The organism is Fontibacter flavus (assembly GCF_042432905.1).
GTDB lineage: Bacteria > Bacteroidota > Bacteroidia > Cytophagales > Cyclobacteriaceae > Fontibacter > Fontibacter flavus.
Genome location: NZ_JBHLWI010000009.1, coordinates 57,672 through 115,342, shown reverse-complemented (window position 1 = coordinate 115,342; position 57,671 = coordinate 57,672). Strand labels below are relative to the sequence as shown.

52 protein-coding genes and 1 tRNA gene (2 of these 53 cut by a window edge) are annotated in these 57,671 nt (G+C 39.0%); 33 read left to right on the top strand and 20 right to left on the bottom strand.

Going from position 1 to position 57,671, the window contains the following annotated elements; all coding sequences use genetic code 11:
* Together ACFFIP_RS05085 and ACFFIP_RS05080 are read left to right on the top strand one after the other, a co-directional pair.
* Nucleotides 1-6,526 carry the 3' portion of a PKD domain-containing protein gene (locus ACFFIP_RS05085; protein WP_382386489.1) on the top strand. 3,176 nt of this gene lie to the left of the window's left edge, so 6,526 of the gene's 9,702 nt are visible here — the last part of the coding sequence; the start codon falls outside the window, past its left edge; it ends in the stop codon at nucleotides 6,524-6,526.
* Between the two features lie 41 nt (nucleotides 6,527-6,567).
* Nucleotides 6,568-7,593, top strand: a complete 1,026-nt coding sequence (locus ACFFIP_RS05080; protein WP_382386488.1) for a PorP/SprF family type IX secretion system membrane protein — start codon at nucleotides 6,568-6,570, stop codon at nucleotides 7,591-7,593.
* On the opposite strand, the gene ACFFIP_RS05075 is transcribed toward ACFFIP_RS05080, so the two are convergent.
* From ACFFIP_RS05075 to ACFFIP_RS05060, 4 genes are all read right to left on the bottom strand, one after another.
* A complete protein-coding gene (locus ACFFIP_RS05075; RefSeq protein ID WP_382386487.1) occupies nucleotides 7,590-8,354 on the bottom strand; it encodes a DUF2490 domain-containing protein in 765 nt (254 codons plus the stop codon). The genes ACFFIP_RS05080 and ACFFIP_RS05075 overlap by 4 nt on opposite strands.
* 104 nt (nucleotides 8,355-8,458) lie before the next feature.
* Nucleotides 8,459-9,070, bottom strand: a complete 612-nt coding sequence (pncA, locus tag ACFFIP_RS05070) for a bifunctional nicotinamidase/pyrazinamidase (RefSeq protein WP_382386486.1) — start codon at nucleotides 9,068-9,070, stop codon at nucleotides 8,459-8,461.
* Nucleotides 9,071-9,166: 96 nt separating this feature from the next.
* Nucleotides 9,167-10,087 carry a ribose-phosphate diphosphokinase gene (prs, locus tag ACFFIP_RS05065; RefSeq protein WP_382386485.1) on the bottom strand — a complete coding sequence of 307 codons (921 nt, stop codon included), beginning with the start codon at nucleotides 10,085-10,087 and terminating at the stop codon, nucleotides 9,167-9,169.
* Nucleotides 10,077-11,558 carry a nicotinate phosphoribosyltransferase gene (locus ACFFIP_RS05060; protein ID WP_382386484.1) on the bottom strand — a complete coding sequence of 494 codons (1,482 nt, stop codon included), beginning with the start codon at nucleotides 11,556-11,558 and terminating at the stop codon, nucleotides 10,077-10,079. The genes prs and ACFFIP_RS05060 overlap by 11 nt, the downstream gene beginning before the upstream one ends.
* A 170-nt stretch (nucleotides 11,559-11,728) precedes the next feature.
* On the opposite strand from ACFFIP_RS05060, the gene ACFFIP_RS05055 reads away from it, so the two are divergent.
* The 3 genes from ACFFIP_RS05055 to ACFFIP_RS05045 all read left to right on the top strand — a co-directional run bounded on the left by ACFFIP_RS05055 (nucleotide 11,729) and on the right by ACFFIP_RS05045 (nucleotide 13,899).
* Nucleotides 11,729-12,340: an RNA polymerase sigma factor gene (locus tag ACFFIP_RS05055; RefSeq protein WP_382386483.1), complete on the top strand. Its 612-nt coding sequence runs from the start codon at nucleotides 11,729-11,731 to the stop codon at nucleotides 12,338-12,340.
* The gene (locus ACFFIP_RS05050) at nucleotides 12,330-13,088 is read left to right on the top strand and encodes an anti-sigma factor (protein WP_382386482.1); all 759 of its coding nucleotides are present in this window, start codon (nucleotides 12,330-12,332) and stop codon (nucleotides 13,086-13,088) included. Before ACFFIP_RS05055 ends, ACFFIP_RS05050 begins: the two co-directional genes overlap by 11 nt.
* A gap of 76 nt (nucleotides 13,089-13,164) precedes the next feature.
* Nucleotides 13,165-13,899, top strand: coding sequence for a hypothetical protein (locus ACFFIP_RS05045; protein ID WP_382386481.1), 735 nt, complete (start codon nucleotides 13,165-13,167; stop codon nucleotides 13,897-13,899).
* Nucleotides 13,900-13,949: 50 nt separating this feature from the next.
* Here the strand turns inward: ACFFIP_RS05045 and ACFFIP_RS05040 are convergent, their stop codons facing one another.
* Both ACFFIP_RS05040 and ACFFIP_RS05035 read right to left on the bottom strand, forming a co-directional pair.
* Complete coding sequence (locus ACFFIP_RS05040) at nucleotides 13,950-16,733, bottom strand: CHAT domain-containing protein (RefSeq protein ID WP_382386480.1); 2,784 nt, start codon at nucleotides 16,731-16,733, stop codon at nucleotides 13,950-13,952.
* 41 nt (nucleotides 16,734-16,774) lie between these two features.
* On the bottom strand, nucleotides 16,775-17,656 hold the full coding sequence (locus ACFFIP_RS05035) for a hypothetical protein (protein WP_382386479.1): 882 nt from the start codon (nucleotides 17,654-17,656) through the stop codon (nucleotides 16,775-16,777).
* A 465-nt stretch (nucleotides 17,657-18,121) separates the two neighbouring features.
* Here ACFFIP_RS05035 and ACFFIP_RS05030 point away from each other — a divergent pair, with 465 nt between their 5' ends.
* Complete coding sequence (locus ACFFIP_RS05030; RefSeq protein ID WP_382386478.1) at nucleotides 18,122-18,880, top strand: hypothetical protein; 759 nt, start codon at nucleotides 18,122-18,124, stop codon at nucleotides 18,878-18,880.
* Nucleotides 18,881-19,038: 158 nt separating this feature from the next.
* On the opposite strand, the gene ACFFIP_RS05025 is transcribed toward ACFFIP_RS05030, so the two are convergent.
* Both ACFFIP_RS05025 and ACFFIP_RS05020 read right to left on the bottom strand, forming a co-directional pair.
* Nucleotides 19,039-19,845, bottom strand: a complete 807-nt coding sequence (locus ACFFIP_RS05025; protein WP_382386623.1) for a DMT family transporter — start codon at nucleotides 19,843-19,845, stop codon at nucleotides 19,039-19,041.
* A 141-nt stretch (nucleotides 19,846-19,986) separates the two neighbouring features.
* The gene (locus ACFFIP_RS05020) at nucleotides 19,987-20,643 is read right to left on the bottom strand and encodes an ABC transporter ATP-binding protein (RefSeq protein ID WP_382386477.1); all 657 of its coding nucleotides are present in this window, start codon (nucleotides 20,641-20,643) and stop codon (nucleotides 19,987-19,989) included.
* 139 nt (nucleotides 20,644-20,782) lie between these two features.
* On the opposite strand from ACFFIP_RS05020, the gene sucC reads away from it, so the two are divergent.
* From sucC to ACFFIP_RS05005, 3 genes are all read left to right on the top strand, one after another.
* Entirely contained in the window at nucleotides 20,783-21,994 is a 1,212-nt protein-coding gene (sucC, locus tag ACFFIP_RS05015; protein WP_382386476.1) for an ADP-forming succinate--CoA ligase subunit beta, read from the top strand.
* Nucleotides 21,995-22,015: 21 nt separating this feature from the next.
* A tRNA-Arg gene (locus tag ACFFIP_RS05010) sits at nucleotides 22,016-22,089 on the top strand.
* Nucleotides 22,090-22,438: 349 nt separating this feature from the next.
* Nucleotides 22,439-23,275 carry a universal stress protein gene (locus ACFFIP_RS05005; RefSeq protein ID WP_382386475.1) on the top strand — a complete coding sequence of 279 codons (837 nt, stop codon included), beginning with the start codon at nucleotides 22,439-22,441 and terminating at the stop codon, nucleotides 23,273-23,275.
* A 197-nt stretch (nucleotides 23,276-23,472) separates the two neighbouring features.
* Here ACFFIP_RS05005 and ACFFIP_RS05000 read toward each other — a convergent pair whose 3' ends face one another.
* On the bottom strand, nucleotides 23,473-24,372 hold the full coding sequence (locus ACFFIP_RS05000) for a DUF3078 domain-containing protein (protein WP_382386474.1): 900 nt from the start codon (nucleotides 24,370-24,372) through the stop codon (nucleotides 23,473-23,475).
* A 151-nt stretch (nucleotides 24,373-24,523) separates the two neighbouring features.
* On the opposite strand from ACFFIP_RS05000, the gene ACFFIP_RS04995 reads away from it, so the two are divergent.
* From ACFFIP_RS04995 to ACFFIP_RS04970, 6 genes are all read left to right on the top strand, one after another.
* The gene (locus ACFFIP_RS04995; RefSeq protein WP_382386473.1) at nucleotides 24,524-25,096 is read left to right on the top strand and encodes a DUF4136 domain-containing protein; all 573 of its coding nucleotides are present in this window, start codon (nucleotides 24,524-24,526) and stop codon (nucleotides 25,094-25,096) included.
* Nucleotides 25,097-25,108: 12 nt separating this feature from the next.
* Nucleotides 25,109-25,426 (top strand): Mpo1-like protein, encoded by a 318-nt coding sequence (locus tag ACFFIP_RS04990; RefSeq protein WP_382386472.1) that lies wholly within the window; start codon nucleotides 25,109-25,111, stop codon nucleotides 25,424-25,426.
* A gap of 103 nt (nucleotides 25,427-25,529) precedes the next feature.
* Nucleotides 25,530-25,886, top strand: a complete 357-nt coding sequence (locus tag ACFFIP_RS04985; protein ID WP_382386471.1) for a response regulator — start codon at nucleotides 25,530-25,532, stop codon at nucleotides 25,884-25,886.
* 89 nt (nucleotides 25,887-25,975) lie between these two features.
* The gene (locus tag ACFFIP_RS04980) at nucleotides 25,976-26,461 is read left to right on the top strand and encodes a hypothetical protein (protein ID WP_382386470.1); all 486 of its coding nucleotides are present in this window, start codon (nucleotides 25,976-25,978) and stop codon (nucleotides 26,459-26,461) included.
* A 71-nt stretch (nucleotides 26,462-26,532) separates the two neighbouring features.
* Nucleotides 26,533-26,736: a hypothetical protein gene (locus ACFFIP_RS04975; protein ID WP_382386469.1), complete on the top strand. Its 204-nt coding sequence runs from the start codon at nucleotides 26,533-26,535 to the stop codon at nucleotides 26,734-26,736.
* 121 nt (nucleotides 26,737-26,857) lie between these two features.
* Nucleotides 26,858-27,010: a hypothetical protein gene (locus ACFFIP_RS04970; protein WP_382386468.1), complete on the top strand. Its 153-nt coding sequence runs from the start codon at nucleotides 26,858-26,860 to the stop codon at nucleotides 27,008-27,010.
* 32 nt (nucleotides 27,011-27,042) lie between these two features.
* Here ACFFIP_RS04970 and ACFFIP_RS04965 read toward each other — a convergent pair whose 3' ends face one another.
* Entirely contained in the window at nucleotides 27,043-28,542 is a 1,500-nt protein-coding gene (locus tag ACFFIP_RS04965) for a peptide MFS transporter (protein WP_382386622.1), read from the bottom strand.
* Nucleotides 28,543-28,923: 381 nt separating this feature from the next.
* On the opposite strand from ACFFIP_RS04965, the gene pckA reads away from it, so the two are divergent.
* On the top strand, nucleotides 28,924-30,525 hold the full coding sequence (gene pckA / locus ACFFIP_RS04960) for a phosphoenolpyruvate carboxykinase (ATP) (RefSeq protein ID WP_382386467.1): 1,602 nt from the start codon (nucleotides 28,924-28,926) through the stop codon (nucleotides 30,523-30,525).
* A 138-nt stretch (nucleotides 30,526-30,663) separates the two neighbouring features.
* On the top strand, nucleotides 30,664-31,101 hold the full coding sequence (locus ACFFIP_RS04955; protein WP_382386466.1) for a peptidylprolyl isomerase: 438 nt from the start codon (nucleotides 30,664-30,666) through the stop codon (nucleotides 31,099-31,101).
* 97 nt (nucleotides 31,102-31,198) lie between these two features.
* Here ACFFIP_RS04955 and ACFFIP_RS04950 read toward each other — a convergent pair whose 3' ends face one another.
* The 4 genes from ACFFIP_RS04950 to ACFFIP_RS04935 all read right to left on the bottom strand — a co-directional run bounded on the left by ACFFIP_RS04950 (nucleotide 31,199) and on the right by ACFFIP_RS04935 (nucleotide 34,925).
* On the bottom strand, nucleotides 31,199-32,485 hold the full coding sequence (locus ACFFIP_RS04950; RefSeq protein WP_382386465.1) for a NupC/NupG family nucleoside CNT transporter: 1,287 nt from the start codon (nucleotides 32,483-32,485) through the stop codon (nucleotides 31,199-31,201).
* Nucleotides 32,486-32,572: 87 nt separating this feature from the next.
* Nucleotides 32,573-33,175, bottom strand: coding sequence for a bifunctional nuclease family protein (locus tag ACFFIP_RS04945; protein WP_382386464.1), 603 nt, complete (start codon nucleotides 33,173-33,175; stop codon nucleotides 32,573-32,575).
* A gap of 9 nt (nucleotides 33,176-33,184) precedes the next feature.
* Nucleotides 33,185-34,153: an electron transfer flavoprotein subunit alpha/FixB family protein gene (locus ACFFIP_RS04940; RefSeq protein WP_382386463.1), complete on the bottom strand. Its 969-nt coding sequence runs from the start codon at nucleotides 34,151-34,153 to the stop codon at nucleotides 33,185-33,187.
* Nucleotides 34,154-34,187: 34 nt separating this feature from the next.
* Entirely contained in the window at nucleotides 34,188-34,925 is a 738-nt protein-coding gene (locus ACFFIP_RS04935) for an electron transfer flavoprotein subunit beta/FixA family protein (protein ID WP_382386462.1), read from the bottom strand.
* Nucleotides 34,926-34,999: 74 nt separating this feature from the next.
* Here ACFFIP_RS04935 and ACFFIP_RS04930 point away from each other — a divergent pair, with 74 nt between their 5' ends.
* The gene (locus ACFFIP_RS04930) at nucleotides 35,000-35,332 is read left to right on the top strand and encodes a tetratricopeptide repeat protein (RefSeq protein WP_382386461.1); all 333 of its coding nucleotides are present in this window, start codon (nucleotides 35,000-35,002) and stop codon (nucleotides 35,330-35,332) included.
* Between the two features lie 83 nt (nucleotides 35,333-35,415).
* On the opposite strand, the gene ACFFIP_RS04925 is transcribed toward ACFFIP_RS04930, so the two are convergent.
* Nucleotides 35,416-36,414 (bottom strand): zinc-binding dehydrogenase, encoded by a 999-nt coding sequence (locus ACFFIP_RS04925; RefSeq protein WP_382386460.1) that lies wholly within the window; start codon nucleotides 36,412-36,414, stop codon nucleotides 35,416-35,418.
* A 78-nt stretch (nucleotides 36,415-36,492) separates the two neighbouring features.
* Nucleotides 36,493-38,079 carry a replicative DNA helicase gene (dnaB, locus tag ACFFIP_RS04920; RefSeq protein ID WP_382386459.1) on the bottom strand — a complete coding sequence of 529 codons (1,587 nt, stop codon included), beginning with the start codon at nucleotides 38,077-38,079 and terminating at the stop codon, nucleotides 36,493-36,495.
* 253 nt (nucleotides 38,080-38,332) lie between these two features.
* On the opposite strand from dnaB, the gene ACFFIP_RS04915 reads away from it, so the two are divergent.
* A complete protein-coding gene (locus ACFFIP_RS04915; RefSeq protein ID WP_382386458.1) occupies nucleotides 38,333-39,703 on the top strand; it encodes a UDP-N-acetylmuramate--L-alanine ligase in 1,371 nt (456 codons plus the stop codon).
* A 2-nt stretch (nucleotides 39,704-39,705) separates the two neighbouring features.
* Nucleotides 39,706-40,512 carry an exonuclease domain-containing protein gene (locus ACFFIP_RS04910; protein ID WP_382386457.1) on the top strand — a complete coding sequence of 269 codons (807 nt, stop codon included), beginning with the start codon at nucleotides 39,706-39,708 and terminating at the stop codon, nucleotides 40,510-40,512.
* A gap of 81 nt (nucleotides 40,513-40,593) precedes the next feature.
* Here ACFFIP_RS04910 and ACFFIP_RS04905 read toward each other — a convergent pair whose 3' ends face one another.
* Nucleotides 40,594-41,400 carry a M48 family metallopeptidase gene (locus tag ACFFIP_RS04905; protein WP_382386456.1) on the bottom strand — a complete coding sequence of 269 codons (807 nt, stop codon included), beginning with the start codon at nucleotides 41,398-41,400 and terminating at the stop codon, nucleotides 40,594-40,596.
* Between the two features lie 98 nt (nucleotides 41,401-41,498).
* On the opposite strand from ACFFIP_RS04905, the gene ACFFIP_RS04900 reads away from it, so the two are divergent.
* Nucleotides 41,499-41,978 carry a PaaI family thioesterase gene (locus ACFFIP_RS04900; protein WP_382386455.1) on the top strand — a complete coding sequence of 160 codons (480 nt, stop codon included), beginning with the start codon at nucleotides 41,499-41,501 and terminating at the stop codon, nucleotides 41,976-41,978.
* 376 nt (nucleotides 41,979-42,354) lie between these two features.
* Here ACFFIP_RS04900 and ACFFIP_RS04895 read toward each other — a convergent pair whose 3' ends face one another.
* Entirely contained in the window at nucleotides 42,355-43,161 is an 807-nt protein-coding gene (locus ACFFIP_RS04895) for a hypothetical protein (protein ID WP_382386454.1), read from the bottom strand.
* A gap of 250 nt (nucleotides 43,162-43,411) precedes the next feature.
* Between ACFFIP_RS04895 and ACFFIP_RS04890 the strand changes: the two genes are divergently transcribed.
* Entirely contained in the window at nucleotides 43,412-44,305 is an 894-nt protein-coding gene (locus ACFFIP_RS04890; protein ID WP_382386453.1) for a glutamate--tRNA ligase family protein, read from the top strand.
* 151 nt (nucleotides 44,306-44,456) lie between these two features.
* On the opposite strand, the gene ACFFIP_RS04885 is transcribed toward ACFFIP_RS04890, so the two are convergent.
* Nucleotides 44,457-45,941: a S10 family peptidase gene (locus ACFFIP_RS04885; RefSeq protein WP_382386452.1), complete on the bottom strand. Its 1,485-nt coding sequence runs from the start codon at nucleotides 45,939-45,941 to the stop codon at nucleotides 44,457-44,459.
* A gap of 238 nt (nucleotides 45,942-46,179) precedes the next feature.
* Here ACFFIP_RS04885 and ACFFIP_RS04880 point away from each other — a divergent pair, with 238 nt between their 5' ends.
* A complete protein-coding gene (locus tag ACFFIP_RS04880) occupies nucleotides 46,180-48,663 on the top strand; it encodes a S9 family peptidase (RefSeq protein WP_382386451.1) in 2,484 nt (827 codons plus the stop codon).
* A gap of 43 nt (nucleotides 48,664-48,706) precedes the next feature.
* Here ACFFIP_RS04880 and ACFFIP_RS04875 read toward each other — a convergent pair whose 3' ends face one another.
* Complete coding sequence (locus ACFFIP_RS04875; protein ID WP_382386450.1) at nucleotides 48,707-49,723, bottom strand: COX15/CtaA family protein; 1,017 nt, start codon at nucleotides 49,721-49,723, stop codon at nucleotides 48,707-48,709.
* Nucleotides 49,724-49,911: 188 nt separating this feature from the next.
* Here ACFFIP_RS04875 and moaA point away from each other — a divergent pair, with 188 nt between their 5' ends.
* The 10 genes from moaA to ACFFIP_RS04825 all read left to right on the top strand — a co-directional run.
* Complete coding sequence (gene moaA, locus ACFFIP_RS04870) at nucleotides 49,912-50,892, top strand: GTP 3',8-cyclase MoaA (RefSeq protein WP_382386449.1); 981 nt, start codon at nucleotides 49,912-49,914, stop codon at nucleotides 50,890-50,892.
* A gap of 10 nt (nucleotides 50,893-50,902) precedes the next feature.
* Nucleotides 50,903-52,084, top strand: a complete 1,182-nt coding sequence (locus tag ACFFIP_RS04865) for a molybdopterin molybdotransferase MoeA (protein WP_382386448.1) — start codon at nucleotides 50,903-50,905, stop codon at nucleotides 52,082-52,084.
* 7 nt (nucleotides 52,085-52,091) lie between these two features.
* Nucleotides 52,092-52,829 (top strand): sulfite exporter TauE/SafE family protein, encoded by a 738-nt coding sequence (locus ACFFIP_RS04860; RefSeq protein WP_382386447.1) that lies wholly within the window; start codon nucleotides 52,092-52,094, stop codon nucleotides 52,827-52,829.
* Between the two features lie 192 nt (nucleotides 52,830-53,021).
* Nucleotides 53,022-53,270 (top strand): MoaD/ThiS family protein, encoded by a 249-nt coding sequence (locus ACFFIP_RS04855; protein ID WP_382386446.1) that lies wholly within the window; start codon nucleotides 53,022-53,024, stop codon nucleotides 53,268-53,270.
* Nucleotide 53,271: 1 nt separating this feature from the next.
* A complete protein-coding gene (locus tag ACFFIP_RS04850; RefSeq protein ID WP_382386445.1) occupies nucleotides 53,272-54,357 on the top strand; it encodes a ThiF family adenylyltransferase in 1,086 nt (361 codons plus the stop codon).
* A 9-nt stretch (nucleotides 54,358-54,366) separates the two neighbouring features.
* The gene (locus ACFFIP_RS04845) at nucleotides 54,367-54,813 is read left to right on the top strand and encodes a molybdenum cofactor biosynthesis protein MoaE (RefSeq protein ID WP_382386444.1); all 447 of its coding nucleotides are present in this window, start codon (nucleotides 54,367-54,369) and stop codon (nucleotides 54,811-54,813) included.
* Between the two features lie 111 nt (nucleotides 54,814-54,924).
* The gene (gene moaCB, locus ACFFIP_RS04840) at nucleotides 54,925-55,836 is read left to right on the top strand and encodes a bifunctional molybdenum cofactor biosynthesis protein MoaC/MoaB (protein ID WP_382386443.1); all 912 of its coding nucleotides are present in this window, start codon (nucleotides 54,925-54,927) and stop codon (nucleotides 55,834-55,836) included.
* A 252-nt stretch (nucleotides 55,837-56,088) separates the two neighbouring features.
* A complete protein-coding gene (locus tag ACFFIP_RS04835; RefSeq protein WP_382386442.1) occupies nucleotides 56,089-56,520 on the top strand; it encodes an RrF2 family transcriptional regulator in 432 nt (143 codons plus the stop codon).
* Nucleotides 56,521-56,582: 62 nt separating this feature from the next.
* On the top strand, nucleotides 56,583-57,302 hold the full coding sequence (ric, locus tag ACFFIP_RS04830) for an iron-sulfur cluster repair di-iron protein (protein ID WP_382386441.1): 720 nt from the start codon (nucleotides 56,583-56,585) through the stop codon (nucleotides 57,300-57,302).
* Nucleotides 57,303-57,306: 4 nt separating this feature from the next.
* On the top strand, nucleotides 57,307-57,671 hold the 5' portion of the coding sequence (locus ACFFIP_RS04825) for a c-type cytochrome (protein ID WP_382386440.1). 1,465 nt of this gene lie beyond the right edge of the window; the window shows 365 of its 1,830 coding nt (coding positions 1-365); it begins with the start codon at nucleotides 57,307-57,309; its stop codon lies beyond the right edge, outside the window.

The window sequence follows — 57,671 nt, the reverse complement described above, 5'->3', positions numbered from 1 at the left end:
CTTAAGCGTTGAAAATGTGTCCTGTACGGGAAGAAATGACGGGAAAATATTTATTGAGGTAACAGGTGGTACTGGGGTTTACTTTTTCAATTGGGACCATGGCTTCATCAATCAAAATCCAAGAAACTTAAGTGAGGGCACCTATGGAGTGACTGTCAGGGATTCTAACGGTTGTACTGTCAGAATTGAAGACATCATCATTGGTGGTGCGGATGATTTGAATATTACTTTGGTAAACATTGAAGAGCCAAGCTGTACTGAAAATAACGGTTCAATAGAAGTAAGCTTTTCGGGAGCTATTCCTAGTCAGGAACAAATCAGATGGATCAACCTTCAGACAAATGAAATCATTGCTACCAATACTAATATTGTGACGGGATTAGGTGCAGGTTTCTACAGAGTTGAATACAGCAACAATGGTTCTTGTTTGGTTTCTGAAATCTACAGAGTACCTGGACCTGCTGCTCCTCTAAAATTATCAGTAAATTCTCAGGATGTAACTTGTGCCGGATCTGATGGTCTGATCTTTTTATCTGCTACAGGTGGCACTCCTGGATATACTTATTACATTTTACATAATGGAGATTGGGAAGTCGTTAATTCTCTTTTCTTAAGCAACTTAGATGCTGGAACTTATGATGTAAAAGTCAGAGACGCTGGAGGATGTGAGGATTTCTCTACCATTATCATCAACCAACAGAATCCTCCAGCTTATGAAATCAATGTGGAGCAAAACGTTTCCTGTTATGGATTGAATGATGGTATTATTAACTTTGAGTTGTATGGTGATACTTCCAATTTAACTTTTCAATGGTTTAAAAAGGAAAACACTGGAGATGTTGCCATTGCAACAAGCTCTTTGAACAATCTTTTTGCTGGCACCTACTATTTAGAAATAACTTTTGCAGATGGTTGCAAATTAACCTCTGATGATTACATCATTACTGAACCCGATCAGATTACAGTGAATCCAACTGTAATCCAACCGGTTTGTTATGATGACCTTGGATCCTTTACCTTGACAGTTTCAGGGGGTGAATTCGGCAAAACCATTACCCTAAGATCAGCAAGCAACGGCATCATCGCTACCTATGAAAATGAAAATGAGGGTACTTTTACCTTCGAAGATCTAGCACCTGGTACTTACACTTGGGAAGTTGGTGATACAGGATGTTCTGATTTGGATGGAACATTTACCATAACTGTTCCTTTGAAACCTGAATTTACGGTTAGTAAAATCGATATTTCCTGCTTTGGTTCCAATGATGGAGTAATCAATATCCTTGGACCGACAGTGCAACCGGGCAGAACTTTCACGGTATTTTTAAATGGTGTTGCTCAAGGAAACCAAACTGCTTTAAACAATCTGGCTGCGGGTAATTATGAAGTGAGAATTGCGGATGATCAAGGATGTCTCTCCGATCCTGTATTGGTGTCTATCCTAACTTCTGACAGACCATTGGAAATTTTCAATTTGGTCAAAACAGATGCTGCCTGTTACAATGAAAACTCTGGATCTGTACAATTCGAAATCCTTGGCGGCAGTCCGGTTTATAGAGTAGAAATCAGCAGTTTGAATGGTTATTCTTCTACCCTATCGAATTTGGATGGTAGCACTTCATATTCATTCAATAACCTACCTGCTGGAAGCTATACCCTACAGGTTTGGGATCTGAATGACAATTGTGATGCTTCCGCAACCTTTGAAATCACCCAACCTCAAGAGCTCTTTGTGAATCATACTCAGGGCACTGTGCTTTGTGAAGGTGGAACTACTTTTATAGAATTGACCGTAACTGGAGGAACCCAACCCTACACCTACACTTGGGAAAGGTTTAATACTGCTACCAGTACTTGGGAAACTTTGCCAACAACTACCAGAAGGCTGAATAATATTACCGCAGGAACCTACAGATACACCGTTACGGAATTAAACAACTGTACCTCTAATTCTGATGAAATTGTGATTGCTGACGGGGTACCGGTACAATTAACATATGTGGCAAATGATATCACCTGCTTTGGTGGATCTGCCCGAGTGACTTTGACTGCCACTTCAGGAACCTCTACCAACTTCACTTATTTTGTCAATGGAAACCAGATTTTCGGTAATCAATTCCAGGCAATTGCCGGAACCTATACCGCATATGCGATTGATAATGTCAAAGGATGTATCTCTGATGAGATCACCATTACGGTTAATCAACCATCAAATCCAGTACAGATTTCTCATTATAGCTTCCAAAATTTAAGTTGCTTTGAGGCTGGAGACGGAATTATATCTTTGGCTTTGACAGGTGGTACTGCGCCTTATACTATCACCTTCCAAGGGAACAACTTCAGTGCTAACGAAGGGGAAATAATCGTATTCGACAACCTTTCAGCAAACATCAACTACACCTTTACCGCTGTTGATGCCAATGGATGTACAGTCAATATTCCTCCAAGAATTTTGAGCCAGCCACTTCCACTTCAGGCTTCTCACTCCTTTACTCCTATCGCTTGTTATGATGGGGAAAGCGAGATCAACTTACAGATTACTGGCGGAACGAGGCCTTATCAAGTTTCTTGGGAATATGCAATAGATAATGTTAATTTCAGTTCCTTACCTCAATTTGACAATGAGACTTCCATTTCAAATCTTGAAGCTGGTTACTATAGGTACACCATTTCAGATGGAGGATGTAATGCGGTAGTTCAAACAGTTGAAATCACACAACCTGATCAGGTTCTCTTGGATGCTGTCACCACAGATATAAGTTGTTTTGGGGGCATGGATGGCACCGTGACCTTTACTCCATCTGGAGGGCCGTCAACCATTTATAGAATTTTCTTCAATGGTGTTGAAATGTCAGGGAATACTGTAACAGGATTGAGTGCAGGCACCTATACTGCATTTGTATTGAGCGGTGCCTGTAGATCGGAAAATATCCAAGTCGTAATCGAACAACCTGAAGAACCTCTTCAAGTAAGAATGACTTATTTGGAAGAAGCACTTTGTGTGGGCGGGACGTCAGAAATTACCCTTGAAATTTCCGGAGGAAATGGAAATTATAATGCTGTGTTGAACGGAACAAATTATCCAGTAGATAATTCAGGTTTCATTACCATTTCGGATGTTTTACCTGGCACACACATCATTGAAGTATTTGACAGCGAAGGCTGTTCTTGGATACAGACAATCACCATTACTAACCCTACTGTCATTGACATTTTCCACCACGACATAACCCATGTCACTTGCATCGGTGGCAGTGATGGTGAAATCAGCATTAATGTAACAGGGGGCGCGGGTGAATATACTTTCACATGGTTCAACTCCCAAAATCAACCAATTGGCAATACCAAAGATATTACTGGCTTATCTGCTGGCACATACACAGTTGTAGTGACAGATGAGAATGGTTGCGAGATATCAGAGCAATTCCAGATCAATGATCCCGAGCCTCTTGATTTCACCATCATTGAAATTGTGGATATCAGCTGTTTCGGTTTAGAGAATGGCAGCATTACGGTACAAGGCATGGGTGGTACTCCTGAATATTTCCTGATCATTGATGATGTTCAATATCCAGGTCTTACTGTTTCCGGCCTTAAAGCAGGCACCTACACAGTTGCAATTGTTGATTCAAATGGATGTGCTTCTGATGAAAAGCAAGTTATCATCAATGAACCTCAACCACTTGCCTTAAGCATCGATTCGGTTAACATCAATTGTTATGGAGCCAATAATGGTCAAGCTCTACTTAATATTACAGGAGGTACAGCTCCTTACAGTGTAAGATGGTCGGACGGCAACATCCTGGCAACAAGAAATTCATTGGTACCTGGTATCTATGAGGTTATCGTTACAGATGCCAATGGATGTAGTGTAAGGGATAATGTGGTGATAACACAGCCAGAACCAGTAGTCATTACTGAAACCATCACCAATGTGAATTGCTATGGTGGTAATGACGGCTCTATCACCCTTGATGTCAATGGTGAAACTGAAAATTATCAGATTACTTGGAAGAACAAAGTGACAAGTGCTAATGTCGGTACTGGAGCTACTGCTTCCAACTTAAGTGCCGGTGTTTACATCGCAGAAATCCTCGATGAAAACGGATGTAAGTGGACAAGGGAATACATGGTGATCCAACCTTCTGAACCATTATTCGCACAAGCATTCCAAACCAACATCAGATGTGCAGGTGAAGATAATGGCACGATCAATTTGATTGTGGCCGGAGGTACAGCTCCATATACCTACCAATGGTCAAATGGAGAAACCACCAGGTCTATATTCAACCTTTCACAAGGGATTTATGAAGTTACCATCACGGATGCTAATGGATGTATCATTACTGAATCATACGAAATTACGGAACCTGAACCATTGACAGTAACTGTGGATAGTCTTCAAGATGTTTCCTGCAAATTCGGAAACGATGGTTCTATAAGATTAAATATAGAAGGTGGTGCTGGTAATTACAGAATTACCTGGAGTAATGGCAGAACAGGACCTGAGCTTACAAATTTGAGAGCAGGAGAATACACCGTATTTATCATTGATGATAATTCCTGCTTCTACACTGAAACATTTACGATCAGTGAACCAACTGATATACTTTCTATTGAAGGAATCAGTACTACCCAGCTTTGTAATGCAGATGACCAAATCGAGTTACTTCTGACAGTAATTGGAGGTACTGCACCATACTCCTATCAGTGGTCAAATGGATCTACTGACCAAAATCTGACGGGCATTCTACCTGGCAACTATTCAGTAGTTGTCACCGATGCCAATGGCTGTGAAGTTTCAGGTAACTTCAATGTACCTCCTGCGACATCCCCTCTTCAAGTAGAATTCGGAGGAAGAATTGACCTCTGTTCTCCAAATGAAAGAGGAGAAGTCAGAGCAACTGTCATTGGAGGTGCAGCACCATTTACTTACTTATGGTCAAATGGGGCTACTACCCCGACCATCAGCAACCTGACTCCAGGAGAGTACAGCGTATTTGTTACAGATGCCAATGGCTGTACAGTTGAGGACAGTGTAGTAGTCACTACTCCAGGAAATTGGAGAATCAATCTGGATGCCATACAAAGTGTATCCTGCTTTGGAGGAAACAACGGATCAATCCAAATATCAGTGATAGAAGGCAGAGGTCCTTTTAAAATTACCTGGAGCCATGGAGTGGAAGACCAACTTTTTGTAGGAAACCTTACTCCTGGAAATTACTCAGTAAGGGTTGAAGATGAGGCAGGTTGTGCGATCACTGCAACTTACAATATAAGGGAGCCGGAATTACTGACCTTCACGGATATGGTAGAAAATGTAACCTGCGCTGGAGAAAACAACGGTTCCATCTCCATCAATGTAGCAGGTGGTACCCCTCCATATTCTTATCAATGGTCTAATGGTTCCAACAGCAGAAATTTAAGAAACCTGAAACCAGGAGATTACACTTTGGTGATTACAGATAGAAATGGCTGTTCTACAGGTGCTACATACACCATTACAGAACCTCAACCATTGGCCATTGAATCAGAATTCTCTGAAAATTTACTTTGCAATGGTGATACTGAAGGATTTATCAATATCAATATCACAGGTGGTATACAACCCTACAAAGTGAGCTGGAGTGACGAGCCTGAAAATGAAAACCTCAACAGGTTCAACTTGACAAAAGGTGTTTATAAGGTTACTGTAATTGATGATAATGGCTGTCAAACAGAGCAGACTTTTGAGATCAAAGAACCTGAATTACTTGAGATCAGCCTCAACACTGCCTTTGATGTGGATTGTGAAAACAGAGACCTTAAAGGTGTAGCATGGGTGGATATTAAAGGCGGAAGTGGTGACTATATCATTTCTTGGAATACAGGCCAGCAAAATACAAACGAGATCATTTTCATGGAAGATGGAGACCTCATGGTGACTGTCATTGACAAAAACGGTTGTACGGCAGAAGCCATCACCTCTGTTACCATGCCAGTTGCATTTACAGATGCTGACTTCACTTATACCATCATCTCCCTAGGAACTGAGGGACAGATTCTGGTCAACGATCCAGTACAGTTCCTTGATAAGACAGAAGGAAATGTAATCGCATGGGAATGGGATTTTGGGGATGGCAATAAGAGTAATGAGCAGAATCCTCAGCATACTTATACCAAGCCAGGAACTTATACTATTACATTGATGACATTTGATGCTTTGGGCTGTGTGTCCACTGCCAGTATAGAAGTCGAAGTCTTAGCTTCACATCTGATCATGGTACCGAATGCCTTTACTCCAAATGGAGATGGATTAAACGATACCTTCTTCCCTAAAATGAGAGGAATAGTGGGCTTAGAAATGCATGTTTTCAATAAGTGGGGCGAATTGGTTTACTCCAGCTATAGTGTTGAAGATAAAGGTTGGGATGGCACACTGAGAGGTGTACTTAGTCCAAACGGTAATTATGTGTACAAAATTGTATATCAGGCAATTGATGGTGAAACAGGAACTATGACGGGTGTTTTCACACTCTTCCATTAACCATTAGAAATGATCTTAATAGGGCTTTTATAGTTTTAGCAATGAAAAAGTTAACAATTCTTTTATTCTTGATTTTTCTTGGAGTCAATACTTTGGCTCAGGATTTTCAGTATTCGCAATTTTATGCGGCTCCCTTATATCTAAACCCGGCATTTACTGGAGCATCGGATCTCACAAGAATCGGTGCAAATTATAGAAACCAGTGGCCTGGTCTGGACCATTCGTTCCATAACTACTCCGCCTACATTGACCACTATATGTTTGATATCAATAGTGGTATAGGCCTAATTTTTAACTCAAGTAGAGAAAGTAAGGCCAAATTGAGTTCCAATGAAGTTGGTCTTACTTATTCTTACAGGTTAAAATTAGGATTTGACTCCTTCTTAAGATTTGGTGGGCAAGCAAGCTGGATTACAAGAGATGCTTATTTTGGGGATTTGGTTTTCGGTTCCCAGCTAGACGTCAATAGAGGAACAATCAGTGGTGATAGCGGTGAAAGTTTTTCAGATGACTACAGGCACTCCTTTGCTGATTTTAATTTTGGAATGTTGTTCCATACGCAAAACTATTGGCTTGGAGTCTCTGGACATCACCTGACCCAACCAAACACTTCCTTCATAGATGGCAATATCAGTAAATTACCAATGAGACTTTCGGCTCATGGTGGGATCAAAGTAGATTTGGGTGAAGGATTTATCAATAATTATTTCAGCAACTCCAGGCAAGAAAGGTCTATGTTTTTTGCCTTCAATTACAAGCATCAGGACCCATTCAACCAACTTGATCTTGGTGCTCAATTATTTCTTCAACCTCTTGTGGTTGGCATTTGGTACAGAGGATTCCCCGTGAAATACCAACTTCCAAACAATGAAGCTCTTGTTGGTCTCTTGGGTTTAACTTTGGAAAGCGGATTAGATATTGGGTATAGCTTTGATTTCACTGCATCCAAAATGACCATTAGGCAATCTTCCGGTGCCCACGAGATTTCCATCAGGTATTCCTTTCTCTTTGGTGATCCAAATCAAAGGAACCGAAGAAGCACCATCATTCCTTGTTTCAGGTTTTAAAAATTAAAGTAGCTGTTGATGATATAACCTTTATTTCCCTGAAAGACATTTTTGCCATCAACCAATCTTCCCAACTGGACCAACTGGTTGAAATAGCCCCCTTCAATTCTGATGTGATCAGAAAAACGGTAGCCTCCCAAAATACCGATCCTGTTCTGGTCAAAAACATTCTGGTTGACATTTTTCCCAAAACCAATCATCAATTCATCATAGGCAGCTAGATATGGGGTTTTGTTGACAATAGTCTTTCCTTTTAAAGGCACATCAACTCTTGCCATGTACCTAACTCTATTCAAATAAATATAATTATCAGGTTTTTCTAATTGCTTGTTACTAAATGTGCCTACCCACCTTTGCTCAAGCATAAACCTGTGCGAAACTTGAAAAAGACCTACTGGATTAGTCAAGGTTAACATTTGATATGTGCGGTGCTCAGGAAACTCCATTCCAAGACTATTGAGCGGAATCTGACCATAACTATAGGTATCTGCATAAAGATATCCAAGTCTCACTGTAGCATTGGGATGAACTTTAATGTTCAATCCGGTTCTATAGAGATTTTGCTGGGGCTCGTTGACAAATTCTGTTCTGCGCCACTGAAACTCTCCATGCCAGGAAAGGGTATTGTTAATCTTATAATTCACAAAAAAGGCGTGCCAGCCAATATTACTGTCATCCCAAGTTCTGTTGTTTTGTGCCTTAACATCAATGCTGAAGAAGCTATTCAAGATGATGATCCAAATAAATAAATATCGATTCATAACGCAATTGCTTTTATTGAATGTTGGAGATAAAGAAATTTTATACAAAAATAAACCCTATCCTATTCCTGAAATGTGTTAAAAATCACAAGACTTAGTCCGGTTTAAATTTCTACTGAAGACACAATTGAAGCACCAGCAGCCTTCATTTCTTCCACCGACTTTTCAAAGTCATCGGGATGGATATTTACAGCCTTGGTCGCATCAACAATCAAATGCGTCTTAAAACCTTCTGACAGCCCGTCCAAAACGGTGAACTTTACACAGTAATCTGCCGCTAAACCACAAACAAAAATTTCGTCAACCCCATTTTCTTTCAAATAAGCACTTAAGCCTGTATCTCCTTGTCTATTATTATCAAAAAATCCACTATAACTATCTACCAAACGGTTGACCCCTTTCTGAAACACCGCTTTCCACTTATCACTATTTATATTTGGATGAAATTCTGCACCTTCAGTATTCTGTACACAATGCACCGGCCATAATATCTGGTTTACACCATTCAACTCTATAAACTCTCCTATTTTCTTTCCAGGATGATTGGCTGCAAAACTGCCATGATCCAATGGATGCCAATCTTGTGTGGCTACTATAAAATCAAATTTCTCCTGAAGCTGATTGATTACAGGGACAACCTGATCGCCCTCATTGACTGCTAAAGCACCGCCTGGAATAAAATCATTCTGTACATCTACTATTATCAGGGCTTTCATAATTCTACTGGATTTTGTTCAAATTGATTTCTACAAGTATACACTTCATTCAAAATTTCCCAACATAACTTATAAGAGCGGTTCAGGGAATCACCATTAACCCCTGTTCAACTGCTCCACAACCAATGAGGCGATACTTTCAACTTTTAGGATATCAGAAGGACCATCATACACATTTGGATGGGTATTGGTTGCTACCACCTTTTCGATAACACCTGATTCCTTGATTTTGTCCAAAGCATTATTGGTAAACAGTCCATGTGTCGTAATCGTAAAGATTTTTTTTGCTCCAGCTGCTTTATAGGCTTTGGCTGCATTGATCAGTGAACCTCCTGTTCTCACCATGTCATCATAAATTACCACATCCTTACCTTCCACGTCAGCAGAAATACTGGTTACCTCTGTTTTCTCTCCGGAAATCCTTCTTTTGAAAACAAAAGCTGCATTTACGCCCATTTCATTCGCCAATGACTCTACCCATTTTGCCCTTCCGGCATCTGTACAGGCCATCACAAATCCATCTTCTGCCAGTTCCTGAGCAGCCTGAACAATGATGGGTTTACAATAAACATGGTTGATCAGGACCTGCCCTTCAAAGTAATGTGGAATTCCTTCAGAATGAAGGTCAAAAAAGATAAAATGATTCCCCTGACTGGTTCTCGGAAGAGATGAAAACATCACAGCCCTGGATTTGGCAGTGACTAACTCCCCTGTTTTGATAGCTCTCTCCATGGTAGAATAGCCAAAATATGGAAAAAACAAACGGATTGACTTTGCACCGTACTTAATCAGGGCATAGGCAAGATCATAAAGTTCCAAAGTAGCTGAATCGGAAATGGTTCCTCCCAAAAGCACAACATCCCTCCCATTCACCGGTGTTAGAATTCTTTGATACCTTTCTCCATCTGGAAAAATCTTCACCTCAATTTCTCCTTTTTCAAAATCCCCCAGAGCCAATACTTCATCTTGAAGAAATTTATAATCCTGAATGCTGAAAATAATTTTTTTATGCTCCATCGTAATCTTTCATTTTAAAAACCAATTGTGTTCTCAGTTCATACAGTCCTTCTTCGAGGCCTACCGGATACACGTGAGGATTTACCAACCTTTTATGTGCTTTATCAAATTGAGTTAAATTTCTTTCTGTATTCTTTTTGGTCTGATGAATATCAGGTCTTTCGTAAACCTTTGTACCTTTCTCAAAAATAGATTTGAGAAGCTCTTCTTTCTCGAGACCATCTGTATAGATTTTCTTTCTTTTGGTGGGATCTACCGGGTCAATGATTGTAAATTGACCTCTTTCCAAACTTTCCTCTTTCAGGAAAATCATATCTGCTAAGGCTTTGCCATTTTTGGAAAACCTAACCACTCTCTGATTTCCCGGAACATTTATTTTTATGGATTGTTGGGACACTTTCACTTTAGGTTCCCATAAACCTTCTTTGTTTTTGATTGCAGCCAACTTATAGACTGCTCCTAAAGCAGGTTGGTCAAATGCTGTTACCAGTTTAGTTCCTACTCCCCATACGTTGATGGAAGCCTCCTGAATTTTCAAGGACGTGATGATCTGTTCATCGAGATCATTGGAAGCCACTATTTTGGCATCCGGAAAACCTGCTTCATCCAGCATTTCCCTTGCTAAATTACTATAATATGCCAAATCCCCGGAGTCTATCCGAACGCCCAACATCTCTTTGCCTCTTTCTCTTAATATTTTACCGACTTCAATCGCATTCTTCACCCCTTTGATGGTATCATAAGTATCCACTAAGAATACGCATTTATCAGGGAAAGCATCTGCATAAGCTTTAAAAGCCTCTAATTCAGAATCAAAAGACATAATCCAGCTATGGGCATGGGTCCCAGATACGGGAATTCCAAACAATTTACCCGCCATAACATTACTTGTGGAAGTACAACCACCAATATAAGCTGCCCTGCTAGCAGCCAAAGCACCATCTATTCCCTGTGCCCTCCTTAAACCAAACTCCAATACTGAATCCCCCTTTGCTGCATAAACTATCCTGGCAGCCTTGGTAGCAATCAAAGTTTGGAAATTAATAATGTTCAGCAATGGTGTTTCCAATAGCTGGCATTGAATCAATGGACCTTTGATCTTAATAATGGGCATATGTGGAAAAACAACCGTCCCCTCCTCTACGGCATCCAGATCACAGGAAAATTCCATTTTTGACAAATATTCCAAAAATGCGGGCTCAAAGGTCAAACTCCCATCAGCATTTTTCATGCTCTTGAGATAGTCAAGATCATCTTGACCAAATTTGAAATTCCTGCAATAATCGATGATGTAATCCAAGCCTGCAGCTACTGTAAACCCTCCCTGAAATGGATTTTTTCTAAAGAAAAGATTAAAAACAGCCTCTTCCTCTGCTTTTCCGGATTTCCAGTAAGCATAGGCCATGGTCAACTGATAAAAATCTGTCAAAAGGGCAAGCGATCCTTGATATAAGTCTTGGGTGATTTTCATAGCTTGTTTTTAAGGTTAAATCAAAAATCCAATTACAAATTAAAGTATTACCAAGTACACAGGTGATTGTTTTGCATTTTATTTTTAAACATTCTTCATGAAATCCATATAAAATTAAGCATGATCTGATTACATTTTGGACTGCCATTTCGACAAAGAGATACAAAGCAATGAAAAAGCTTAAAGAATACTCCACTGAGAAAATTATTTCAGGCATTCGTTCAAAAACGAAAATCAATGAGACTCTTCAATACCTGTACAGCAGTCATTACAGGTATCTGGAAAGATATGTACTACACAATAGCGGGAATGAAGATGACGCGGCTGATGTAATCCAAGAATGTTTCCTGGTTTTCATCAGAATGATAGAAGAAAACAAATTTAGGCAGGAATCTTCAGTGAAATCTTACCTGTATTCCATCACCCGAAATATATGGATTACTGAACTGAGAAAAAGAAAAAGTATGGCTATGAGAGGAGAAGTTTACACAAAGGAAAAAGAAGCAATTGAGTCTGACGTCAGTATTTCGCTCATCAAACATGAAAGCCACAGCCTTATCATGGAAGTTTTCTCTGAACTTGGAGAAAAATGTAAAAGCATCCTCCACAGGTTCTACTATGAAGATTTAAGTATGAAGGAAATTATGACGCTGGAAAACTTCAGTAACGAACAGGTTTTGAGAAATAAAAAGCACAAATGCCTTAAAGGGCTAATAGAAAAAATCCAGTCGGACCCTACCAAATACACCACAATCAAAAACGCCCTTCAATATGTCGGATGAAAAGTACATTGGATTGATTGACGATTACCTAGAAGGAATCCTTGATCAACAAACAAAAAATAGCTTGGAAAAGGAGCTGCATGAAAGTTCTGAATTGCGGGATCTCTTGGCCATTATGCAATTAAGCAGAGATAGTATTAAACTTTCCGGGCAAAAGGAAATGATCTCCAAAATACATGATGAGTTCAGGCAAGAAACCCTAAAAGAAACCAGAAAAACAACAAAATTCGTGATAAGGCCATGGTGGATAGGAATTGCTGCCTCCCTAACCCTTTTGCTTTTAACCGGTAATTTTTGGATAAATTCCCAGGCCGATGAATTCTTTTCCAATCACTATATGGCTTATAAGCTACCTAACATGCGTTCCGGGGAAAATGTAGATAATAATATAGAAAAATTTTACAATGAAAATGATTATGAATCAGTGATTTCTGGCGTTGATCTATCCTCAGAAGTGCCATCCGATCTTTTTTTAGCAAGCCTTGCTAATATAGAACTCAAAAACTATGAAGCTTCGGTACGGTATTTGCGAAAAATTCAAGAGCTAAACGAATCCAAAACTGAATCAGAGAAATTCTTCCAAGAAGAAACTGATTACTACCTTTTTTTGGTTCTTGTAAAAATGAAAAATATCGGAGATGCTGATTTTTATTTCAATCGAATTACTGAAAATAAAAGCCACGCTTTCTATCAAAATTTAAGTACCATGGACAAAATCAGGTATTCGATTATCAAAATGAAAAATTAAAAGAAAAAAAAATTAAACTTGGTTACATTCCAGTAATCAGATTCGACCAACTATTAGAATTAAACTACAGATCAAAATGAAAAATTACAACAAGTTACTTTCAATTTTAGCATTTACTGCGGTCACTGCATTCTCCGCATGCAGTTCAGATGATGAAACGCCTAGTGTAGGACAAGGTGAAGGCAAAATGGGCATAGCCCTGGTGCTTAAAAATAATAGCATGAATACCGTTAATGGTAGGGTTGAAAACAGCAACTTAACCATAGAAAAAGGTTTTATTCAGATCAAAGAACTGGAGCTTGAAGTTGAGGGCAGAAATGAAAATGGGGATTTTGAGAAGGAAATTGAAATTGAATTTGATGATATCAAAAAAATCACTTTCAATGAATTTGACCGATCCGTTGATTTCTTTTTGAATATTCCAGAAGGAGAATACGATGAAATTGAACTGGAATTGGATTTGATTGATTACAGAAATGAGCCATCCATTTCTTTTGAAGGTACATTTGTGAATGATGAAGGTGCCTCTACTCCTTTCAAATTTGAATATTTCGGAGATGATATAGATTTTGAAGTGGAAATTGATGCTGATGATGACAATTACTTCAGAGTTGACAGGATCAATAATCCCTTGGCGCTATTTGAGTTGAATGCCATTAATTGGCTGAGAAATGTTACTTCAACTGAAATGAACAGTGCAGAAAGAACAAATGGCGTTATTCTACTGACCAGAAATAGCAACAGCTCCATTTACAATAAAATCAAACAAAATATAGAAGCTTCCTCAGAAATTGAAGTGGAATTGGATTGAGATAAAACAAAGCGATAAAAAATAAAAGCCAGCTATTTTTAGTTGGCTTTTTATTTTGATTTGGATGAAAAATTCATCCATAAGTATATTGAACCAAAACAAATTAGAAGGATCAATAATAAAACTTGGTAAGAATAAGACAGTATTAAGGACTTTGGTTCAATAATATCGCCCAATAAAACTAAATGGGACCAGAATACTGGGTGTTGATATTGGGCCATTTGTGGATCAGACAAAAACTCCAGTTTAGCTTTTCTAAGAGATTCAGCATAAGTTTCTCCTGATTCCAGATATTTATAAAACGCAGCAGTGATGTAAGCCGTAGCCTTATCTTCTGCTTTCCAAAGGGAAGAAATGATGTTTTGACAACCAGCCAACATAAAGGCGCGTGAAATACTCAATACTCCCTCACTCCTACTTGTGTATCCAAAATTGGTTTCGCAGGCACTCAAAAACACCAGCGAGGTATGGCTGAGATCCAAATTGACCACTTCGTTGGTATATAACCTGTTTTCAATATCACCTGGATAAAAAGCGATGAAGGCTAAATCCGGATTTTGAGGATCAGGAATAGCATGAGTAGACAGCTGCAAATATTCCGCAGATGGCAATACTTCCAATAACCTATTTTTGCTGGATTTTGTCCCAAAAAATTTATCCCCTTTTAAAATATCAATTTCAGTTTTTGAAAAAGGCAACTTACTCAACTGAACATGTTCATCCGACCAGGAATGTTCAAAAAATGGTGCAAACCCAAAAGTTACGGCTTTATCTATTTGATTTACCTCAGATTTACCCAACAACTGCATGGAATATTGATAAGTAATAGCATGGTCATGAATGAGAAAATCACCTGACTCTTTCTCCAGAACCTCAAATGGAAGGTCAACCAACAAGCCATGGGGAATGATCATAACATGAGGGTACTTTTCTAATTGATCTTCAATCTCGCCAAAGAATTGCTTAAAAAGTGAAGTGCCCTTTGAACCAGCAAGGTATTTTTGACCCAATCGGTAGTCAATCAGATTCTTTTTAAATGCATTGATATCCTCTACTAGATCATCGGTCTTTTCAATTACATGGAGTTCAAAATTTTTCCTAGTCAAAGCAAATAAGATCAATTGAGACCTCGTTTCAAAAAAAGAAAGAATGATCGTTTTGCTATCCAATAATTCTTTCTGAACTACAGAAATATCAATTAATTCAGAATTCAATTTTTGATTCATGTAATCAGGATGACTATAGAAATCTTGGTGAAGACGTGAAAGTTCCAGTCTTTTGTCTGTCAGTGATTGTTGAAGTTCATTTACTTTAGAAAGGTTTCTCTCTGAAAGGATCGCCTGCTGCATTTTTGAAATCGCAAATTGAAGATCCCTTTCCTGATTGAGCTTATTTTGGCTGATCCCACTTACTTTTTTCAGTCCTTTTTCCCTGATTCCAATATTCAAACTGGTAGATTTACTTCTCTCTGCCCATTGAAAGGCTTTATGTAAATATTGACTGTCATTACTCTTTTGAAATTGCCCAAGCAAGATTTCAACTGCATCCTGAAAAGTATCCAAAACAAAGTCACCCAAAAAAATTCTGGCCTCGTCATTATCATAATAATTACTCACATAAAATGCCATATCGAAGGCCGTCTGGAAAGTGGTAATACCTGCTTCCAAAAACCTAGGATCATTATTTTCCTGATAAAGCTTTATAAATGACCTTGCCTTGTCCACTAAGCTCTCAATCAAAGAAAAGGTGGCAAAGCCCAAGGAAAAGTCCTCAGGATTTGTGAATACATCTGATTGATTAAAAAGACCATCAATCTGGATAATAGCATTTTGGAAATATCCCAATGCATTTTGGAAATCCCCCTCCTCAAATGCAATTTTCCCCAATAGTCTGTAACTTCTTCCTAACCTAAAATCTTTAGAGAAATTATCTTTCTCCACTGTGGCTTTAATAAATGATTCTAAAATGCTTTTTGCTTTTCTATAATCATTTTGGATCAGGTAAATTTCAGCCAATTGATTTTGAAAAGAAGCAGATTGCCTATATTCCTCTGATTTAATTTTATCTAAATAGTACAAAGAAGAATCAGGCATGTTTTTTTTCAGGAAGATACTTGCTATTTGGGTATTGACCTGATCTTTATTTAGTCCTGATTTCTCTATTTCCCTATAAATCGACAGCGCACTGTCCAATTGCTTCAATTGTAATAATGAACTGCCAATGTTGTTGAGAAAACTAAATAAAGCATATTGATAATAGGGGTCAAGTTCATCAAATGACTTATCCCCAACCGAAAGGTTTTTTGCTTTATTAAAATAATTAATTGACTGAATATAATTCCCTGATTCAAAGTAAATTACACCAAGTGAATTGAATAGCCTTGATCTCTCGGTATTTGAAGAATTCTTCGAAAGGAGTTTTTCAGCATTTTCCAAAAAATAAATACTACTATCTGCCTGACTTAATAAATAATAGGTTTCTCCCAAAAAAAGATTGGTAGCAAAAAACAAACTGTCCTGTAAAGCTGCTATTTCTCTAATCTTCAATCCCTCTCTATAAAAATATACGGCATCTTTCAGTTCACCTTTGATTAAAGAAAGATTACCGCTCTTTTCATAAATATCCAGGACAATTTCAGGCTTGAGACCTTGGGTGTTTTTGGAATAAATAATTTCCTTGAAATAGGCAAGTGCCATACTATCCGTGAAATCTGTAGGATCACTTGACTCGTAGTAGTCCATTGCCTGCCTGTATTTAGAAAAGACAGCATCTTTGTCCTGATCAGGAATGCTCTGAAAAAGAAAGAAAAGGACTATAAAAATCCACCTATTCACCAAAATTGACCCGATTATTTACATCGGTAATATTACCCAAATTATTCTAAGCTGGCAACAATAATCAAATACGGAGGCCTAGGTTTAGTTTTGGGATTATCGACAGCAACTCTGGCATTTTGTGGGATATAATGGGAAGTAGAACCTAAAATCCCTGATTTTTTTTCTTCCAATTCATCCAAAAGACTCTGAGGAACATCTTGTAGGGTATTGAAATAAAAAATCTTAAGGTCCAAACCATTTAATGCCCCTAAACTGTTGTCCTGAAGTCTATAGTACATTTTGACCTCAAGGGCACTACCGTTGACAGGATTCTCTCCGAAAGCTTTGTTTTCAACCGTCTTTTTTAAATCTATTACTCCTGTTGATGAATCTATTTCTATCCCCAAATCTGCTAATTTAGAATTGTCAGGTCCTACTTCATCAAATTCACAACTGTAGTCATCTTCGTCATCATCCTCATCGTCATCATCACATGGACTTAAAGCCGTAGGATTTGCATTAAAAACCGGGTTTGCCAAAAAATCATTTTTACCCAAAAGATAGACTTTATCCAAATAATTAATTCCCCCTATGATCAATTCAAATTCACAAACAGAATCTGGAGCAGATGCAGGATAAAAAGAAACTTTATATCTCAGACCTGTTTCACTTTTATTAATATCAATCTCCCCTGAAAGCGAATCCAGCTCCAATCCTTCAGGAAATGCGCTAAACCGACCATTAAATTCCTGAAGTGGCCTTATTTTATTATCAACAGCATCGTTGATATAAAATATAGTATCTGAATAACTAAAGGTATTACAATTAAAAGGCTGATCGGTCCCGTTTATCGGATCTGTATCATCATCCGTCAAAGAAGATTCACAGGCTATAATCCCATTAAGGAGTATAAATCCAATATATTTTAAAAATTTATTCATTTTACCGGCTTTATTTGTATGTCGAAGCTAATTAGAGAAATGTAACTCAAGTAACCTTATTTTTTAACATGCCTACAAAGGGACCTATCCTATACAATAATTCACCTTCATCTTTCGAATTGTAAAGTATTTTTTTAACAAGTTGCAGATAAATTAAAGTTCACCTGTTATCTAAAATTAAACAGATTTCATTAAGAGTTGGTTTTTCATATTGGAAATAGATTAAACAGATTATTTCTTGATCATTCAATAGTTCAGATTCCAGAATTCATTTTTTTTATTGAATCAGTAAAACTCAAATGTTTTGCCCAAGTAAGATTTACCGAAATAGCTTGATTTCAAAACAAAATTATGCCCAAAAATCCAAGCACATGCTTTTTTGAAGAAATGGGCCAATTTTTTGCCAATACCTTCTTCGACATATAAGTCATGAAACTTATTCAAAAAAACTAAACCAACTTGATCATGAAAAAAACAACATCTCTACTATTTCTGCTACTTGCAGGAATCATTGTCACACTTAGTTCATGTGAGTATGAAGTAGAAGCCCCTGTCCCATCTGCCGTAGATCTAAATGTGGCTTTTTCATTAATCGATGAAGACCCTGAATTTCAAAATGCCCGTGTGCTCAGCAGATTGGAAATTCAAGAGGCAACCATGAATGTCAAGAAATTGGACGTAAGGATTTTGGGAAATGCTCCATTGGGAACTAATCTAAACAGGAATTTTTCTTTTGATTTTCCAGATCCCAAGACTATTACTTATAAGAATACGGAAGAAGGCTCTGAAATAAACATTGCCGTCCCAAGAGCTACTTACCGACAATTTATGTTTGACCTGGATATTGCACAAAAAGGTGAAGAACCGGCAGCCTCCATGAAAGGGATTTTCCAGACTTCCGATGGTTTTGAAGCACCTGTGAGTTTTGAACTCTATGGAGACCTGTTCAGCTTTGATGGAAAATTTGAAGCTAAGGATAAAAATGATGTACTGGATTTCAATCAGATCGAAACTGCTACTATGATGATTGAGCTCTATGCCAAAAAGTGGTTCAATGATCTTGATGAAAGCCTGTTGGACAGTGCTGAAATTGTGGATGGCGTGATTTTGATCAATCCAGATCACAACACTGAAATCTATGAATTTGTAAAAGGGAAAATACAGGAATTATCAGAAATCAAACTCATGATAAAATTACAACAACAGGGCAAATCTGGAAAATAAATTGCCTTAGATGTAAATGACCACAACATAACCAACTAACAACCACTAATAGTGTACTCCCACGGGATTTGTAATTTTAGACTATTTATTGTTGCTCACCATATTTTTAGTCAGATGTTAAGCAAAACCTGTGGGAGTCCTTTTTTATAAATTGAGGACTATTTTTTGGAAGTTACATTCAATAAGACTCCAGCCAACACTAAAAACATTCCCGAGAAACTCACCAAAGTGAAAGTTTCGTCGAATACAAAAAAACCAAAGCCCAAAGCGTATACAATACTAAGATAAGTAAGGCTGGAGATTTTGGAAAGGTTGGCATTCTGGTAAGCTAATGTCATAAAATACTGGGCAAATTGGGTTAACAGACCAACAGCCAACAAGATCAGCCAATCCCATCCTTTAGGCTGTACCCAGACAAAAAAACTGATAATACTGGCTATGGGAACCGTAATAAAAGGAAAGTAAAACATGATCACCAAGGGATGTTCTGTATTGCTGATCTTTCTGATCACATTGTAGGCAACCCCCATTGCCAAAGCTGCCACCAATCCGACCGAAAGATCCATAAAACTAATTCTGGGATCAAATCCCTGTATGATCACTACACCAATGAATGAAATACCAAAATAAACAAACTGCATAGCCCTGACCTTCTCTTTCACAATAAAAACCCCCAGAATAGTTGTAAAAATAGGAGCCAAATAATTGATCGTCACTGCAGATGCCAAAGGGATAGCCTGTAAATTGTAAAAAAACGCTATCAACCCAACAGCTCCTACAACCCCTCTTAATGCTAAAAGCTTCTTATTGGTTCCGAATAAGGGAACCTTTGCCCTTTTCAATAAAAAAAAGGTCAATCCCAAACTGAAAACTGAGCGAAAAAGGATGATTTCTATGGCTGGGATATGGGGAATCAGCTTAACAGATACGTTCATCAGGGAAAAAAGCAACCCTGCCAATAACATATGTTGAACGCTTCTATTTTTCAAGGCTTCATTAAGTTTCGGCAAAAGTAAGGGTAATTATGCTATCAACTTTGAAAAAGGTGATTTAAAATGTACCCAAATTGAATAGTGCTGCAATTCCGGATATACCTATTTTGAGAATTACACCTGAATGATTTTCCCATCCTGCATGGTCAACATTCTGTCTGCCATCCTTGCGAGTTCCTGATTGTGGGTGACTATGACAAAAGTCTGTCCAAATTCATCCCTTAGTTTAAAAAACAACTCGTGTAAGGCTTGGGCATTTTGGGAATCCAGATTTCCACTGGGTTCATCAGCAAAAACAATTTTAGGATTATTGATCAAAGCCCGGGCAACAGCCACCCTTTGCTGCTCCCCCCCTGACATCTCAGAAGGCTTATGATCAAGCCTGTCTGAAAAATCCAAAAGTTCAGCCAGCTCCTTTGCCCTTTGCTTCAGGGCAAATTCGCTTTTTCCAGCAATCAATCCTGGAATCATAATATTTTCCTCTGCGGTAAATTCAGGAAGTAAATTATGAAACTGAAAAATAAAACCAATCTGACTGTTCCTGAAATCCGCCAATTTATCTCCCTTTAGTTTGGAGACCATCGTATCCCCTATCCATACCTCTCCCTGATCCACCTGATCCAAAGTTCCCAAGATATGTAAGAGTGTACTCTTGCCTGCACCTGAAGCACCAACGATCGAAACCACTTCATTATCAAATATTTCCACATCCACCCCTTTAAGAACATGAAGGTCTCCGTAAAATTTTTGTATTCCTTTTGCTTGAAGCATCCTGGTGTATCGGTTTGGTTGGAAATTAAAGCTGATCTATAATAAGCTTCAAAAATGGCATTTATTTCCCAAAAAGAGCAAAGGTTAACTTGAAAAATCAATTAGTAGCCCTTAACTTCGGGCAAAAATTTTCACAAGGATGAATATACACGAATATCAAGCAAAAGAACTTTTGAAAAGCTACGGTGTACGTATTCAGGAAGGAATCGTCGCAGACAGTCCAGAGAGTGCATTGAAAGCAGCAAAAAAACTACATGCAGAAACCGGAACTTCCTGGTATGTGATCAAAGCCCAAATCCACGCAGGTGGTAGAGGAAAAGGCAAAATCCAAGAAACTGACTCTAATGGAGTGGTTTTGGCCAAAAACATTGATGACGTACAGGAAAAAGCAAAAAACATCCTTGGAGGAACCTTGGTGACTATCCAGACAGGTGCTGAGGGTAAAAAAGTGAATAAAGTGTTGGTAGCTGAGGATGTATACTATCCGGGTGCTTCCGAACCTAAGGAATATTACCTTTCCATTTTGTTGGACAGAGCCAAAGGATGCAATGTCATCATGGCTTCTACAGAAGGTGGAATGGATATCGAAGAAGTGGCTGAAAAGCATCCAGAGAAAATCATCAAAGAATGGGTAGACCCAAAAGTAGGTCTTCAAGGATTCCAGGCAAGAAAAGTGGCTTTCAAACTTGGTTTGGAAGGCAATGCATTTAAAGAAATGGTAAAATTCATTTCTGCACTTTATAATGCTTACATCGGCTCTGATGCTTCCCAGTTTGAAATCAACCCGGTTTTGAAAACATCCGACGACAAAATTCTTGCCGTAGATGCCAAAGTAAACCTTGATGACAATGCTCTTTACAGACATAAAGACCTTGCTGAATTGAGAGATTTGGCTGAAGAAGACCCATTGGAAGTTGAAGCTGGAAAATCTGACCTGAACTATGTGAAGCTTGACGGAAACGTTGGCTGTATGGTAAACGGTGCCGGCCTTGCAATGGCGACCATGGATATGATCAAATTATCCGGTGGTGAACCTGCCAACTTCCTTGATGTAGGTGGTGGTGCCAATGCTACTACTGTTGAAGCTGGATTTAGAATCATTCTTCAGGACCCTAACGTAAAAGCTATCCTGATCAACGTATTTGGTGGTATCGTAAGGTGTGACAGAATTGCCAATGGCGTAGTGGAAGCTTACAAATCAATCGGAGATATTCCAGTACCTATCATTGTCAGACTTCAGGGAACCAATGCTGAAGAAGGTGCCAGAATCATCGATGAGTCAGGACTGAAAGTTTCTTCTGCTATCACCTTGAAAGAAGCAGCTGAGAAAGTAAGAGCTGCCATCTCCTAAAAGATAAGATATATCAAAGTAGCACCCGTAGTTCAACTGGATAGAATATCGGATTTCGGCTCCGAGGGTTGAGGGTTCGAATCCTTCCGGGTGTACAAAAGCCTTTTGCGACTGCAAAAGGCTTTTTGTATTTACACACCTACCATCATTGTGTTTATACGCTTCTCTGCCTGTAGTCTCAATTCTTAGGATTATGAATTGTTTAGAATCAATATCTATCAGTATCTAACCCATCGGCATCGGGCAGGTATTAATAAATATAGGAATTAAGTTAAACTTAAAATTTTGTTTATTTACTAAAAAAGCTCCATATATCTATCAAATCTTGACACAACAAACTGAAAAACTGATCTTTATCATATTTTTCACTGATTTCGAATAGGGAAAATCTACTTTTTGAATGGTAATTTTATCATGTAACTAAGAAACCAAACCCCTTAAGTCATGAAAAAAATATTAATTCCTACCGATTTTTCAGCATGTGCTAAGAGTGCGGAAAAATATGCCATGTATCTGGCAAAAAAGATGGACGCAGAACTGGTGTTTTTACATATCATCAATACTCCTATCGATTGGTCAAAATTAACCAAAGAACAAGAGAATTTCTTTCCTGAAACCCAATCAGCAATCGCAGAGGCAAAAGCCAACCTAAAAGAATTGATCAAGGATGCTGAAGAGCTAGGCATTAGTGCCAGAAAAATCCTGGTGTACAACGATGGCAATAAAAAAATACATAAGTTCGTCGAAGATGAGCATATCGACATGATAGTAATGGGTTCACATGGCACTTATGGCTTTAGAGAGCATATGTTGGGCAGCAATACTTATGGTGTGTTGAGGCGATCTTCAGTGCCGGTTGTAGTCATCAAAGAAAACAACAAAAAGATGAACTTGAACACCTTGGTTTTTGCAACCAACTTCAAGGAAGAAACTGGGGAATCTTTCAAGGCAGTTGAAAAAATGGCGGAATCTTTAGGTGTCAAACTTAAAGTCCTATTCGTCAACACCCCAACTTACTTTATGGAAACCAATGACATCCTCAGCATTGGCAAGGAATTTCTGAAGGAATTTGGCACCTACAACCATGAAATCCATATCATTGATGCCTTCAAGGAAGAAAGAGGGATTATTCAGTTTGCTGAAAAAATTAAAGCAGACGGTGTAGCAGTCATTACCTTCGGTAAATCTGATCTGATGCAGTATTTCTCTCCAAGTATTACAGAAAACCTGATTGCTATGGCAGATTTCCCGGTATTCAGCATACTTAAAACCAAAAAGTAACCCCAGAATTAAACCGTGAACTTTATTTTTTGCAGTCCAATCTGGACTGCATTTTTTTTGTAAATAAAAAAGCAGGAGAAAATCCCCTGCCCTTTATATGAAAACTAAACCAACTATTATTTAACTACCACAATTGAAACAAAAATAACACTTAAAAATAAAATTCAAAATAATTTCAAAAATTCATCCCCACTTACCTACTTTTTATTACTCACTTTGTAAACAATCCCCAATGCCAATGCCTGGCTAAACTGAATTCCTGGATCCATATCAATATCATACACATTGATGCTGGTAAAAGTCACATCAATAAACTTGGTCATTTTCGCTATCATCGTCACATCCAACCTGTGGTCAATGGTTTTGAAAGCCAAAGTTTCATAATTGGCAAACATTTGGTACCTGGTATTGATGGCCAAATTTTCATTGATCTGTTTATTGTAAGTCATAAACAACTGGAAGGCCAACCATTCTGTTCTAACTTTTTGACCTAAAGGGACTCCATAATTGGTAGGAACATTTTCCGCGATTGCCGGATTGGTAACGAATGTAAATCTTGGTGAAATCGGTGCAATACGTAGGGCAAACGCATCATTTGGCTTGTACTCCATACCGATGCCTGTTGTCAAAAATGCCGGAGAGAAAAAACCGGAAATCAAAACTCTTTCATCCTGACTATAATCATAGCCATCGGTAAATTGAGTAATGAAGTTTACCGCTCCAAAGTAACTCCAATGATCAGACACTTGATAACCTACTTTTGAGTCCAGGAATATCCTGTCATTGGACTTTCGCACCCCCTGTCCATCATTTTTAACAATCCCATAGATCATTTCCAACTGATTATCCCAAGAAAACTTATCCTTGGTATAATTGGCTTTACCGGTTAAAATAGATCCAAAGGCTATAGAATTGACACCTCCCGATCTCCAGTTTCCACTAAATGACGCTTGATTAAAATTCAACCCAACACTTAAATCCGAATCCCAAAGTTTAACTTCTTCGTGCGCTTCTTGAGCATTTTCTACAGCTTCTTCATTTTGTGCAAAGACAGCTGTTGACAAAAAGAATAAACAAATCGTAAATAATTTTTTCATAGCTCTGATATTTTTAGTAAAATTTAAAGAAAATAATTGGTTCATGCGAAAGATTGTAGAATTAAATCCACATTTCCAGAAACAAAAACCAAACCTCCAATCGATGCCGTTAAAAGATTAGTCACTATCGAAAACGAATATTTGCCCAAAGATGAACAAGTCAACTATTATATCCTTAACCCTATTGATTTCATTCATAGTCGCCGGATGCAGCTCCATTGAAATTTTCAAAGAAAATACAGAGTTTAAGCCTTATGTCAATTATCAGAGCTTTGTGATCATCAATAAGGAAGTAGGACAAAAAGGTTTCAATGACGAGCTTTTGGATGCAAAAGTTATTGATGAAATTCAATATCGATTAGAATCTCTAGGGCTAAAATACAACAGAGAAAAACCTGAACTGATCATCAGGTATACTTCTAATGAAGATGTGAGACAAAAAGAAATTTACCCCAATCAATATCCTTTTTGGGGGTGGCGGGCATGGGATCCATTCTTATTTGATCCCAGATTTATGCAAAGGCAACAAATGAACTCCACCAAAAACTATGAACTGCTTCAAGTGATTGTAGACTTTATTGATCCGAAAAATGATAAAATGCTTATGCGCTTAACGGCCGTTTCGGAAGTTTACAATGAAAAGGAAAAACAAAAGAAAGTTATAAAATCAGTCCAGAAAATCATAGAAACTTATCAATTACACCTCAATCAGATCAACCCTTAACCCAAACAAAAGATGTCAAAGGATTTCAAAAGTCTAAAAGAGTTTTACCCGTATTACCTTTCCGAACACCAACATCCGACAAGCAGAAGGTTACATTTCATTGGAACAGCCTTACTCTTCTTAATCCTGGCAGCCGCAATATATCTCTCCAATTATTGGATTTTGTTCCTGATTCCATTAGTGGGCTATGGTTTTGCATGGGTAGGGCATTTTTTCTTTGAAAAAAATAAACCTGCTACCTTCAAATACCCTTTTTATAGTCTGGCTTCGGATTTTGTACTATTCTATCACCTTATGATAGGTATGGAAAAATTTACGCCAAAAAAATAGGTTTGAAATACAAAATAAATGGTTTGAAATATTGTTTTTCGTTAACAAATCATTACATTTGCATTAACACAAGTGTATTTCAAATCGCTTATTTTGTATTTGAATGATAAAAATAGTCCTTATAGATGATGATCCCATCAGCACCTTTGTCACGGAAAAGCTGATTTCCAAGAATATCAAGGTGCCTTTTGAGATATTTAAGTATAGCAATGCCGTACTGGCTTTGAAAGATCTGCCTGCAATCAACCCCAACTATTTGTTTTTGGACCTCAATATGCCTGAAATGACTGGTTGGGATTTTTTAGAAGCATTCAGCCCTAAAAGCAGTAATCCGGAGGTATATATCTTGAGTAGCTCTGTAGATGAAAGGGATATCAGTAAAGCCAATAAATATGGGATGGTGAAAAAATACCTTTCCAAACCTTTGGTGAAAAAATATATCAAGACCATCTTCAATTGATGGTCTTTTTTCTTTAAAATTTTTCTGATTTTGATCAAACAGGATCATCTTTTTCAAGTTATTTACCTGTAACCAATTAATGAAATAATATGGCTAGAGTATCAGCGGAGTTGATTTCTGCTTTTAGAAGGACTATTTCTAAACTGAAAAACAATGCCCCTTACCAATGGGGCCATATGGGGGCTTGTAATTGCGGAAACCTGGCCCAGGAAATAACCAATTTATCTAAGGCTGATATCCATAGATATGCTATGGAAAAACATGGGGACTGGAATGATCAGCTTATTGAATATTGCCCGACCTCAGGCTATCCAATGGATTTGATGATCAGTAAAATGATCGAGGCTGGACTGAATATAGAAGAGCTAAAGCACCTTGAAAAACTCTCAGACCCAAAAATACTTAAGCATATTCCTATCCCAAAAAGGCACCAATTAGAAAAAAACAACAAAGCTGATGTCATCCTTTATTTAGAAACCTGGGTCCTAATACTTGAAAATGAATGGCTCAGCAATGTTACCGTAAAAATTGAAGAAAAAAAGCAAAAAAATTTAGGGGAAAAGGTATTGGCATAAAGATATATTTTATCGTATTTAGCATTAAATAATCCAATTGATATATTTGCACCATTAATTTAAATCACGCTATGGAGGACTTTGACGACGATTTTGATGAATTCGAAGACTTCGAGGAAGAAGATGAATTTGCTGACGAATTTCAGGATGAAGTTTACGATTTGGATGAAGACAGCGAATTAATTGACGACAACCTCATAGACTTCGAGGAAGACGATTTTGATGATGATTTCGAGGATGAAGACTTTGAGGACTTCGACGACGAAATTGATTAAAACTAAGTCAAAAAGCAGGTGCATCTTGGATTAACCTGCTTTTTTTTATGCTCTTCTTTGAACGAATAAAGTTCTGAGCTATATTTCGGAAAATTTAAGCGGTACTCAAAAACTCATTGATATGACATTATTAGAAATCTTCAGTGCTCCAATTGCATCAGGAGCTCAATTGTTCCTTTTGATTCTTTGCGTTCTTATCGGATTAGGTGCTGGATTGAGTGCCGTCGATTTAAGAAATACTACCCCACCTAAGGAGTCAAAAGATAATAAATAAAAAAAGAGGTCTTTTTTAGACCTCTTTTTTTATTAGTGAACATTCCCCATCAGTTTTCTAATAGGCTTGCTAAGTAATAACAAGAGTAACCCTCCTCCTACTGCTGTCATAACGATCATCCAGTACTGATCAGGCATTTGAGCCAAAGCCTCTTCTGTACCACCACTTGCCTCCCCTGCAATCAATCCCGCAAACAGATTCCCCAACGAAACGGAAAGGAACCAAATACCCATCATTTGGCCTCCATATTTTGCAGGAGCCAGTTTGGTCACCAAGCTCAGTCCAACTGGACTTAAACTCAGTTCCCCAAAAGTATGCAGCATATAGGTAAAAATTAACCAGGTAGGAGCTGCAAGATCACCTGATGCCGCAATTTTGGCGGCAAAGTACATGACCAAAAAACCTAGCCCCAGTAATAAGAGCCCCATAGCAAATTTTAATGGAGAACTTGGCTCAAGGTTCCTTCTTCCTAACCATACCCATAGGGCACCAAAAAATGGTGCGAAAATGATAATAAACATGGAATTGATGGACTGAAAGTACCCTGCAGGTATTTCCATACCCAGAAAACTCCTGTTTGTAAATCTTTCCGCAAATAGATTCAAAGTTGATCCAGCCTGTTCGAATCCAGACCAAAACAACGCTGAAAACAGGAATAAGATCGCAATTACCCCAACCTTCTTTCTATCATCTGAAGTCAAACCTCCAAATAAGATGACATAGCCTAAATAGACGAAAGCGACAACTGCTATGATGGTGCCAGAAGCACCTGCAAGTGCAGATACATTGACCGGAATATAACCTAAAAACAAGACAGCAAGTACCAAAAGGAATATGGTGCCGATTCCCAAAAGGATCTTTTTGAGTTTTTCCCTTTCCTGAACATCCTCTTCAGTCAACACAGGAACCTCTTCTCCATAACCTTCAAGGCTTTTACTGGTCATTTTGTATTGTACCAGACCAAAAATCATCCCCAAGCCAGCAAGCCCGAACCCTAAGTGCCAATCAAATGTAGCCATAGTACTACAGGCAATTGGAGCAATCAAAGCGCCAATATTGATTCCCATATAAAATATGGAAAAACCGGCATCCCTTTTAGAACTTCCGGCAGGATAAAGTTGCCCTACAATAGAGCTGATATTTGGCTTCAAGAGGCCTGTTCCCAGTACAATCAATATCAAACCCATAAAAAAGGAATTGGTATCCAAAGCGCTCAGACTATCTTTTACCTCAAGGCTAGCTCCAAGTAAATTGAAAATCCCCGGAAGCGCCATGGTAAAGTGCCCCAGCGCAATGATAATTCCTCCATACCAAACAGATTTTTTCAAACCGAATAAGCGATCGGCAAACCAACCTCCAGGCAAAGCCAATAAATAAACGCCCATAGTGTAAAGACCATAGATAGCGCCTGAAGTTTTGTCGTCAAACCCTAATCCACCCTCGACAACGGCCGTTGTCATAAAAAGTATCAAAAGGGCTCTCATGCCATAATAACTGAATCTTTCCCACATTTCTGTAAAAAATAATGTCATTAACCCTTTTGGATGACCAAATATTGTTGGGCCGGGAAATAAATCCGAACCCAAACCTGCTGAGATGTTTTTGCTGCTATTTTCCAATTCTTTTGCTATTTATTGAATAAGTGATGCGGTTGCAATTACAATGATAAGTTAATTTTCTAAATTCTTATAATAAATATAGAAAGGCTATTTCGGGATGATAATATTCATTTTTTTATTTTTCACAATACTTTGATTGGGCCACAAGTAGAAAATAAATATATATACTTAATTAGCGTATAAAAGCTTCGAAATCGATTGAAAAGCAAAAAAAAGCCCTTTTTAATTGTTTATCAATTTCGGAATTATCTATCTTTGACCTAAAATATAAACCCAAATACAAATCTTACGCTTATGCTAGACCTCGAAATCAAAGCCCATCATAAAAGCTTAGCCGATTTGGGCATTGAGACCAGCAAAAAGGTTTATTGGAACCTTAGCCCTGCTGAATTAGTAGAGCATGCCATTAACAACAAAGAAGGTGTTTTGACAGATGTAGGAGCCCTTATGGCAGACACCGGTGAATTTACCGGTAGATCTCCGAAGGACAGGTTCATCGTCAAAGACAACCAAACAAAAGACACCATTTGGTGGGGAGATGTCAACATTCCATTTGAGGAGGCAAAATTTGATCTCCTTTACAATAAAATGGTTGATTTTTTACAGGATAAACAGCTCTACGTAAGGGAAGCGTATGCGGGGGCTGATGAGAAGTATAGGCTTAAACTTAAAATCGTCAATACTCTTGCCTGGCATAACATGTTCTGCTTGAACATGTTCCTTAGACCATCACAGGATGAGCTGAAAAATTTCGAATCTGATTTTACGATCATCTGTGCTCCGGAATTCAAAGCCAATCCCGAAACAGATGGTACAAGGCAGTCTAATTTTGCTGTCATCAACCTGAGTAAAAAAATTCTCTTAATAGGTGGAACCGCTTATGCAGGTGAAATGAAAAAGGGTATTTTCTCTGTATTGAATTACATCCTTCCTCACGAACATGGGGTACTCTCTATGCATTGCTCTGCCAACAAAGGAAAAGAAGGTGATACAGCAGTATTCTTCGGACTTTCTGGCACTGGAAAGACAACCCTTTCAGCTGATCCGAAAAGAGCATTGATTGGTGATGATGAGCATGGATGGAATGAAGATTCTGTTTTCAATTTTGAAGGAGGATGCTATGCTAAGGTAATTGACCTGAGCAGGGAAAAAGAACCTGAAATCTGGGATGCCATCAAATTTGGGGCAATTGTTGAAAATACAAGATTTTACAAGGGAACGAGAACAGTAGATTATGAAAACAGTGAAGTGACTGAAAACACCAGAACTTCCTATCCTATAGAGCATATCAAAAATGCACTAATCCCTTCTCAGGCAGGAATCCCTAAAAATATCTTCTTCCTCACGGCAGATGCTTTTGGAGTAATCCCCCCTATTTCTAAACTGAACAAGAGCCAGGCAATGTACCATTTCATTTCAGGATACACTGCTAAAGTAGCCGGAACTGAAGTTGGAGTTACAGAACCAAAGACAACCTTCTCTGCTTGTTTTGGTGCTGCATTCTTACCGCTTCACCCAACCAAATATGCGCAACTGTTTGGAGAAAAAATGGAAAAGCATCATGTAAATGTATGGCTTATCAACACAGGATGGACAGGAGGCCCTTATGGCATCGGATCAAGAATGAAGTTGAAATATACAAGAGCCATGATTACAGCGGCTCTGGAAGGAGAGTTGGATCATGTGGCTTACAGAACCCACAGTGTTTTCGGTGTGGCTATTCCTGAGACATGCCCTAATGTCCCCGATGAAGTACTTTCTCCAAGGGCTACTTGGGAAGATAAGTATGCTTATGACAGAAAAGCAAGAGAATTGGGCGCCGCCTTTATTCAGAATTTTGAAAAATACAAAGAATTTGCCACCGAGGACATCCTTGCAGGAGCTCCAAAATGGTAAATCCCTGTTCAATATTATATAAACCCAGATAACTAAGGAGTGCATGTGCACTCCTTTTTTTTTCAATTTACCTCAAAAGAAATGTCTCAGATTGTATCCTACAATAAGGATTTAGTACTTTTGGGAAAAATTAAATCTATGAGAACAGCAGAAATACATACCGAAAAAGGACTCATGAAAGTGGAGTTCTATGAGAAAGATGCTCCAAAAACAGTTGAAAACTTTATCAGTCTCGCCAAAAAAGGCTTCTATGATGGACTAACCTTCCATAGGGTAATCCCTAATTTTGTCATCCAAGGCGGGTGCCCTATCGGAAACGGAACCGGTGGACCAGGTTACAAAATCGACTGTGAACTGGATGGTGAAAACCAATACCATGACAGAGGCGTACTTTCAATGGCACATGCAGGCCGTAATACAGGTGGATCCCAGTTTTTTATTTGCCATAGCAGAGATAACACTGCTCATTTGGACAGAAGACATACCTGCTTTGGAAAAGTTGTGGAAGGACTGGAAGTAATTGACCTGATCAAGCAAGGAGATAAAATTGAGAAAATCGTCATCAATGAAGCATAAAAAATAAGTCCCGGAAATTCCGGGACTTATTTTTTATTGATTGGTCAATCATGGTTTCACAGACCAAACTATAATATTTTTTTACTTTCCAAATACATTATTCCACCAAGGCACCGGCTATTGTTGCGGTCATCAAACAGGCTAAAGTAGCAGCCAACAATGCCCTCATTCCTAATTTGGAGAGATTACCCTGTTGATTTGGTGCAATACTACCAATTCCGCCAACCTGAATGGCAATGGAGCTAAAATTAGAAAACCCACACAACGCATAAGTCGCAATTACAATCGACTTTGGAGAAAGGGATTCTGCTGATTTCATATCTGCCAGACTCAAATAAGCTACAAACTCATTGATCACGGTTTTCTGACCCAGTAAGGAACCTACCTGAAGCGTTTCACTCCATTCTACACCTATAACCCATGCAAAAAGCCTAAAAACCTGTCCCAATAAATATTCCAGAGAAAAGCCCGAAAACTGACCTTCGGTTGAAGAAAGGACAAAAGCATTCAATCCAGTATATTCACCTATCAAACCTGAAAGGATAAAATTGAGGGCTGCAATGACTGCAATGAAGGCCAACAACATTCCACCTACGTTTAGTGCTAATTTCAAACCTTCGGAAGCGCCTATGGACATGGCGTCAATCAAATTGACACCCATATCCTCTCCACTTACTTCCAATTTATCATTTACCACCTCTTTGTCCATTTCAGGGATCATGATTTTGGACATCACAATAGCAGCAGGTGCATTCATGATACTCGCCCCTAATAGATAGGCAGCAAATCGACTTTGCTCTTCAAGGCTATCACCTCCCAAAAATGCGACATAACCGGCCAAAACCCCTCCAGCGATCGTTGCCATACCACCTGTCATCAAACACATCAATTCCGACCTGGACATACTAGGGATAAAGGGTCTTACTAATAAAGGTGCTTCAGTCTGACCCAGGAAAATATTACCGGCAGCAGATAAACTCTCTGGTCCTGACAATCTCATTGTTCTGGACATTACCCATGCAATCCCAAAAACGACCTTTTGCAATACCCCCAGATAATATAATCCGGCAGAAACAGTAGAAAAGAAGATGATTGTAGGCAATACCTGGAAGGCAAAAATAAAACCAAATGAATTGGTAGCAAGGTCCCCGAAAATAAAGGTTGCTCCAGCTTCCGAAAAACTCAAAAACTTCACGAATCCCCTACTGACCATGGCAAAGCCATTGGCAACAAACTCCACTTTTGTGATCAGAATCCCAAATATCGCCTGAAGTGTCACGCCTATTCCCACCAATCTCCAATCAACTTTCTTTTTATTGGCCGAGAATATCAGGGCAAAAGCCAAAAGCAAAATGATCCCAACTAAACCTCTGAAATAGTCCATTTAGAATATCGTATAGTCTGATTACTTATATTTTAATGTAATTATTGAAAAAAAGAAAAGCCTGGCTTGTACCAGGCTTTCATCTTTTTAGTTCCTCCTGTTGATTTCGTCCCTTATCCTGGCTGCCTTTTCATAATCTTCATTATTGATGGCCTTTTCCAGGAGTTGATTTAATTTGTCCAGGCTATAATCCTTCAAAGAATCTGATGATTTCGAAGCAGCTGCCGTAGGTTTCTTAGCTGCGGCAGGTTTATCATGTTCTTTTCTTTCCTCTTCTTCAATATACTCTGAGGCAAATTCAGACATCACTTTAGATGTACAATAAATCGGCGCATCAAATCTTACAGCAATCGCAATGGCATCAGAAGGTCTGGAATCAATCTCAACCCTTTTTGATCCTGCTTTGCATATAATATTGGCATAATAAACTCCCTCCCGCATGTCGGAAATGAGAATATGCTCAACGGTGTAATTAAATGAAGAGGCGAAAGACTTGAACAAATCGTGGGTCATTGGCCTGTTGGGGATAATCTTTTCTATCTCAATGGCAATTGCCTGGGCCTCAAACATCCCAATAACAATCGGTAAACGTCTGGTCCCTCCCACTTCACCCATCACCAAAGTAAATGAGCCGGATTGGGAATGATTTGAAGATAATCCTAGAATTTCTAATTCAACAGTCTGATCCACAGGTTTTGTTTATTTTAATGCTTTAACAGCTTCCGTTAATTTTGGTAAAACTTCAAATGCATCACCAACAATACCGTAATCAGCAGCCTTGAAAAATGGTGCTTCAGCATCTTTGTTGATCACAACTATGCACTTTGAAGAATTCACACCCGCAAGATGTTGAATAGCACCCGAAATTCCAACAGCTATGTACAAAGTAGGTGCAACTTTTACCCCTGTTTGTCCTACGTGCTCATGATGTGGTCTCCATCCAATATCAGAAACCGGCTTAGAACATCCTGTAGCAGCTCCCAATTCTTTGGCCAAACTTTCAATCATTCCCCAGTTTTCAGGTCCTTTCATACCTCTACCTCCTGAAACAACAATGTCTGCCTCTGGCAACAAAATATCACCTTCAGCTTTTTCTGTTGAAAGGATTTTGGCATAGAAATTATCCGCCGCAATATCCAAGCTTAAGGTTTCAACTGATGCAGCTGCACCGTCAGTTTTCAAATCAACAGCATTTTTCTTAACTGCCAGAATCTTATGTTCTGTATTGACTACTGTTTCAGCAAAGGCTTTTCCAGTGTAAATACTTCTTTTCACTTTATATCCTGAAGCGGTATCCGGTAGATCCACAACATTGGAAACAAGACCTGCACCCAATTTAATCGCCAATCTCGCAGCCACCGCATCTCCTAAGGAAGATTTGGCCAAAACCAGGGTTTGGGCTCCATATTGCTTATAAACCTGTGCCACGGCTTCCGCATGCGCCTGAATAATACCCGCGTTCAATTTGTCATCATTGACATGTACTACTTTGGAAGCACCGGCATGTCCGGCTTTCGCCAACTCATCAGAAGCAATACTTCCTAAAGCTACCGCAATCACGTCGCCTGCGGAAAGCTTATCCGATAAGGCTTTGGCATAAGACACTGCCTCTAAACTGGTTTTTTTAACGGAACCATCCGCATGTTCTATATAGACTAATACTGACATTTCTCTTTCTTTTTGATGAATTAAAAACTAATAATTAAAGTACCTTTGCTTCGTTTTTCAAAAGCTTAACCAATTCTTCCACATTGTCCTTATCTACCAACTTAACAGCACCTTTTGCAGGAGGCAATTGATAAGAAGTGACATCTGTAGCCAAATCATCACCAATTGGCTCTAACACTTGAAGCGGCTTGGTTCTCGCAGACATGATTCCTCTCATATTCGGGATTTTCCATTCTGCAATAGGTTCCTGACAACCTGCGACCAAAGGCAATTTCGCTTCGACCTGCTCCTTACCACCTTCTATTTCTCTGGCCATTTTAACGGTATCACCATCCACTTCGAGCTTCATTACAGGAGATACAGACGGAATGCCCAACATTTCGCCTACCATTCCATGAACCATACCACCATTAAAGTCAATTGACTCTCTGCCCATCAAAATCAGATCATAATTTTGCTCTTTGGCGATAGCTGCAATCTGACTGGCTACAAAAAGTGAATCTTTTGGAAAGGAATTAACCCTGATCGCATCATCTGCGCCAATAGCCAATGCCTTTCTTAAAGTTGGCTCTGTATCAGCTTCCCCAACATTCAATACCGTCAAACTTGCACCAAGTTGCTCTTTCAACTCCACTGCTCTGGCAAGTGCATAATCATCATATGGTCCAATGATAAACTGTACCCCATTCTTATCAAACTTGGTATTATTATCAGTAAACTGGATTTTGGATGTGGTATCCGGTACGTGTGTAATACAAACAAGAATCTTCATCTATGTATATTTAGGTTATTTATTTTTTAAATTGCGTGAATTTAGTAATTGCCTTATAATTAAAAAAAGAATTTATGAGCAAAATGTCCCGCATTGAGATGTTACAATCGTTTGCAGAACAAGAGCCTGAAAATCCCTTCAATTGGTATGCCCTTGCTTTGGAATATCAGTTTGATGAACCGGAGAAAGCAGCTTCCTTATATCATAAACTGCTGAATGAACATAAAAGTTACCTCCCTACCTATTACCACGCCGCTGCATTTTTTGCAGAGAACGGAGAAATTCTATTGGCGAAAAAAGTCTATGAAGAAGGAATAGTGCTGGCAAATGAAAAAAACGAAACAAATACACTAAGGGAGCTCAAAAACAGTTATCAAAATTTTATTTTTGAAAATGACCTAGAATGATAAAAATCATGTTTTCAGGCTCGGGATTCTGGCAAAATCAAAATCAAGTCCATAAACCTGAACCGGAAAACATTCTAATTCTTTCATATCCTGATCACTATTTTCCCTAATTGAAGGCCTTGCTTCATCCTTTCAAAAGCCTCCAAGGCATCATTCAGTTCAAAAACCTGATCGATAACAGGTGTGATTTTTTTGGTAATTACAAAATCAAGCATCCGCTCAAAATCCTCATCAGTCCCCATGGTGCTTCCGATAATGCTCAATTGGTTCCAATATACTTTTCTTGCATTAAAACCCATGGGGTTACCTTTGGTCGCACCATAAAACACCAACCTGCCCCCAGGATTCAAAACCTGAATCAAATTATCTAATGTGCTGCCCATCGCACTATCAATGACCAGGTCAAATCCACCAACTTCTCCAATTGCCTGCATAGCCCAATCCTCATCTCTGTAATTAAATCCAGCTTTGATGCCATGGGAAATAGCACTTTTAATTTTTTCCATTGAACTGCTGCTGACATACACTTCAGCTCCATGGGCCGAAGCAAACTGTGCTGCGAATTGTGCAACTCCGCCTCCAAAACCAGTAACCAATACCTTTTCTCCAGGCTGTAGTCTTCCCTGTACCATCAAAGCCCTGAAAGCTGTCAAACCCGCCAAGGGAAGTGCTGCTGCTTCTTCCCAACTCATATGGGAAGGTTTTAGATGAATCCTATCTGCTTTGACCTGAATGAATTCAGCCAAAGTTCCATTTGAAGGAATACCCAAAATGTGAAAAGCTTTTGATTGGGCTTTTGGATCATTGCCCCAGTCCATAGCAGGATTGATGACGACATCTTTACCTATCCAAGCTTTGTCTACATTTTCACCAACTTCCACTACCACACCGGCACCATCAGAACCAAATACTGCACCATCCTTCAGGTTTGGATAAAGCCCTTGTCTTGCCCATTCATCCCGATGGTTCAAGGCTGCCGCTTTGATCTGAATTCTTACCTCTTCTTCCCCTAAAGCCTGTAGGGTCAGATCTTTCAACTCTATTTTATTTTCAGTTTCTCTATTTAAAACGACTGCTTTCATTATTGTTCTTTTTAATTAGACCCTTTCCTTCACAAAAGTCCAGCATCCTTGATTTTCCAAAATAATCCTAAAGACTGATCAAAATGGAGCCGGCTCATTGCTGCCCAATCCACCTGGGAAAGGATCATCAAAATCATTGCCGTTCGCCTTACTCTGAAGCCTGATGGTATTCCCGGATTCAAAGCCCTGTCCTCCAGTTCCAGAAGGAAACTTGCTTCCGTAAAGTGCATCCTGGGGTTTGTAAGGAATATTCATTTCTAAATCCGTGAACTTGGTATACTTACCAATAAATCTGAGCTTCACGTTCTCAAGGGAACCATTCCTGTGCTTGGCAATAATTACTTCGCCAACTCCCATAGTCGAATTGCCTTCTTCATCTTCAGTAATCCCATAATATTCAGGTCTGTAAAGGAACATTACCATATCCGCATCCTGCTCAATGGCACCGGATTCCCTCAAATCTGACAACTGAGGACGCTTATCTCCTCCCCTTGTCTCTACTGCCCTGGATAGCTGGGACAGGGCAATAACCGGAATACTGAGCTCCTTGGCGATTTTCTTCAAGGCCCTGGAAATACTTGCAATTTCCTGTTCCCTATTGCCACCACCACCGGATTTGGAGTCACCTGACATCAGCTGAAGGTAATCGATTACAACCATCTGAATATCGTGCTGAGCCTTAAGCTTCCTACATTTTGCACGCAATTCCAAAATTGAGAGTGCAGGGGTATCATCTACAAACAATGGTGCTTTTGAAAGCTTTGCTGTTTTATGAACCAATTGCTCCCATTCATATTCTGCTAAATTTCCCTTTTTAATTTTCTCTGAATCCAATTCAGCTTCGGAAGATATCAACCTGTTCACCAACTGAACAGAGGACATTTCCAGTGAGAAAATGGCCACAGGTTTTTCGTGATCCACTGCCGCATTTCTCAAAACCGACAAAACAAATGCTGTTTTACCCATGGCAGGGCGGGCTGCAATAATAACCAGGTCAGACTTCTGCCATCCTGATGTAACCCTGTCCAGCGCCGTAAAACCACTTGGAACGCCGGTAAGACCATCTTTTTGTCCCTTTTTGGACTCCAGTTCCAAAATGGCTTCTTTCATAATGGAACGCATATCTGAATAGTTTTTACGGATATTTTTTTCGGATATCTCAAAAAGTGACTGCTCCATTTTATCGAGTAATTCAAACACATCCGTGGTCTCTTCATAGGCATCACGCTGGATTTCAGAAGCAATACTGATCATCTCCCGCTTCATGGCCTGTTCAGTGATGATTCTGGCATGAAACTCAATATTGGCTGCTGAAGATACTTTTGAAGTCAATTCGGTAATGAAAAATGCACCACCGGCCAACTCCAACTGTCCCTTCTTCCTCAATTGATTGGTTACCGTCAACAAATCAATCGGCTGACTATCGGAAAAAAGATCCAAAATAGCCCCATAAATTGCTTTATGGGATTCTTTGTAAAAACTTTCGGGCTTAAGGATATCCACAACTGTGGTCAATGCATCTTTTTCAAGCATTAAAGCTCCTAATACTGCTTCCTCCAAATCGATTGCCTGAGGGGGCAATTTACCCATACCTGATGGAGATCCAAGATCAGGTTTTCTCCTACCTGTTACTCTTCCTGGATTATTCGGTTTACTTTCTGCCATAGAAACAAATGTACAGGCTTTGGCCAATAGTTTTTGAACAATTTATTCACGAGATATCCACAATGCCTGACAAGGCATTGATTTACTGTTATCTAGCAAAAATCAAACCTTAATAATTCTAAAAATAATTATCTTTTCAAGAATTGGGACGCAAGACTGAAATCACGAAACCTGAAAGTTATCTGCAATAATTTAAGTAAAAATTGTGTTTTGAATATCTTTGGGATTATTATTAACAATCTTGGAGCAAGATATGTCTAAACAATATCATTTTATAGCCATAGGTGGAGCCGTTATGCATAATTTGGCTCTTTCCATGGTAGAAAAAGGTCACAAAGTAACAGGTTCTGATGATGAAATATATGAACCTTCAAAAAGCCGACTATTCAAAGCTGGGATATTACCGGAACAGAAAGGTTGGTTTCCAGAAAAAATACACCAAAACTTAGATGGGATCATTTTGGGCATGCATGCCCGGATAGATAACCCCGAACTCATCAAAGCCAAGGAATTGGGCATACCTGTTTACTCTTTTCCAGAGTTTATATACAACCAAAGCAAGGATAAAAAAAGGGTGGTCATCTCAGGAAGTCATGGAAAGACAACCATCACTTCTATGATTTTACATGTACTCAAGTACCATTATAAAGATTTTGATTATCTCGTCGGGGCACAGATCGAGGGGTTTGATCTAATGGTAAAGCTGTCGGATGCACCTGTCATCATCATAGAAGGCGATGAATACCTCACTTCACCACTGGATAGAAGACCTAAGTTTTTCCATTATCATCATCACATTTTGTTGATGAGCGGAATTGCATGGGATCATTTCAATGTATTCCCGACTTTTGAAAATTATAAAGATCAGTTTAGCCAATTGGTGGATATGACACCAAAAGGAGGCACATTTATTTATTGCAAAACAGATCCACATGTAAAGGAATTAGGTGAAAACTGTTCTTTAGATGGGGTAAGGCTTATTCCTTATCAAGCCCATCCTTATGAAATCGAAGAAGGAAAAACCTATCTGAAAACATCTGATGAAAAGGTACCGGTAACCATCTTCGGGGATCATAACCTTCAGAATCTGCAAGGAGCACTTGAGGTATGTAAAAGCCTTGGCCTTGATGAAAAGGACTTTTATCAGGCAATTCAAAGCTTTAAGGGAGCTGCCAAAAGACAGGAAATCCTAGCAATGTCAAAGGACGCTATTCTGTTCAGAGACTTTGCACATGCTCCATCCAAACTGAAGGCGACGGTTGAAGCGGTTAAAACCCAATTCCCGGAAAGGCGGCTGATAGCGGTTCAGGAGTTGCATACATACAGTTCGCTGAACAAAAATTTTGTGCACAACTATGCCAACACTTTTGACCAAGCAGATGTAGCCGTTATTTATTTAAATCCAAAAGCCGTATCTTTGAAAAAGCTGGAGCTTATGGACGAAGAAACGCTTCAAAATGCCTTTCAAAGAAATGACCTGATGCTTTTTACAGAAATTGGCAAACTCAAAAATTTCCTGGAATCTCAGGATTACAAGCAGACCAATCTGCTACTTATGAGTTCAGGCAATTATGATGACATGGATCTAAGTCTTTTACAATCTAAAATCAACAAAAAATCCTGATAATGAATTTAAAACTTAAAACCCCCATTGCTTTTTTTGATCTTGAATCTACCGGAACCAATATTGCAATTGACAGAATTGTAGAAATTTCCATTCTGAAAGTTTACCCTGACGGCAATGAGGAGATTAAAACTAGTCTGATCAACCCCACTATTCCAATTCCAAAGGAGACCTCTGCTATTCATGGCATCTATGATGCTGATGTAAAAGATGCGCCAACTTTTAAGGACATATCGAAAGAACTGCATCAATTTTTGGCAGGTGCTGATTTGGCCGGTTTTAATGTTTTGAAATTCGATATCCCTCTGTTGGTGGAAGAGTTTCTCAGGTCCGGAATCGATTTTGATATTGAAAAAAGAAATATCCTCGATTCCCAGAAAATTTTTCATATGATGGAAAAAAGGAATTTGTCAGCCGCTTATAAATTCTACTGTGGAAAATCCCTGGAAAACGCCCACAGTGCAGAAGCAGACACCATTGCCTCTTATGAAGTTTTCAAAGCTCAAATTGAAAAATACGACGGGGAAGAAGCAGAAGATCTTTTGGGCAACAAGTTAGGAATCTTTGAAAATGACATGAAAAAAATCCACAGCATTCTCAATGAGAAAATGGTGGATTTGGCCGGCAGGTTTATCTTCAATGAAAAAGGTGAAGAATGCTTCAATTTTGGAAAACACAAAGGCAAAACCATCGAAGCTGTACTGAAAGAAGAACCTTCTTACTACGACTGGATGATGAAGGGCGACTTTCCGCTCGACACCAAAAGGAAATTTACTCAGGTCAAATTAAGGGCCTTTAATCAAAGGTAAATCCTTAAAAAAAGACAGCTAAGAAAATCCTAGCTGTCTTTTTTTATCTATTGTAGATCCTAAACTATTTAGTATCCAACCTTATCTTTTCTGACTTCTTTCGTAATATTCCAAAGCCTGTGGCATTTGCTTTTGCAACTCTTCCTTCCTCTTTCCAGGACCTGGGTGAGTGGACAAGAACTCAGGTGGCGCAGCTCCATCACTTCCTGCACTCATTCTTTCCCAAAAGGCAGGTGCTACTCTTGGATCATATCCTGCCATCGCCATAAAATTCAAACCAAGCTGATCTGCTTCCAATTCATGTCTTCTGGAAAATTTCAACATGCCCAGCTGACCTCCTACACCAAATGCCTGAAGGAAAATACTTTGGGTCAAGGTTGGGTTTTGTCCCATCGCTGCCTGAGCTCCGCCCAATAGCCCATTTAACAGTAAGCCATTGGACATCCTTTCACGGCCATGATTGGCAATAGCGTGCGCTACTTCATGGCCCATGACCACTGCCACACCGGCCTCATCCTGACAGATAGGAATGATTCCAGTATAAAAAGCCACTTTTCCTCCCGGCATACACCAAGCATTGACAATATCTTCCTGGATTAAGTTGAACTCCCATGCAAAACCCTGAAGTTCTTTTTCATATCCATTCTCCCTCATATATTTTTCCACTGCATCGGCTATCCTTCTCCCTACCCTGACGACCATTTGACCATCAGTGGTATTGGTAACAATTTTGCCTTCCTTGATGACATCATTGTACTGCTGATAAGACAAAGGAAGCAGTTCTTCATTGTCGACTAAAGCAAGCTGGGTTCTGCCACTCATTGGAACCTTTGCACAGGAATAAATGACCATTCCCACTGCCAATAAAAAGAGTAATTTCTTCCACATAATTAAATCATATTTTGTTCGAAATACACCAAAAAAGATGCCATTTCAAAAAAGTTTTCAGTTTTTTAGTATTTTCAAAAAAAAACCAACGTCCAGATATGAACCCTCAGGCAAAACAGTATTTGAAGAGAATGACCAATCCTTTTATTTTTTGGTGGGCAATGTTTTTCAAACTCCCATCTGCAATTTTTTGGAAGCTGAAAATCAAGAGTCTTTCCTTGGAGAAATGTGAAGTGACGATTCCGTTTTTCTGGAGGAGCCAGAATCCGTTCAAATCCATCTATTTTGCAGCAATGGCAGGAGCCGCCGAATTGAGTACTGGTGCCCTCTGCCAATTATCCATGGCCGGAAAAGGTAAATTCAGCATGCTGGTAGTGGACTTCAAAGCAGAATACCACAAGAAAGCCAATCAAAAAATCACCTTCACCTGTAATCAAGGAAAAGAGTTGAATGAATTGATCGATAAATTGCAGCCCAATGATACTGGTACACTAACAATGGTATCCACTGGCACCAGCCCTCAAGGTGAGGTCGTTGCACGATTCTTTGTGACCTGGTCATTCAAAAGAAAAGCCTAAACTATGTTTCAGACTTTTGTTTTATTATCAAATACTAAAGGATAAATTTTTCTTTATCATTACATAAAATCATTTAATAGCGGTACAGGTCCAAATACACAACATTTCAGGATTATCTTTGGTATAAGTACTTAAAGCTATTTCCATAGATGATGGGGACAACAACATTAAGACCTGGTTCCTGATAAAACTTGTATACCAAGATTCCGGGTTTGGGCAACTTCAGAAAAAACCAGGCACTAATTTACATGAGGATTTAATTAAGAAAATTTTTAACGCTTTACACCCCTTTTGTTAGTTTGCCTTTTGTTTAGGTTGAAAGCCATCCGATGTTCGGATGGCTTTACTTTTTACTACTCACCCGAAACTTTGAAGATTAAAGAGGAGAATTGGACTTCCTTTTTCTAAAGTCAGTAGAGGCCCCGGGAATTTCCTGATAGCTATCCTCTTTCCTGAACCTTGTTCTTTGCTCCAAAAAATCATTCAGCATTTTTTCAACCTGTTCCCAGTTCATATCCACAAACTGATGATCAATATTCCTGATGTTGAACTCGATGATCAGGTCATCCAAATCCCTATCAGAAAGGTTGTACTCCTGCTTCAATGCCTGCATCACGGAATCAGATTGAATTAAGTTCAAATAATCTTGTTGACGGGAAAGAAAAGCAAGCTTTCTGGCATATTGTCTTTTTTGTCTTTCAGATCTCATGAAATAGGAAATAGGACTATCAATCGTAAACCCAGGCATCATACCATTCTGCTCCGAAGTGCCGGCATACACCTTCCCTGGTCCGGCAGGACGATCACTGAGTGAGCGCATATTGGAAAGATTCCCGGGATTAAATGGAATCGTAATCCTTTCTCCATACAAGTCAAAGCGAGGTAAGGTCCTGGCATCTAAATAAATCTCAGTTAGGATATGCCTTTCCTCGCCTATCACAATTTTTCGGGGAATATAGTAGGATCTGGAAATCAAGAGGCTATCACCTTTTATGCCTTTTACCCGAAAATAGCCCCTTTCATTGGTCAGACTGCTGTCCCGATTTTGGAGGTTGATGACCCAAACTTTATCCAAAAAATTCCTGTCCAGACCATCTATGATGTTACCGGTTATCGCCTGTCCATAAGTTTGGATCGGACTAAAGGCAAACAAAAATAAACTCAGCAGGAGGAATCTTTTCACTTTTCGAAATTACATCTCCTTATGTTGGAATTGAAATAGCAGGAGTTAAAAATTATTAAAGGCTACTGAAATCTATTTGAGTATCAATATTTCTAATCGAATAGGTAATACTATGGTATAAGTTTCTCTTAATTTTCCAGAAAAGACATAAAAAAACCATTGTGCTTTGCTGAAAACTAAACCGACTTGAAATTCGACAAATTAGTTACTCGAATAAAAGAGATTATCACTATTTTACATTCATAATTTTATGGAAAACAAAGACCCCTTAGAAAAATTCCGGCTGACACGATTTGCCCCTACACCCAGTGGATATTTGCATTTGGGGAACATTTATTCATTTATCATCACCTATCATCTGGCCCTGAAGCATCAGGCAAAAATCCTACTTCGGATTGACGATATGGACAGAGAAAGGGTAAAGAAAAAGTTTATCCATGATATTTTTGACACCTTGGATTTCTTGGAAATACCCTATCACCAAGGTCCTAAAAATCATAAAGATTTTAAAAGTCAATATTCTCAAAGGCAAAGAATTGACCTGTATAGGTCAGCATTAGAAAGATTAAAGGAAAAACAGGTTTTGTTTGCCTGTGATTGCAGCCGTAAAAAAGTTGAAAAAATGGACCCCAATGGTTTTTATACTGGATTTTGTAGAAATAGGCACTTGGATTTCAAAACCAAAGATGTGGCATGGAGAATGAAGGTAGACCGACACCATGATGTTTCCTATCAAAACCTTTATGAAGGTACCACAATCGGGAAAATCCCTGGTATTTTGGCTGATTTTATCGTTAAAAGAAAAGACGGATTACCTGCCTATCAACTAACATCTGTAGTAGACGACATTCATTTTGGAGTTGACTTGGTCATCCGAGGTAAAGATTTAGCCGGATCTACTCTTGCTCAGGTGTATTTAGCTGACCATTTAGACAAAAATTCATTTTCTAAAAACACCTTTCACCACCATCCTCTTATACAAGGTCCAGATCAACAAAAATTATCAAAATCATCTGGAGCAACATCCATACAGTTTTTGAGAAAATCAGGTAAAAAGAAAGAAAATATTTTCGAAATGATCGGGAAATGGATGGGATCCCCAATTCCCATCCGTTCTTTAGATGAGTTTTCCAAATTAGTTTAAGCCATTCATTAATGTCGAATTAATTCTTTTAAGAGTACTCCAATCAATTCTTTTACATTACACTTAAAAAAAGCCCTTAGTGCAAGTCTTTTTTGCTCTAAGGGCTTTTTAACTATTTGATCCTTTTAGAAATCAAATTTTCAATAATTGATTACCAATATTTAGCTGGCTTATCTTTAGCCGGAATAGTGTTTAGGATAAATTGTCTGACATCTTCATTGGCATTGGCCAAATCTTCCGCTCTCAAGTACATCATGTGACCGCTTCTGTAACCTTTGAAGGTCATTCTGTCCTGTAGTTTTCCTGAAGGGTCCATTTGCCACAGATTATATTTAGCATTGAAATAATCCGTTCCTCCGTCAAAATAACCAGATTGGTTCATAACATGAAGATATGGATTTTGAAGCATCGCTTGGGCAAGCTGGTTTCCAGTATTGTCATTTCCTCTATCCCATGGATGAACAGGTCCGAATAAGTAGTAGGTAAGGTCTGTATTATACTTAAGAATATTTTTAGCATAATAATTCATCGCAGGGGAGAAAGCGTGGTTCCATGCAGTCAAAGCAGGGTCATAATCATATCTTTCACCTGCATCTGTCTGGTCAATACCTCTGTATCGGCTATCCAATCTACCAACTGTCAAACCCTTGTCTCTCATTAACTCTTTCCAGTAGAAGCTGGTTGGAACAGCCAAAGCGTGCTGAAGAAACACTTCTTCTTTGATACCGGAATAATATGACATTTTCTTGGCGATGGCTTTTCTTTCTGCTGGATCTAAAGAACCACCTTTTGCGATCGCAGGGAGCACCACATCCAAAGTGTATTTTTCAACTTCTGGAAGGATTTGGTCTAAATCTTTGGCCTGAAGGTCAGCAGGAAGCACTTTATGATACCAAGAAGTCGCAGCATAATATGGTAGGTAGTTAGCTTTTGCCACAGGGCCACTTCTATCCAATCCCAAACCTGTTGGAGACACCAAAATCACACCATTGAAGTACATCCAATGGGCATTTTGAAGTTCGTGAACCAATCCAGAAACCCTGGTAGTACCATAACTTTCTCCGATCAGATACTTTGGAGACTGCCATCTGTTCTGTCTTGTTACAAAGGTTTTTACCCAATCAGCCAAGTATTTGATATCAGCATTGATACCAAAGAAAGTAGATCTTGGGGTTTCTTTGTCAACAATTCTGGAATAGCCGGTATTTACCGGATCTATGTAAATGATATCAGCCACGTCCAGGATAGAGTGTGGATTCTGCTTTACGCCATAAGGTTGTAAAGGGTATCCCTCATCATCAATATTCAGGACATATGGACCAGTGTAAGCCAAATGCATCCACAATGAACCGGATCCAGGACCTCCATTAAAAGAGAAAACCAATGGCCTTGTAGACTTATCGGTTACATCAGTTCTTTCATAGTATGTGTAAAATAAAGAGGCGATGGGCTTACCATCTTCATTCCAAACAGGCATGGTTCCAGCAGTAGCCTTATAAGGAACTCGCTTTCCTTTGATATTGGCCTCTCCATTGGTCACAGTTGAAGATTCAATTTTGACTTCTCTGATTTCCTGCGCCTGAGCCCATATAACCGTAAGGGCCATAAAGAGCAAGGTAAGTAGGTGTTTTTTCATAGTGATTTTAAGTTTAATTCATGTCTAATTTACATCTTCTATTCTTTGTAAAGCGAGTAATTATGTAAGGGTAAATGAAGTCATGATAAATGGACTATATGGTATTCATAGAAAAATTTCCCAAAAAAATGACAAAACCAAAACCATCCTACAACACTTAATTTAGCTTAATATTCCATAAGCGGTTCCCTAAAAAAGAGCCTTTGTTATAGATTCGTGGGTTTAAAATAATTTTAATATGAGGAAAGTTTACTTATACACATTGCTTTTCTTTTGGGTGGGATCTTCCTTTGCGCAGGAAGCTCATACCAAAGGAAATTATGAACTGGCTGCCCGGTTCTCCCCAGAAAAGCTCAAAAAAATGATATTTACTACGGATGTAGATGCTCATTGGCTTAAAAAATCAGATCGATTTTGGTATGAATATGAAACCACCGAAGGTAAAAACTGGTACATAGTGAATCCTGCTACCAGGACCAAAACCAAGCTTTTTGACAATGATAGGTTGGCGGCAGAAATCACCAAAATCGTGAAAGATCCCTTTGATGGCCAACATTTGGATATCAGTAACCTGAAGTTTTTGGAAGACGAAAACACGATTCAGTTCAAAATCAAAAGTACGCAAGAGGTCGTAAAAAAAGACTGGGAAGAAATCAAAGCCAAAAACAGAAATGCCAAAGATTCCCTGGAAAAGAAAACCTTTGTGTTCAGTTTTAACATCAATAGCCAAACACTAACCGAGATCACCGATCCTGAGGAAGAGGCCAAAAGACTTTCTTGGGCCAATATTTCACCTGATTCATCCAAGATCGTATTCTCCAAAAATGAAAACCTTTTTTGGATGGACAAAGCAAATTTTTTGAAAGCAGTGAAGGATGAGAAAGATAGCACAATAGTTGAACACCAATTGACAACAGATGGTGAGAAAGATTATAGCTATGGTGGCTGGGGAAGAGGTGAAGACAATGAAGAAGAGGAAAAAAACAAGAATAACCGCAAACGGGCAGGAGTACTTTGGTCTGCGGATTCTAAACAGTTTATCCTCAGCAGATCTGATTCGAGAAAAGTCAAAGACCTATGGGTAATCCACAATACCCGTAATCCAAGACCAACCTTGGAGACTTACAAATATGCCATGCCGGGTGAAAAAGAGCAGCCGACAGCTGAGCTGTATCACTATTCTTTCGCATCTGAAAAAATGAGCAAACTAGATGTCTCTACCTTCAAAGACCAAACCATAGGCCTATGGTCTGAGAGTATTGCCGCATCCAATAGGGATGATGATTTCAAACCTGTACTTTGGTTAGGGAATAATGATTTCTTTTATTTCTCCATTACTTCAAGAGATCTAAAGCGCATAGATATTTGCAGATGGAACATCAAGGAAGGTAAGAAAGAGGTCATCATCGAAGAAAGAAGCAATACCTACATCGATATCCAAAAACCAGAAATCATCAACAATGGAACAGCGTTGATCCATTGGTCTGAGAGAGATGGATGGGGTCATTATTACCTTTATGATACCCAAGGCAACCTGAAAAGGCAATTGACATCAGGACCTTTCCATTCAGAAAGTATCGTAAGAGTAGATGAAAAAAACAATTTCCTCTACTTCACCGCAAATGGCAGAGAAAAAGGTGAAGATCCTTACTATGAACACCTTTATAAAGTAAATCTCAGCGGTGGAGCCATCACGCTGCTTAATCCAGGTGATTTCAATCATGGCACATCCATGAATGATAAGGCAACCTATTTCGTCAACAATTACAGTAGGGTAAACACTGTTCCTGCTTCTGCATTATATGACAATACAGGAAGGAAGATCATGGATCTGGAAACAGCTGATCTGAGCTCCTTATTTGCTGCCGGCTACAAATTTCCTGAACCTTACAAAGTGAAGGCTGATGATGGTATCACCGATCTTTATGGTGTCATGTACAAGCCTTTTGATTTTGACAGTACGAAGAAATATCCCATCATTGAATATGTCTATCCTGGACCACAAACCGAAGCTGTCAACAAAGCATTCGGAAGAGGAATGGACAGAATTGACCGTTTGGCCCAATTTGGATTTGTAGTGGTGACCATCGGTAACCGCGGCGGTCACCCTTCAAGGTCAAAGTGGTATCACAACTATGGATATGGCAATTTAAGAGATTATGGTCTTGCTGATAAAAAAGCTGCTGTAGAACAATTGGCGGACAGACATTCCTTTATTGACAAATCAAGAGTAGGCATACATGGCCACTCTGGTGGTGGATTCATGTCCACAGCGGCCATGTTGGTCTATCCTGATTTCTTCAAAGTAGCTGTTTCTTCTGCCGGTAACCATGAAAACAACATCTACAACAGATGGTGGTCTGAGAAGCATCATGGGGTAAAAGAAGTCATTAATCCTAAAGGAGACACTACTTTCATCTATCAGGTGGAAAAGAACCCTGATTTAGCCAAAAACCTGAAGGGAAGACTGCTTTTGGTCACCGGTGATGTAGATAACAATGTACACCCGGCCAATACTATCAGAATGGCCAATGCGCTGATCAAAGCCAACAAACGATTTGATTTCATCATCCTACCAAGTCAAAGACATGGTTTTGGGGATATGACAGAATATTTCTTCTGGAGAATGGGTGATTACTTCGTTCAACACTTATTGGGTGACAACACCCCTCCACCTGTTGACATGATGGAAATCCAAAGGGAAAAACCTTTGGTCAAATAACCATAAAAAAGCCGTCCGAAAATGGTCGGCTTTTTTATTTCCCTTAACCGGTTGCACTGGATTTTCGCAGGATGTTTACAACGGCTAAAAGCAAAAAGGCAGCCATTAATTGGTGTAGGACTCCCAAACTGACGGGCACTGCCCATAGCAGCGTGAAGACACCCAGTAAAAACTGAAAACTGACCAAAACAAGTAGCCAATTGGCTGAAGATAACAAAACCTGATGGTGCTTCTTTACAATCCACCAGGTATACAGGACCATTCCCAAAACCAGATAAGCGATATAACGGTGGAGCAGTTGTACCACTCCCCCGCCTTCAAAAATGGCTGCAAAACCATGGAGGTCAAAAGCATAGGAAAGCTCAGAAGGAATCCATTCCCTTCCCATTTTTGGAAAGGTGTTGTACATTTTTCCTGCTTTTAAACCTGCTACAAACGCACCATACACTATCTGAATACCCAACACAAATAATATGGTAATGCTCCAATTGCGGACCTTTGGTACAAAAAACTGTTTTTGCTGTTTCCAGTCCATCGCTACCCAATAAATATAGGCCACTAAAGCCAAGGCTGTAGATAAATGTGCCGCCAACCTGTAATGACTGACGTGGGGCTTATCCACCAAACCGCTTTTCACCATATACCAACCCAAGACACCTTGAAATAGCCCCCCAAAAAATATGATGATCACTTTCCTCTTCATGCTTGCGGAAAAAACTCCCTTTATCCAGAAAAATACTGCAGGAAATAGGAAAACGAGTCCGATCAACCTGCCGATAAGACGGTGTAAATATTCCCAGAAATAAATTTTTTTGAAATCGTCCAGTTCGAAGTGACTATTGTAATGCTGGTATTCAGGTGAGGCTTTATATGCTTCAAATTCCAAAAACCATTCCGCTTCATTCAAGGGAGGAATGGTACCAATGATAGGTTCCCACCGCACCATGGAAAGCCCGGATTGGGTCAATCTTGTAATCCCGCCTATCACTACCATCAAAAGGACCATTACAGCACCGGCCATCAACCAATAATCAACTGCTTTCTGATATCGATTATGCATACAATCTTTATTTTGATGCCAAAAATGAGACTTTATTCCATGATAAATACTGATAAATATCAGGATATTGACGACTTAATGAAGCTAAATCTTAACATTATTTAAAAAGTAAATAAACTATTCTCTGATGCAGATTATTGATTTCACTAGGGTTTTCCGATATTAGAGGCTGATAAAATAAAAACTGCATGCTGATTGACCAACACCAACGAATTCATAACTATCTCAGGATTTCCTTGACGGACAGTTGCAATTTCCGTTGTGCCTATTGCATGCCCAATGAACAGATAGAATGCCTACCCAACTCCCATTTGATGTCTACAGATGAAATCGAGAAAATCGCCCGGACTTTTGTGGATTTAGGAGTGAAAAAAATCCGACTTACAGGCGGTGAACCTTTGGTCAGAAAAGAGTTTCCTGAAATCGCCAGGAGATTGGCAAAAATGCCTGTTGAGCTTACTATGACCACCAATGGCGTGTTGGTACATAAATACATTGAACTCTTCAAAGAAGTCGGCATCAAAACCCTAAATGTGAGTTTGGATTCCCTGAACAGAGAAACCTTTTTTAAACTGACCAAGAGGGACCAATTCCAACAGGTTTGGGATAATATCCTTTTATTGCTGGATAATGGCTTCAGGATCAAAATCAATGCTGTCGCTCTTAATGGCATAGTGGAGCATGAAATCGGTGATTTTATCAGGATAACCAAAGACCTGCCCTTACATGTGAGGTTTATAGAATTCATGCCTTTTTCAGGCAACCACTGGAAAAGTGACAAAGTCATCACTGCCAAACAAATGTTGGAAATGGTGGGGCAGGAATTCGAAGTGGAAAAACTGCAGGACGAACCCCATGCCACCGCGAAAAAATATAAGGCCATTGGCCATCGGGGAACCTTTGCATTTATTACTACCATGAGTGAACATTTTTGTGGTGACTGTAACCGGCTTCGCCTTACTGCTGACGGTAAGATGAAAAATTGCCTTTTTGGAAAAGAAGAAATAGATCTTTTGGGCAGCTTAAGAAAAGGTGAAGACATACTGCCGCTCATTCATGTATCTGTCAAAAGAAAGCATGCCATTCTTGGAGGGCAATTCACACCCAATTACCAAAAAACAGAAGCCGAAAAGATTGAAAACAGGAGCATGATCAAAATCGGCGGATAAATTCAGCATTATGATTTCAGTTGAGGAAGCAAAGAATTTATTAAATCAACATCAATTATCAGGTAAAACAGGAACGGTTGCATTGGATGAGTCCTTGGGCTTATTTCTATCAGCAGATATCCAATCTCCTATAGATATTCCATTTTTTGACAATTCGGCCATGGACGGCTATGCTATCCGTTGGCAGGACGGGCAATCAAGTAGAAAATTAAGGGCTGAAACAAAAATCCGTGCAGGCGAGATAGGAAACTTTACATTAGGTGAAGATGAAGCTATCCGTATTTTCACTGGTGCGCCAATACCAAATGGGGCGGATACGGTTATTCAGCAAGAACTGGTAAGTATAGAAGGTAATCTGTTCAACTTTGATATTGAAAATTTTTCAAAAGGTGCCAATGTCCGAAAGAAAGGTGCTCAAAATACCACAGGAACGCTTATTGCAAAAAAAGGCTCTGAAATTACTCCGGGAATGATCGGCCTTTTAGCTTCTGTAGGTCTGGATCAAGTACCGGTTTATTTGCCTCCAACAGTTGGCATTATCCTTACCGGTGACGAATTGATGGAAGTAGGTGAACCACTGTCTTTTGGCAAAGTCTACGATTCCAATGGACATGTTCTCAAAACTTATTTGCAAAAACTTGGGGTCAAAGCCATAGAAATAGCCAAATCCATCGATGACCCGGACCTTTTACAATCTCAAATCAATGATTTTATCCAGCGCTATGATGTTCTGATCATTTCAGGTGGTATCTCTGTTGGGGAATTTGATTTTGTTAAAAAGGGATTAGAAAACGCAAGTGTCAAAGAACTGTTCTACAAAATCAAGCAAAAGCCTGGAAAACCACTTTATGTCGGTTTTAGAGATCATCAATGGATATTTGCCCTTCCTGGAAATCCTGCCTCTACACTCACCTGCTTCAATCAATATGTCAAACCTTGCTTGGAATCTTGGATGGGAAAATCAAATACCTGGCAACCTACAGGTTTATTACCTTTGAAAGAGGATTATAGAAAAAAACAGGGTTTAACTTTTTTTCTGAAAGCCAAAGAGCAAAACGGTTCAATAGAAATCCTTTCAGGACAGGAATCATTCAATCTGATTTCTTATGGCGTTGCAAACTGCATCTTAGAAATACCCGAAGACATAGAATTCCTCCCAAAAGGCAGCATGGTCAAATTCTATAAATGGTAAGGTTTAGATGGAGTTAAATGAATTGATACTTTACCTGGTTCTACCGACCGTAGCCTTTCTATATGCTTCGGTAGGGCATGGAGGAGCCAGTTCCTACCTGATGGTATTAGCTTTACTCAATTTTGCTCCTGAGCAAATCAGGCCGACCGCTTTGTTGATGAATATGTTTGTGTCCCTAATGGCATTTATTTCCTTCAATAAAGCCATAAAATTCCCGACCAAACTGTTTCTGGCTTTGATACTTTTTTCCATACCTGCAGCGTATTTGGGGGGGACCATTTTGGTGGATACCTCCATTTATAAAAGAATTTTGGGAATACTGTTGATCTTTCCAGTATTAAAGTTCCTGAACATTTTCCCCATCAAAGAAAGTGCTACCATAAAAGAAACACTTTGGATGGCAGCAGTTTTGGGTTTAGTAATTGGCTTTTTCTCAGGTTTGATCGGCATAGGAGGAGGTATCATCCTATCTCCTATTCTGTTGATGTTGGGCTGGACCAATGTCAAAGAAACAGCAGCAGTTTCAGCCTTATTTATCTTATTGAATTCAATCAGCGGGTTTTTGGGTGCGGGAGGACTTTCAGCTGAAATCGATAAACAGTTATGGATAGTCATGCCTTTGACCATCCTTGGCGGAGCATTAGGCGCTTATTTTGGCGCCTTAAAATTCCAGTCCAAAGTCGTCAAATATTTATTGGGGGTAGTGTTATTGATTGCCGCAGTGAAGTTAATTTGGACAGGTTGAGAGGGGAAATAGAAGAGAAATGATTAAATTAAGGCTAAATACTTACAAACGAGGTCAAAAATCGGCTCAAACATAAATCATTTGAAGGATCAAAACGTATTCATCTTATAGCTTTTCCCGCTCATAAAGTCAAATGTCTACAGATAACTGACCTCTAAGACGAATTTAATAAGAATGTATTATGCTTCAGAAATGGAAAAAATCAATCAGCAAATAAAAGTATTGGCTTTTGGAATGATAGCCGACAAAATTAAAACTCAGCAATTATTATTGGAGAACATACCCAATACAGATATCCTTTTGGGATTTCTGCACCAACAATATCCAGAACTTCAGCATATCAAATTCAGCATAGCCGTCAATAAAAAACAAGCACATGGAAACACCCCAATTCCAAGTGGTGCAGAAGTAGCCTTATTACCACCTTTCTCTGGAGGATGAAATGGACAGATTTGAAAGACAATACATATTGCCTGGTTTTGGAAAAGAAAAGCAGAAAAAGCTGAAGGATGCCAAAGTCTTGGTGATTGGCGCTGGAGGATTGGGTTGCCCTGTTCTCTTGTACCTGGCGGCGGCAGGTGTAGGCACATTAGGCATCATAGATGGTGATATAGTGAGCATCTCGAACCTCAACAGGCAAGTATTGTTTGGAGAAGGAGATGTCGGGATTAATAAAGCGGAAGCTGCTGCCCATTTTCTTAAATCCAAATATTTAGACCTGAAAATCAACTGCATACCTGAATTCCTTTCTACATCCAATGCGATTAAAGTATTGTCATCTTATGACCTTATTATAGACGGAACGGATAATTTCCCGACCAGGTACTTGGTCAATGATGCCTGCGTCCTATTGGGCAAACCTTTGATTTTTGGGGCCATTTATCAGAATGAGGGACAAGTGGCTATATTCAATGCTGACCTTCAAAAACCTATCTCCTATCGGGATGTCTTTCCTGACCCACCGAAAGCTCATGAAATTCCCAATTGCAGTGAAACTGGGGTCCTGGGTGTTTTGCCAGGAATCATAGGCGCCATGCAGGCCACAGAAGCGATCAAATACCTCACAGGTTATGATTATCCTTTAATCAACAAAATGTTGATTTATAACCTGATGCATCATCAAACCTACACCTTAGAATTAGAAAAGAATCAACAGGGTCAATTACTGATTCCAAAATCAATTACCGAATTCGAAAACATAGATTATGCACTAGCTTGCGGCGCAGCAGACAGTATTTTATGGAATGAGGCACTGGAATTATTGAAAGGAAAACCAAAAGCTGTTTTGGTGGATGTCAGGGAAAGGGATGAGTTGCCAAAATTGAAAAATTTTCCTCACCTGACCGTTCCTCTGGAAAGAATAATGGAAAATGATTCCAAACTTTTTGAGGGAGATCCCCTTATTCTGTTCTGTCAGAGTGGCATCAGAAGCCTAAAGGCCTGTAAAATGTTGAAACAGAAATTCGCAGGAAAAAACATTTATTCTGTAGTAGGTGGCATAGAGTCGCCTTCTGCCCCTATTTATTAAATTTGAAAAATGGAAAAGACAAGAACACCTAAAAACATATTTGTTCAAGGCGCTATTTCACCTGAAAAAATAGCCAAGTCAATCGCTAATCACAGTACTAAAACTGATATCGGTGGACACAGTATCTTTTTGGGCCAAGTAAGGGCCGATGGAAAAGAGGGGGGAAAGGTATATGCCATCGACTATACTGCATACGAAGAAATGGCATTGGAGAAAGCATTTGAAATCCGGGAGGCCATTTTTAAAAAATACCCACTGACCTGCATGCATATCTACCACAGTTTAGGGGAAGTTAAAACCGGGGAAATCTGCCTGTTTGTCTTCACCTCTTCCAAACACCGTAAAGCAGCCATGGATGCCTGCGAAGAACTGGTAGAACGTATTAAGAAAGAGTTACCCATCTGGGGAAAAGAGCTCATCGACAATGAGCAGTCAGTTTGGAAAGAAAATACCTAAAAAACACTTTCAAAATTTCTTCAATTTTCTCCAATGATGAATGTTGGCGATTGATATTCATTTATCCCTATTCGGTTTTTCCTGATCAATAATTTCTAACCTTACCCAAAAATGGTAGACATTACACATAAATCACCCACCTTAAGAAAAGCAATAGCCCAAGCCATAGTACAAGTAAGTTCTCAGCATACCATTGATGCTGTACTGAACAAAAAAGTACCTAAAGGTGATGTTTTTGAAATGGCCAAAGTGGCTGGACTTTTTGCAGCCAAAAGAACTTCTGACATGATTCCTGACTGTCATCCTTTGCCGATTGAATATACTGCCATCAGTTATAAAGTGGAAGGACTATCTATATTTGTGTTTGCTGAAATTCACACCATTTACAAGACAGGTGTTGAAGTGGAAGCCATGCATGCTGCATCCGTAGTGGCACTGACGATGTACGATATGCTGAAGCCGATTGATAAAGGAATCAGTATTGAGCAGATCAAATTATTGGAAAAGAGAGGGGGAAAATCGGATTTTGGCAAGCAGATCAAGGAAGGTTTACAAGCAGCTGTAATAGTTTGCTCGGACAAAATCTCAAATGGTGCAGGAGAAGATAAGGCTGGAAAAGCCATAATCGAAAAACTGAAAAAGTATCAGGTCAACATCTATGAATACAGTATCATTCCGGACGAATTTGACCAAATTCAGGATAAAGCAAAAACTTACAGCGAAAAAGGCATTGACCTGATCATTTTTACAGGAGGAACTGGACTATCCCCTAGGGATGTGACGCCTGAAGCACTAAAGCCACTTGTAGAAAGAACCATACCTGGAATTGAAGAAGCAATTAGGAACTATGGGCAACAACGCATGCCTATGGCCATGCTTTCAAGAAGTGTGGCTGGACAAATTGGACAATCACTGGTATTGGCTTTACCAGGATCTACTAGAGGTGCGGCAGAATCAATGGATGCCATTTTCCCTGCAGCTTTGCATATATTTAAGGTAATGGAAGGAAGTAGACATGAATAGAAAATCAACACTGTCTCTGTTTTGCATTTAAGATTACTATTCAATTAATAAGCCGAAGTAGCAGATAAGTTATTTCGGTTTTTTTATTCCTACTGATCCTCTGCTCTACCCTTTTTTATTTCTATACGATCTAAGTTTAATGCGGAGAAAACAATGAAAAAAAAATACTTAACTATTTTTTAAAAAAGATTATCGGATATTTTTGTCCTTTATAAAAAAGAAGATATATTTGTCCTGTAATCAAGAGGTACTATGTTTTCCAAAGCCTGCAAATATGCTATCAATGCGATGATCTACATTGCCACCCTTCCCGAAGGATTGGAAAGGGCTGGATTGAAAGATATTGCGAAGGCTATCAATTCTCCAGAAGCTTTCACTGCTAAAATATTACAGACTTTGGTCAAGGATGACTTGTTGAATTCAATAAAAGGTCCCCATGGTGGTTTTGCTTTAAATGGAAAGCCTGAAAATATATTCCTTGCACAAATCGTCCATTCCATTGATGGAGATATGTTATTCGTGGGTTGCGCATTGGGCTTTGAAAACTGTTCAGAAGACCACCCCTGCCCTGTCCATCATAAGTTTAAAGCCATCAGGGACCATCTGACAGGGATGTTACTGACCACAAGCTTGAGGGATGTCGCAGACCGTGTCAACATAGGAATTAGTTTCTTAAAGTATTGATAACAAAAAATTTAACCGATTAAAGGAGTAAAATATCCTAATATTCATTAAATTAATAGTCCATGAGCACCATCGCACAAAAAAAAGTTGGAGGAATTGTGGCTGAAAATTTCAGAACTGCCAAGGTATTTACCAATTATGGTATCGATTTCTGCTGCAAAGGAGGCATTACTTTGGAAGCAGCATGTGCAAAGAATGGTATTTCACTGGAAAGCATTACAAAAGAACTGGAAACAGAATTCAACAACCCGGAAGAAGTCCACTACTCTGAATTCAGTCTTACCCAGCTCATAGACTATATTATCAGTAACCATCATCACTATGTAGAAAACAGTATCCCTTCCTTGAAGGCATACCTACAAAAGATTGCACATGTTCATGGGGAAAGGCATCCTGAACTTCATACAATCAAAGATTTGTTTTTTGCCGCAGCTGAAGCCCTATCGGCACATCTCAAAAAAGAAGAATTAATACTCTTCCCCTATATCAAAGCCATGGATGAGGCCAACTCCAGCCACTTTCATTTATCAAAACCTCACTTTGGGCATATAGAAAACCCAATACATATGATGGAAGAAGACCATGACATGGAAGGAGAGCGATTTAGACAAATATCAAAGCTCTGCAAAAATTATATGACTCCTTCAGATGGCTGTCAAACTTACAGGGTAGCATTTGCCATGCTAAAGGAATTCGAAGAAGACCTTCATACCCACATTCATCTTGAAAACAACATCTTATTTCCAAAAGCCATTGCGCTTTATAACCAAATGAATGCATAAGAACATGGAAACAGTCCAAATACATATTGAACAACAGCAATTTAAATCAGTCAGAAATGAAGGTTTTACTTTGTCTTCAATGCGTTGGGCGGTATTCTTTTTCCTAATGGCGTCACTTTTGGGATTGTTGATGAGGTATTTTTTTGTAGGTAGTGTCTTTGAGGCTATTGAATACAAAAATATACTCCATGCACACTCACATATAGCATTACTTGGTTGGGGCTATTTGTTGGTAACCGGGATTTTGGTCTTCACTTTTGTAAAAAATCAGGAAAGGCTTAGGTTATACAAAAAGTTACTATTCGGTACAGTTCTGGCGAATATTGGCATGCTATTAAGTTTTCCCGTTCAAGGGTATGGCCTTTTTAG

Bases quoted from the DNA above. Each gene is read 5' to 3' on its own strand.
- ACFFIP_RS05080 (WP_382386488.1), top strand. From the start codon at position 6,568: ATGAAAAAGTTAACAATTCTTTTATTCTTGATTTTTCTTGGAGTCAAT.
- ACFFIP_RS05075 (WP_382386487.1), bottom strand. From the start codon at position 8,354: ATGAATCGATATTTATTTATTTGGATCATCATCTTGAATAGCTTCTTC.
- pncA (WP_382386486.1), bottom strand. From the start codon at position 9,070: ATGAAAGCCCTGATAATAGTAGATGTACAGAATGATTTTATTCCAGGC.
- prs (WP_382386485.1), bottom strand. From the start codon at position 10,087: ATGGAGCATAAAAAAATTATTTTCAGCATTCAGGATTATAAATTTCTT.
- ACFFIP_RS05060 (WP_382386484.1), bottom strand. From the start codon at position 11,558: ATGAAAATCACCCAAGACTTATATCAAGGATCGCTTGCCCTTTTGACA.
- ACFFIP_RS05055 (WP_382386483.1), top strand. From the start codon at position 11,729: ATGAAAAAGCTTAAAGAATACTCCACTGAGAAAATTATTTCAGGCATT.
- ACFFIP_RS05050 (WP_382386482.1), top strand. From the start codon at position 12,330: ATGTCGGATGAAAAGTACATTGGATTGATTGACGATTACCTAGAAGGA.
- ACFFIP_RS05045 (WP_382386481.1), top strand. From the start codon at position 13,165: ATGAAAAATTACAACAAGTTACTTTCAATTTTAGCATTTACTGCGGTC.
- ACFFIP_RS05035 (WP_382386479.1), bottom strand. From the start codon at position 17,656: ATGAATAAATTTTTAAAATATATTGGATTTATACTCCTTAATGGGATT.
- ACFFIP_RS05030 (WP_382386478.1), top strand. From the start codon at position 18,122: ATGAAAAAAACAACATCTCTACTATTTCTGCTACTTGCAGGAATCATT.
- ACFFIP_RS05025 (WP_382386623.1), bottom strand. From the start codon at position 19,845: ATGTTATTGGCAGGGTTGCTTTTTTCCCTGATGAACGTATCTGTTAAG.
- ACFFIP_RS05020 (WP_382386477.1), bottom strand. From the start codon at position 20,643: ATGCTTCAAGCAAAAGGAATACAAAAATTTTACGGAGACCTTCATGTT.
- sucC (WP_382386476.1), top strand. From the start codon at position 20,783: ATGAATATACACGAATATCAAGCAAAAGAACTTTTGAAAAGCTACGGT.
- ACFFIP_RS05005 (WP_382386475.1), top strand. From the start codon at position 22,439: ATGAAAAAAATATTAATTCCTACCGATTTTTCAGCATGTGCTAAGAGT.
- ACFFIP_RS05000 (WP_382386474.1), bottom strand. From the start codon at position 24,372: ATGAAAAAATTATTTACGATTTGTTTATTCTTTTTGTCAACAGCTGTC.
- ACFFIP_RS04995 (WP_382386473.1), top strand. From the start codon at position 24,524: ATGAACAAGTCAACTATTATATCCTTAACCCTATTGATTTCATTCATA.
- ACFFIP_RS04990 (WP_382386472.1), top strand. From the start codon at position 25,109: ATGTCAAAGGATTTCAAAAGTCTAAAAGAGTTTTACCCGTATTACCTT.
- ACFFIP_RS04985 (WP_382386471.1), top strand. From the start codon at position 25,530: ATGATAAAAATAGTCCTTATAGATGATGATCCCATCAGCACCTTTGTC.
- ACFFIP_RS04980 (WP_382386470.1), top strand. From the start codon at position 25,976: ATGGCTAGAGTATCAGCGGAGTTGATTTCTGCTTTTAGAAGGACTATT.
- ACFFIP_RS04975 (WP_382386469.1), top strand. From the start codon at position 26,533: ATGGAGGACTTTGACGACGATTTTGATGAATTCGAAGACTTCGAGGAA.
- ACFFIP_RS04970 (WP_382386468.1), top strand. From the start codon at position 26,858: ATGACATTATTAGAAATCTTCAGTGCTCCAATTGCATCAGGAGCTCAA.
- ACFFIP_RS04965 (WP_382386622.1), bottom strand. From the start codon at position 28,542: ATGACATTATTTTTTACAGAAATGTGGGAAAGATTCAGTTATTATGGC.
- pckA (WP_382386467.1), top strand. From the start codon at position 28,924: ATGCTAGACCTCGAAATCAAAGCCCATCATAAAAGCTTAGCCGATTTG.
- ACFFIP_RS04955 (WP_382386466.1), top strand. From the start codon at position 30,664: ATGAGAACAGCAGAAATACATACCGAAAAAGGACTCATGAAAGTGGAG.
- ACFFIP_RS04950 (WP_382386465.1), bottom strand. From the start codon at position 32,485: ATGGACTATTTCAGAGGTTTAGTTGGGATCATTTTGCTTTTGGCTTTT.
- ACFFIP_RS04940 (WP_382386463.1), bottom strand. From the start codon at position 34,153: ATGTCAGTATTAGTCTATATAGAACATGCGGATGGTTCCGTTAAAAAA.
- ACFFIP_RS04935 (WP_382386462.1), bottom strand. From the start codon at position 34,925: ATGAAGATTCTTGTTTGTATTACACACGTACCGGATACCACATCCAAA.
- ACFFIP_RS04930 (WP_382386461.1), top strand. From the start codon at position 35,000: ATGAGCAAAATGTCCCGCATTGAGATGTTACAATCGTTTGCAGAACAA.
- ACFFIP_RS04925 (WP_382386460.1), bottom strand. From the start codon at position 36,414: ATGAAAGCAGTCGTTTTAAATAGAGAAACTGAAAATAAAATAGAGTTG.
- dnaB (WP_382386459.1), bottom strand. From the start codon at position 38,079: ATGGCAGAAAGTAAACCGAATAATCCAGGAAGAGTAACAGGTAGGAGA.
- ACFFIP_RS04915 (WP_382386458.1), top strand. From the start codon at position 38,333: ATGTCTAAACAATATCATTTTATAGCCATAGGTGGAGCCGTTATGCAT.
- ACFFIP_RS04910 (WP_382386457.1), top strand. From the start codon at position 39,706: ATGAATTTAAAACTTAAAACCCCCATTGCTTTTTTTGATCTTGAATCT.
- ACFFIP_RS04905 (WP_382386456.1), bottom strand. From the start codon at position 41,400: ATGTGGAAGAAATTACTCTTTTTATTGGCAGTGGGAATGGTCATTTAT.
- ACFFIP_RS04900 (WP_382386455.1), top strand. From the start codon at position 41,499: ATGAACCCTCAGGCAAAACAGTATTTGAAGAGAATGACCAATCCTTTT.
- ACFFIP_RS04890 (WP_382386453.1), top strand. From the start codon at position 43,412: ATGGAAAACAAAGACCCCTTAGAAAAATTCCGGCTGACACGATTTGCC.
- ACFFIP_RS04885 (WP_382386452.1), bottom strand. From the start codon at position 45,941: ATGAAAAAACACCTACTTACCTTGCTCTTTATGGCCCTTACGGTTATA.
- ACFFIP_RS04880 (WP_382386451.1), top strand. From the start codon at position 46,180: ATGAGGAAAGTTTACTTATACACATTGCTTTTCTTTTGGGTGGGATCT.
- ACFFIP_RS04875 (WP_382386450.1), bottom strand. From the start codon at position 49,723: ATGCATAATCGATATCAGAAAGCAGTTGATTATTGGTTGATGGCCGGT.
- moaA (WP_382386449.1), top strand. From the start codon at position 49,912: ATGCTGATTGACCAACACCAACGAATTCATAACTATCTCAGGATTTCC.
- ACFFIP_RS04865 (WP_382386448.1), top strand. From the start codon at position 50,903: ATGATTTCAGTTGAGGAAGCAAAGAATTTATTAAATCAACATCAATTA.
- ACFFIP_RS04860 (WP_382386447.1), top strand. From the start codon at position 52,092: ATGGAGTTAAATGAATTGATACTTTACCTGGTTCTACCGACCGTAGCC.
- ACFFIP_RS04855 (WP_382386446.1), top strand. From the start codon at position 53,022: ATGGAAAAAATCAATCAGCAAATAAAAGTATTGGCTTTTGGAATGATA.
- ACFFIP_RS04850 (WP_382386445.1), top strand. From the start codon at position 53,272: ATGGACAGATTTGAAAGACAATACATATTGCCTGGTTTTGGAAAAGAA.
- ACFFIP_RS04845 (WP_382386444.1), top strand. From the start codon at position 54,367: ATGGAAAAGACAAGAACACCTAAAAACATATTTGTTCAAGGCGCTATT.
- moaCB (WP_382386443.1), top strand. From the start codon at position 54,925: ATGGTAGACATTACACATAAATCACCCACCTTAAGAAAAGCAATAGCC.
- ACFFIP_RS04835 (WP_382386442.1), top strand. From the start codon at position 56,089: ATGTTTTCCAAAGCCTGCAAATATGCTATCAATGCGATGATCTACATT.
- ric (WP_382386441.1), top strand. From the start codon at position 56,583: ATGAGCACCATCGCACAAAAAAAAGTTGGAGGAATTGTGGCTGAAAAT.